The organism is Helicobacter monodelphidis (assembly GCF_003288845.1).
Lineage (GTDB): Bacteria > Campylobacterota > Campylobacteria > Campylobacterales > Helicobacteraceae > NHYN01.
In genome coordinates this window covers 1-57,622 of record NZ_NHYN01000013.1, presented here as the reverse complement: position 1 = coordinate 57,622, position 57,622 = coordinate 1, and the positions used below count along the sequence as shown (strand labels likewise).

The following is a 57,622-nucleotide window of genomic DNA, read 5'->3' as shown; positions in this document are numbered from 1 at the left end:
TTTCTTTATTCTCTTTAGAATCTTTAGTGGATTCTAAGAGTGCTTTTTCTTTCTTCTCTATCTCTTGAGATTCAGAGCTATTACATTCTAGTTTGATATGAAGGCTAGAGTCTAATATAGAGTAGTTTAGTATGGTAAGAGTAGAGGAGTGGAGGAATATTTGGAGGGTGGAAGTGGATATGTGGGTAGAATTGTTGTTTGTGGATTGCTTCGTCATTTCATTCCTCGCAATGACAGAATCTATATCCTCTCCACCTTGTAGGTAATATATAGGCTTAGATTCTATCAACTCTCCCTCTTTGTCTAATTCCCCAAAGTATAAAGGATGAGATTCTATTTCTTTTGAGCCATGAAGGAGAGTAGAATAAAGGAATATTTGAGTGTTAGGAGAATTAAGAATATCTAGGGTGAGATTAGAATCTCTAAATGTATCATTAGAATCTAAAGTGGGATTAGAGGCTATCTTAGAATCTGTGTATGTATCCTTATAATCTCTAAGTAGAGATTCTATCTCTGCTATATCTATCTCACTACCATTCTTAGTAAATATATCTATCTTGTTATTATAGAGGTGGATTAGATTGGATAGAGAGAGATTGTTAGATTGATTTATTGTATGATTGCTTGTATTGTTTGAGGTATTATGTGTGGATTGCCACGAAGTCGTGCCGACTTCTCGCAATGACGAAGTATTATTTGATGAAGTATTATAAGCATTGTTTGAAGTCTTAGAATCTAGCTTATCTAAGAATATTATCTTTATACTTTTATCATTTGATTCTAATATAAGATGATTTGAATCTTTAGATGTATCTTTTCTATTAAATCTTACTTGTCGTTGTTTTTCTCTTTGCTCTTGTGTGTATTCCTCATAGCTTAATTGAGAGACTCCCTCTTGTTTCTCTTTATGCTCTTGCTCTCTTTCCTTTCTTAGATTCATCATTGTTTTATACAAGGCTTTTCTAGCTTCAAGATATTCATTACTTAGAGAATCTTTGCCATATACAAAAATGTTTGCAAAGTCAGATTTATAGCCTAGTATCTTACTGGCATTTTCTTGTGTGATAAAGCTTTCATTGTTTTCTTTACAAATAGCAAAACTCTTGCAAGTGTATAAAGCTCTAAACAAATGGATAGGGGAATCTTTTGTGAGGGAATCTATGTCAGAACTTTGAAGCCTTGTGATGTTTATGTTGTTATGCTTTTGTTTTAAACAAATAATACTATCAGCGACATAATCTAAATCTTCATTGTGAATATATGCTAATTCATATAGAAAATTTTTCATACTCTCTCCTTCATTTTGCGATATTAATCAAAATACAACTATTTAATGATAAAAAACACTGCCACAGCGACCAATAATAAAACAGGTATCACAAGGATTTGCATTAAAGATTCCACATAAAAACTCCTTATATTAAAATTATAGAATCTATCTACAACCAAAAATTAAAAAATAGCACCTATTAGTTTTATGATGAGTAAAAAACCTGCAACAAATATAACACCAGCACATTTATTTAGAACTTTTATATAAGTCTTGTAAGATATTTTGCTATGACAAACAAAATCAATGCAAATATACATAAAATTACCAATAACACGCCAAGAGTAATATTATTTGCAATAACATAAGATGGAATAGCGATAATTATGACGAATATTTTTTGCCAAGAGCTTAAATTTTCATCCTGAAGCACTGATGAAAAGCCATAGACTTTATCAAGTATCCATAAAACAAGTAAAATTACAAAAATAAGTGTAATAAAACCAAGTATAACACCAAAAGATTCCATAATTGCACTCACAATCTTGGTAAAATAAAGTTTATAAAAATACCCAAAATAATGAGAAAAATCATCATTTTAAGGCTTATTTTTTTATCTTTTTTTTCTTTCCATAAATCCAACCATTGTCCAATTGTCAAGTCATAATACAACCATTTAATGATAAAAAATACTGCCGTAGCTATCAATAACAAAGCAGGGATAAGGAGTATTGATATTAAAGATTCCATGATTTTACCTCTATAATGCTTGGTTGGTATAATGTGCTTAAAAATTGCATAAGTTCTGTATCGCTCATCGCCGTATCATCAATATGGGCTAGAATAGCTAGGGCATTATATATGTCTTCTATGGTTATAATGACTAGGATATAGGCAATTATATTTCTTTTTATACTATTTTTTATTGTTTTAGATAGAGTTTGTGAAATTTTAATTCTTGGTTTAAACTCCTTATCTATTGGTAGAGGTGGATATGTCGTAGAAAGAATATGCTTACCAAAAAACACATAGCCTTTTTCCATATTGATTCTATATATGGCTTTTATATCTGTTTGTATTTGGTGGATTTGAGATTGTGTAAGTGGGCTAGGCAATGTTGTATCAGCTATTTTGATGCGATGACTAAGAGTTTTTATCTCTTTAAAGTGTTTTGTAGAAATTGGGGTGATACCATTTTCATCAAACATAGTCATAAACGACGCTCCTACATTTGTTTGTAAGTTGCAAGCCAAAAATATGCCATTATCCCTAGTCTGTATTTTATAGAAAAGCTTACTTGCAAAATTTTTCATACTTGCCTTTGCTGGTAGTGGAGTATTGCTTTGCACATATGAATCTATGTGATTAGATGCATAAGGACTTTCTGTCTTAAGATAATATGGTAAAAAGTTATCTAACTCTTTGTTTGGTTTAGCCAGATAAATAAGACTATTTTGTAATCGGATAGAATCTTTGTGTTCTTGTGTGATTTGTAATGTTGAATACATTTCAAGATTAGATGAAAAACTCTCTAGCACGAAACTCATAATACTATTAGACCAATCAGGCACCACACCAATGGAACTAAAGGTATATGTCTCTTTTATGATTTCTGGATACATCAAAGTAAAAAGTTGAGCTAAGTAGCCACCAAAGGAATGGCCAACAACAATATATTTGTCCTGTAATGGTTGTATTTTAGCTGTGTAAAAATCTATTATATCCACACAAATTTGCAAAGATATCAGCCTTTAGGCTATTCCCCAATCCTTTAATATTTGGATTCTCTGCAATATTTAATCTAAATATGTCGAGCCCACGAAATGCAAGAATCTTTTCATTGTTGTATGTATCTTTAAATAAAGTAGCACTAAATCCAGAATCTGTCTTATCGATAAAGGCTAATATTTCGTAACGATGTATAAAAGCCTCTGCTTGTTTATCCCCAAAATCTACTCTTGTATCATTGTAAAAAGTAAATATATTAGATGTCAAGGCTCTTTTATAAGAGACTTGATGTATTTTTTGTGCTTCTTGTTTGGTTAAATATTTTCTCTGCTCTTTATAACCCCATTTCTTTTCTTTATCCCCAAACATTCCTTCATTAAGTTTTGTGCTATAACTAGCCCATGCAAGTTCAGCATATCGTAATAACTTCAATCTCTGTTCTTTTGTGTATTGACTCATCTATGCCACCTCTTTAGATTCTATAAACAAGATTCTAGCATAAGTCCATTAAAATTCATTTAATCTTTCCTTCAAATAGGGAATCCTTTATAACTCAATACCCCACTAACACATAAATCTTGCATTATAGGATAATCATCATTATATTTTTTTAATGCTCTAGCACTAGGGAGGATTACAGATACTAGAGAACAAGGAGTAGGAACACCTGCGATATTATTCGTGCAACCTACAATACTAGAGTTAATTAAATCAGATTCTAAAATCATAGGAATATCTTTAGATGTAAAGCTTTTACCTTTCTTACTCTTTAGCTTTACTACTCCATTATGAGGACATTTAAGCTCATTATCTTCTAGGACAGGACAAAGGAATGCGCTAGATATTATTTCTTTATTCTCTTTAGAATCTTTAGTGGATTCTAAGAGTGCTTTTTCTTTCTTCTCTATCTCTTGAGATTCAGAGCTATTACATTCTAGTTTGATATGAAGGCTAGAGTGAATAAGAGAATAATGAAGTATTGTAAGTGTAGAAGAAATTAGAAACTTTGTTTATGGATACTTCAGTCGTGCTTTGCCCTCCTTCAGTATGACGATATGCTTTGTTATGAGGAGTATTAGAATTGTTGTTTATGGATTGCTTCGTCATTTCATTTCTCACAACGACAGAATCCATATCCTCTCCACCTTGTAAGTAATAGATAGGCTTATTTATATTTAATCCCATATTGCTATCATTATTATCTAACTCCCCAAAGTATAAGGAGTGGGATTCTATCTCTTTTGAGCCATTAAGGAGATTTGATGATAGATTCTAACTCTACTATATCTATCTCACTACCATTCTTAGTAAATATATCTATCTTGTCCTTATGGAGATGGGGGAGGTTAGATAGAGAGAAATTACTATAAGATTGAGTGTTGTTTATGGATTGATTTATTGTATGATTGTTTGTATTGTTTGAAGTATTATTTGTGGAAGGACTTAAAACCATCAGTAAAAAAATTAAGGGCAGGACGAGGAAGTTACGGTATAGTCGTATAATGCACAAAAAGCCAAGCAACACCTTTCAAGTTAACACTAAGTTATTATCAAAATTAAGCCCCATCGCCAGACATTTAACCAGTCATCCAGGAGCAAACAACGTCTACTCCCAGATACGGCTTATGCTAATTGTGCTTTAAACATCCAAATTGACTTTTCTAATGCAGCAAGCTTATCATCTGCCAAGGCAGCAGTAACACTATCATCATTATCAGCTGCTGCTTTTGAAAGTTCCTTAAATTTCTTATATAACAACTCATAGTCTTTCAAGATTGACTCTACAATCTGCTTAGAAGTAAAGCTCACTCCAGACTCTTCTTTAACTGACGCCTTTTCCAATGCTTCCTTTAAAGTCGTGATTGGCTTATCAGAAAGTTGTAAAATACGTTCTGCTAAATCATCAAAAAGGGTTGCAAAATTTTCATACATCTCCTCAGTTGCTGCATGCACGGGGTGAAAATCCATTCCTTTAACATTCCAATGATAATTATGAAGCTTCATATGTAAAACAATCGCATCCGCTTCAAGACCTTTCAATAACGAAATAATAGAACTCATCTTTATCTCTCCTATACGAAATTAATTTTTAAGGCAATGGAATTATAACAAAATTTTGTATTTTTTTCAACAAATAATATTTCTCTTTTCAAGAATCAAAATTCTTGCTAAAACTAAAAGTCAAAAAGTTCACTCAAGAAGCTTTCTCTCTTTTTATAAGGCTTATGATAATTTTGCTTACCACCATGATATTGTTGTTCTTGGTATTGCTGTCTTGGTTGCTCATATTGCCCCCTTTCTGGTTGTCTTTGCTGTATATTTGATGACCGCTCAATAATCTTATCAAGCTCTCCTCTATCTAGCCAAACTCCCCTACACTGTGGACAATAATCAATTTCCACGCCATTCCTCTCACTCATCACTAGCTGCACATTACTACAAACTGGGCATAGCATTCAGAACTCCTTTTACTTTAATATGCAACATTATATCCTAAAAAAATTAAATTCCCTCATCGTAAGGCACGCATAGCATTCAGAAGAGCTAAAAAAGCAACCCCCACATCTCCAAAAAGAGCAATCCACATATTTGCAACACCCAAAACACCAAAAACCATAATAGCCGCTTTTGTCCCAAGTGCAAAAATAATATTTTGCCTTAAAATACTACGTGTTTTACGTGCAATTTGGATAGCAAGTGGAATCTTTGAGAGATGATCATTCATAATCACCATATCTGCACCTTCTAAGGCAACATCGCTCCCTTTCTTCCCCATTGCAACACCAATATCACTCAACGCTAAAGAAGGAGCATCATTAATCCCATCACCAACAAAAATTACTTTTCTTTTATCTTTATCATCAAGAATCTTTTGTAACATAAATACTTTATCAGCCGGTAATAACTCCCCATAAAAATTTGGAATCTGCAAAGTTTTTGCGACCGATTCCACCACATTTTTTTTATCTCCACTCAAAACATAAATATCCTGTATTCCTAATGCTTTCAAAGCTTGAATATTCTGTGCCGCTTCTTGCTTAATCTCATCTTCAAGAATAAAAGAGGCAATCACTTCCTGACCATAAGCCAATAAAATTTGACATTGCTCGCTTTGTGTAAACTCTCCCATATTCCCTATCTCATTACTCACAAAAAGAGGATTTCCAATACATAATGCCTCGCCTTTATAAATTGCTTTCAAACCTCCTCCAGCTTGCTCACTTATTTCTTGCAGATTTTCCTCAAGCTGAAAAGATACTTCTACCGACTCATTTAAAATAGCTCGGGCAATGGGATGATTAGAATGCTCTTCTAGCTTTTGTGCAAGACTTAATGCTTCCTCCCTGCTAATGCCCTCTTTTGTGGTGATTTCAACCACCCTTAACTCACCTTTTGTGAGTGTACCTGTCTTATCAAAAACAATACTTTTTGCATAAAATAATGACTCAAGATAGCTAGAACCTTTAAGCAAAATCCCTTCTCTACTTGCCTTTCCTAAAGAAACAAAAAAGCTTAAAGGAATGGATATAACCAAAGCACAAGGGCAGGACACCACAAGAAAAATTAAACCCTTCGCAAACCATTCCTTAAATGCAATACTAAAAGAATCCAAAAAACTTTCACTCATAATTCCTAAAAATAAGGGGGGAACAAAAGCGATTAAGATTGCCAAAAAAGTTACACTCGGTGTATAGTAACGGGAAAAACGCGTGATAAATTCTTCGCTTCGACTTTTTTTTGCACTACCCTCTTCAATTAATTCAATCACTCTACTAAATGTAGAATTACCATAATTTTTAACCGCTTGAATCTGTAAAATTCCATCAATATTAATTGCACCAGAAAGAACTTCATCGCCCACTTTAACATTAATAGGCAGAGATTCACCATTGAGAACTGAAAGGTCAAGACTAGAATGCCCATCAACCACAATCCCATCAACAGCAATTCTCTCCCCCGCATAAACAAAGAGTATATCTCCAACCTGCACTTCTGAAGGATCGACATTTACTTTTTGTTCTCCCCTTAATATATGCACTTGATCAATCTTCATTGACTGCAAGGAACGAATGGATTTACGCGACTTCTCTATTACGCGCGACTCCAATGCTTCACCTAAACGAAAAAACAACAAAATAGCAACACCCTCTGCACCTTCGCCAATTCCCCAAGCTCCTAAACTTGCAATAGCCATCAAACTATTTTCATTAAAAAAATCACGTCTCCATAAACCTAAAGCCGCTTCTTTTAAAATCCCATAGCCAAGCACAATATAAGCAAGAACATAAGATGCTATAATCCAGTGTTGTAGTTGCTCTTTCAAAGGGATAAATTCATAATCTACTAGCAAAACAAAAACATAAAAAACACTCATGCTTATCGTAAGATAAAGCTGTATCTGGTTTGATTGTGCCAACTCTGAATTGCTTGAATGAGAGGAGCAACATTCACAACCAATACTGTTAGAAGCAATTTCACTCATTTTACATCTCCTTAATATGTTCTAAACCTTGTTCAAAAATTTTTTCAATATGTTCATCATCAAGACTATAAAAAACCTCTTTTCCAACCTTACAATAACGCACTAATCTCGCCTGACGCAGGATTCTTAATTGATGCGAAATAGCTGATGGAGAGAGTTTTAATAAAGTTGAAATTTCATTAACACATAATTCTTCTCGTTGCAAGAGTGAAAGAATCTGAATACGTGTAGAATCCCCAAAAATCTTAAAAAACTCCGCAAGCTCATAAAGCAATTCTTCCTTAGGTAGCGATTCCATGAGTTGCTGTAAAATATACTCGCGATTGTGCATATCATTGGTTTTGAAATGGTTCATACATCTCCTTATGTTAATAATTATCTACAAAATGAGACAAACAATGAATATATGAATATATGTTCATATAATAAACTATAAAAGCTAAAATTATACTGAAAATGATCGCAAGACTTTAGATTCAGTTTTAAGCTGCTTTCAGATAGAATAAGCCTTGATAAATTTATTCAAAGGACAATAGAAGGAGATAGGGCACTGTGTCGTTGGGTGAATCGTCACGAAAACAATACCATAAAGAACAGCTTAGAGCAAAAAGAGAAAGCGAAAAGCTAAGAAGAATACAGATACAAAAGCAACAGGGGATAACAGAGGAAGAAGAATCTCCATTCTTGAATATCACCGAAGATGTCGTCAAGCTTATGCATACTGATTTAGATAAAGAATGTGTCAGACTATTGAACCCTATTTTAGATAAAAAATATAAAGAAGAAGAAGTTTCTATCACAATTCAGCATGAAGAATTATTGTCTATGCAGGATATTATCCGCTTTATACATGGCATCTTAATACAATATCTCAAAAAAAGTGAATTCAAAAATCATGCACTCACTATTATTCTTAACCGCACAAACGAAGAAGGAAAAAGAGTTTTTCAGCGCATTTTTGAAGTAATTAGTCCTCCACAAGAATGGGGAGGATTTCGTGAGGGTTTCTCTATTGTTAAAACAGAGGGTTTGACAAAAAAAGGTATTATAGACATTTTAATCCAACCCACAAATGTAATGACAAAGGGCTTAAATAATGAAAACTTCTCCTACCAACTCGCCATCTTAAGTGACGGAAAGCCTCATCAAATCACCATCGCTAACGACTTAATAGGGGAGGAAATTTTTTTAAGCGTTAAAGATTCAGAACACTCTACTATCACTTTTGATGTGATTAGTTTAAAAAGATTTTTTGTCGGTTTTGGCTTTTTTGCTTTCGTTCTTTTTATATTTATATTTATATCGCGATAAAGGAGATTAATGTCAACGCTTAAAGAAGAAATCCAAAAAAAGATTCAAGAAAATGAGTTTACACCCATTATTATCGATATTTTTGGACAAGAGGAGCAAGAAAAGAGTATTGCAAGAAATACAACAATGCAAGGGATTATTTCTGCCTTCAAGGGAGAAGATGAACCCATTTATCAGCATTTAAAACAATTACAACTAGCTATTGAAAAAATGAATCCAAACCATATTTCTGCAGGTTTTTTCGGAAAATTATTCAAACTTAATCCTTTTAAACGTTATTTAGCAGACTTACAACAAAATCAAGCATTCATTGATGAAGTTTTAAAAACCCTAGAAGATGGACAACAAAGACTCAAGCGAGATAATATTGCCTTTGAACTAGAAATTAAAAATAATCTTGAATTGCTACAAGATTTGAAGGTGAAGTTAACAGAAGCATTAGAGGCTGATGAATTCTTAGCCCAACTCATTGATCAAAAAATAGAAAATATAGAACGTATTTCTCAATCCTTTATCTTTCCACTCAAGCAAAGAATTATCGATATTCAACAACAGATTATGGTCCATGAACAAGGAGAACTCGCAATTGCAAGTTTAATGGAAAATAATCGTCAACTCATCAACAGCATTGAACGTACAAAAGCTGTAACACTTAACGCACTTAACGTTGCAATTATCGTTGCACAAGGCTTAGCAACACAAAAAAAAGTGCTTGATTCTGTAGAGCAAATTAACACGCAAACAAGCGATTTGATTTTACATACCTCACAAAAATTAAAGGAGCAAGGCACGCATATTCAACAACGAGCAAGTTCTGCACTGCTTGATATGGATAAACTCAAGGTAGCCTATGAAAATGTGCTGGAAGCTATGAAAGAAGTAGAAGAATTCAGACTCAAATCCATTCCTATAATGAGCGAACAAATCAAATCTTACCAACACGATTTAGCAGAATTAGAAAGTAAAAAAATAATACTTAAAGGAGATAATTGAAAAAAAAATATTTTATTGACACTTCTATCATCTTAGATAATATTGAGAACTTAAATGTGCTTTACGATGAGGAAAATCTACTATTCATTAGTGATATTGTCTTGCTGGAGTTGGGCAAGAAAAAAGAAAATTTAGGGGAAAGTGGGTATTTTAGCCGTGAGTTTTTTCGCCTCATCAACCACAATTTAGGCGAAGAAATTACTATTGAAAGTATAGGCCTAAAAACATTAAAAAAGGGTGATTTCTTATGGAAAACCTACCTTAAAGATTTGGATTTTATGATTCCATTATATATTATTTCTCGTTCTCATTACGCAACTCCTATGCCAGAATGGGGACAAAACGACCTTAAAATTGCAGAAATTGCACTCGATTATGGATTCACATTAATCACAAATGATACTGCCTTAAAAATCCATTCACTTTCTCGTGGCATTCAAGCTGAATCCTTAGAACGTAATAGTGTTCACAATGTAGATTCTATCAATTTTTTTCACTCTTTCACATGCCACATTCAAGAAATTCCGACAATCCATCAGCTCCAATGCTTTCAAGAATTAAGTGATTGGAGTTTGATAGAAATTACTGAAGAGGAAAATACTGGAAACTCTCGCTACCTCAACGGAAAAAAACAATTTGGATTTAAGATTAAGGGTGAATTTTGTCCTCAAAATTTTGATGAAATTCTCAAAATACACAACCCCTATGTTTTACCTCTAAACCTAGAACAAAAAATGTATTACTCCTTACTTATTCACCCATCAAATCGCATTAGTGTCGTGAGTGGGGCAACAGGGAGTGGCAAGACGCTTATCGCCCTACAGGCAGGCTTAACACTTCTCAAAATGGGAATGGTTGATGGTATTGTCTATTTACGCAATACAATCACTGCAAATGATAAAGAGGCAGAATTAGGCTTCAGAAAGGGTGGAGAATCAGAAAAGCTTGATTATTTTATGTATCCTTTATATAGTGCCATCAATTTTATGATAGCAAAGATGCAAAAAGAATCTCTAGCAAAACGTATTGAATACCGCGGAGAAAATAAAGGAGAGCAAAAGGCAGAAGCTACTGAATATTTTATGAAAAAACACCATATTTCTTTAATTGATATTGCCCATGCAAGAGGAATCACGATTGCTAAAAAATTTGTTATTTTTGATGAAGTGCAAAATGCTTCAAATGCAACAGTAAAACTGATAGGAACGCGTATGGGCGAGGAAAGTCGGATTGTCTTTTTGGGAGATACAAAGCAAATTGATCATCCTTATTTAAGCCGAAACCGCAATGGTTTAGCAACACTCTTAAAAATGGCAAAAGACGATGATTATATTGCTGCAATTAAATTAAAGCAAACAATTAGAAGTGAGATTGCGGGTTGGTTTGAAGATCATTTTATCTAATGCAATACCCTTTTAGGAATAGTTTACCTTTTAAAAGTAGAATACCACTTGATTTTATTTGAGGATTAATCCATGAAAACAGAGAAATTCTATATCGATGGAATGACTTGTAGTGCTTGTTCGTCTGGAATTGAACGTTCTTTAAAACGCAAGGATTTTATTCATTCAATTGAAGTGAACTTAGTCAATCAAAGTGCGATTGTCAGCTTTGATGAAAACAAGAGTAACCTTGAATCTATCTTTGCATTGGTTGAAAAATTAGGTTATGCACCTCACCAATTCAGCACACAAAATTCTAATGAAATGCCACTTAAAGAATTAATAAAACAAAAAAATTGGGTAGCTATTGAAAAAAAGCTCTTGCCCTCTAATCTTCGCTTGACAATAGCTGTTATAATGATGTTTATTGTTCTGTATCTTTCTATGGTGGGTATGTTTTTCCCTTCTATAGTGCCACCTATACTCCAATCATCTTTAGGAGTTTTTTTACAAATTATCGCAACGGGCGTTACTATGCTTCTTGGTTGGCGTTTTTATACTAAAGGTTTTAAAAGTATTGTATCAAAAAATCCTAATATGGATTCCCTGATAGCTATCAGTACAACAGCAGCTTTATTTTATAGCTTTTATTTAATCTCTACAAATTCCTTAACACATGGTCTTTACTTTGAAAGTATTACCGTAATTCTCACCTTAGTAATGGTCGGTAAACATATCGAAGAGGGTGCAAAAAATAATGCCAACAGTGCTATCAGTGCGTTGTTAGCTAAACAATCAAAGGAAGTCATTTTAATCGATGGAACAACAGAACGAACAGTCTTAATTGACCACATAAAAATCAATGATCATTTAAAGATTCTTCCTGGCCATTCCATACCCGTTGATGGTATTCTTTTTGAGGGCGAGGGCTATCTTGATGAATCTATGCTAACAGGCGAAATTATGCCCATTTTTAAACAAAAAGGAGATAAGCTATTCGCAGGGAGCCTTAACACGCAAACAAGTTTCATTCTTAAAGCAACAAGTGATAGTCAACATAACACACTTCAAGCAATGATTGCTCTAATTGAAGAAGCAGCAAACTCAAAAACAAAAATGACAAAAATAGCAGATAAAGTTGCAATGTTTTTTGTTCCTAGTGTAATTTTCATTGCCCTTCTTGCCGGAATTTTTTGGAGTTTTTACCAGAATTTTACATTCGGTTTTGAGATTTTTATTGCTGTTTTAGTCATTTCTTGCCCATGTGCCTTAGGACTTGCAACACCGATGGCAGTGATGATTGCAAGTGCAATTGCAAACAAAAAGGGATTATTCTTTAAGAATGTGCAAAGTATGGAATATGCAGGACAAGTTTCAGCGGTTGTATTCGATAAAACAGGTACACTCACTTACACTCACCTAAAAATTGCCCATATTATTCCACTAAAGGGTAATGAAGAGACCCTTTTACAAATTGCCGCAAGCATAGAGCAAGGTAGCGAACATCTTATTGCAAAAGCAATTCTTAAAGAATGCAAAGTGCGTCAGTTAGAGCTATTGAAGGCTGAAAAATTCTGCACAAAAAGTGGCTATGGCATTTGTGCTTCCATTCATAATCAAGAATACACACTAGGGAATGCTGAATTATTTTCGAGTGAATCTTTAAAACCTCTACAAGAAAAAATGCGAGACATAGAGAATTTTATCCATGTTATCATTGGGCAAGGAGAAGAAGTTTTAGGAGCAATTTTATTAGAAGATTTTATTAAAGAAGGTGCAAAAGAATTAATTGAAACTCTAAAAACAAGAAAAATTAAAAGTTACATTCTTAGCGGAGATAGAGAAAACAATGTCAAACGAGTGGCTGAAAATATAGGCATTGTAGAATTTATCGCAAAAGCTAAACCACAAGATAAACTAGAATTCGTCAAACACCTTAAAGCACAAGGAGAAGTAGTGATGATGGTGGGTGATGGTATTAATGATGTTGCAGCATTAGAGGCAAGCGATGTTTCTGTGAGCTTTTCAAGTGCAAGTGACATTAGCACACAGAGTGCAGAAATCTTAATTTGCAACGAGGATATTCGCCTTTGTGGTTTTATAATCGCTTTAAGTAAAGCCACAAGTACAAACATTAAGCAAAATTTATTTTGGGCTTTTTGCTATAATGTGATTTCCATTCCCTTAGCTTGTGGGTTTTTATATGGATATGGGATTTTACTTAATCCTATGATTGCCGCTGCTGCTATGAGTTTTAGCAGTTTAAGTGTCGTACTTAATGCCCAAAGATTAAGGGGATTTAAATTTATTAAGGAGTAGAAAATGGTAGAAACATTACAGGTTGAAGGTATGAATTGCCAACATTGTGTTAATAAAATTGAGAAGTTTGTTGGTGAATTACAAGGAGTTAGTCAAATTAATGTTAATTTAGCTGAAAAAAATGTGCAGGTTGAATTTAATGCTCCAACAACTCCAGAGAAAATTAAGGAAGCAATTCTTGATGCTGGTTTTGATGTAGTTTAAGGATTGTTATTACTTAAAGTACCACAAATAAAGGGCAATAATGTTTGGCGTAGAATCACAATTACATATTCTCTTATTGGCTGTTGTCGCTATTTTAGCCGTCTTGAATCCTTTTGGAAATTTGCCACAATTCATTTCGATGACAGAAGGCTTAAGTGCGTTAGTGAGAAAAAAACTATTCAGAAACATCCTTTATACCTCCTTTGTGATTGTGATTGTTTTTTTATTTCTTGGTCCTTTCATAATGACATATTTATTCCGTGTCAGTATCAATGATTTGCGTATTGCAGGAGGATTGCTTTTAATTCTTGTGAGCGTAAAAAAACTTTTACTACCTGCAGCAACAAAGGATTTTTCACATTATCAGGGACTATCGGAAGAAGAACTTTTAAGTCGTAGCCTTGTGCCAATGGCTTTTCCTATGCTTGTTGGTCCAGGAACACTCTCAACGGTGGTTGTTATCGCTGAAGAAAACGGGCTATATATTACTAGCGGTGCAGTTTGTGTTGCATTCGTATTTATGCTTATTTTATTTCATTTTGCTGCAACAATCGAAAAAGTTTTAGGCAAACTCGTCTTGCATGTCTTTTCGCGCATCGCACTTGTCTTTATTATGGCGATGGGTGTAAAATTGATTATCACGGGAGTTAAGGCTATTTTTTCTCTTAACCCATAAAAAGTTATCTCACGCAAATGCGGGAGGCTAACCCTCCCGCGGATCATTAAAATTACCTATCTTTAATTCCTAGAGTAGCGATTAAGGAAGCGTAAGATGTGTAATTCTTCCTTTTAAGATACTTAAGTAAATGGCGTCTATGAGCCACCAACTTTAAAAGCCCTAAACGACTTGAATGATCTTTCTTATTCACTTTCAAGTGTTCTGTGAGATAACGAATTCTCTCACTCAAAAGTGCAACCTGAACTTCTGGAGAACCCGTATCTTGCTCTCCACGTGCAAACTTAGCGATAATTTCTTTCTTTTTCGCCAAATCCAAAGCCATAAGCGACCTCCTAAGATTGGTATTTTTTCTTTTTGCAAAATTACAAAAGAGAACATAGAATTTTAATCCAAAAAAGCAAAAATTTACTTGAATTTTTGTATGATTACACTTTTAAAACAAAAATAGGGGTTATAATTTTGGCAAAAAAGAGAGTTGCAGAAAAAAACAAGAGTCTTTTACAACGTACACTCCCCTTTTTAAAGGGCTTAAGTGAATCAAAAGACTTAACTGTTGTTATTTTTATTATCTGTATTATTGCAATCATTATTGTTCCACTACCCAGTGCGTTACTTGATTTTTTTCTTGTTATTTCAATTGCCATCTCTGTTTTAATTATCCTTATCTCCTTATACACGGAAAAGCCGACAGATTTTGCCGCTTTTCCAACCCTGCTTTTGATTGTTACATTGTTTCGTCTAGCCTTGAATGTTGCAACAACACGTATGATTCTTAGCGAGGGACATAATGGACCTGAAGCAGTGAGTGAGATTGTTGCTTCATTCGGGCAATTTGTTGTAGGTGGCAATTATGTCATTGGTGTGATTGTGTTCTTAATTCTTGTCATTATCAATTTTATGGTTATCACAAATGGTTCTACAAGAGTTGCTGAAGTTGCAGCACGTTTTACACTTGATGCAATGCCCGGAAAACAGATGGCTATTGATGCGGATATGAATACGGGGGCAATCGATGAGGATGAAGCGAAACGACGTCGTGAAGCATTAGCACAAGAGGCGGATTTTTATGGCTCAATGGATGGTGCAAGTAAATTTGTAAAGGGGGATGCTGTTGCTGGGATTATCATCACCTTCATTAATATTATCGGTGGATTCTTAATTGGAATGTTCCAACGAGATATGAGTGCAGGAGATGCTGCAGCGACTTTCACGATTCTAACAATTGGTGATGGTTTGGTTTCTCAACTTCCTGCGTTAATTGTTTCCACTGCAACAGGTATCATTGTTACTCGCTCAAGCAAGACTGATGAAACTAGCAATTTTGCAGAGAGTATCATCAATCAATTGATGGGTGAATCTAGAATACTCATTATCGTTGGATCAATTTTGATGCTTTTTGCAATGGTACCTGGCTTACCCACGTTGTCATTAGGATTTGTGGGAGCCATCTTTTTATTAATGGCTTACTTAATTAACCGACAAGATGAAGGTGGTTTATTTGCAATGTTTGAAAGATGGATTAATAAAAAAGCTGGAGACCCAAATGCAACCCCCACACAAAGCAGGAGAAGACGACAACCCACAACTTCTGCCTCAGCAGGTGTTGCAGGAGGGGTTGCTGCATCGGGTGGATTAGCAACAGATGGTGCTACAAAACAAAATATCCCCCAAAAAACAGAGGAAGAAATTCTCTCTGAAGCACTTAAAGTGGAACTTTTGGAAGTATATTTGGGCTTCAATCTTATTCGCCTTGCGAACCCTAAGTATGGCGGAAGTTTGCTTGAAAGAATTAAAATGCAAAGAAAAAATCTCGCTTCTGAATATGGCTTCTTAATGCCTGTTGTACGCGTCAGAGATAGCGTGGATCTTGACGCTGATCAATATCAAATCAGACTAAAAGGTGTTGTTGTCTCCACTGCACAAGTATTTCCGGATAAATTCTTAGCCTTTGAAAGTGGAATTGCACACAATAAAATTGAAGGAATCCCCACAAAAGAACCAGCATTTGGGCTTGACGCCTTATGGATTGAACCTTCCTTAAAAGATGAAGCATTATTAAACTCATACACGGTTATTGACGCCGTCACTGTCATTTCAACGCATATCGTTGAAGTGGTCAAGCAAAATGCGGAGGATTTAATCACGCGTCAAGATGTCTTGAAGTTAATGGATAATCTTGCACAAAGCTTCCCTGTTGTCGTGGAAGATGCCAAAAAAGTAGCAACACTTGGGACAATTCAGCAAATTCTTAAAGCTTTGTTGCATGAGCAAATCCCAATTCGCGATATGCTAACAATACTAGAAACGATCACGGATGCAGCAGCAGTGGCAAATGGAGACATAAATTATATCATTGATCGTGTACGTCAAGCCCTAAGTCGTGTTATTAGTGACACATTCAAAGATGATAATGGTAAACTACAACTAATTACTTTATCACCTGAAAGTGAACAATATTTACTTAACAAACAAAATGACGGTAGTGGCAGAATGCGTCCCATCGTTTTGAATGTGAGTGAAACAAATGCTTTAATCGAAAGCGTGAGGGCAGAAGTTGAACGCGTCCGCCAGTTTGCGGTGGCTTCTCCTGTTATTCTTGTCTCACAACAATTACGTCGCTATCTTTCAGAAAAATTAGAGCAATTCAGTGTTAAGGTTGTTGTACTTTCCCATGCCGAAATTGATAGTCGCTCACCATTTGAAATTTGTGGACAAATCACTATCCCATTTGGCAACTAGAGACAAGAATATAGTGCATTCTGGTAAAAAGCAAAAAGGGTAGAATCCGATGATTTTTCGTTTGATTCTACTGTAGGATTAATGTAAAAAGAAGTTCGAAAAATTTCGTGGTGTGAATGCGTTTGTAGCTGAATTCTTTGAAGCTGAATCGAGATTTCTTGAAAATGTGTCTGCATAATCCACACAAAAACCTCTAAATGTCGCAAGAAAAATGTCCTCACTCCCTCCCTTATGTCTTCGTCATTCAAAGATTGAATAAATCGTAAAATCTCTTCTTGGTTTGGTTGTTTTTCTCCATAAAAACTTTGAACCAATAAGAATTCATCACTATCCAGTTTTTTATAAATTTGAATCTCGGTATCGCTCTTTGCGATAAGCTTAACAGAGTAGTTAGCCTGAATATATTGAGAACAAATATGTTGAGCAACACGAGAGGCAAGAACTTGCAATTCATCATCACTTACATTAGGTTTTTGAGTCAACAAATAACGTTTAAATGTATCAAGCCGAATTTGTTGCTTAAGACGCGATTTATTTTCTTCAAAAGAATCCATACGAATCGCTGTTCCATAAACAAAAATCTGTAATTTGCCCTCAATAATGCTCTCTTGAAAACGGATTGCAATAACTCCATTAGCACCCAACAGGGTCGCGTTCTTAAGCATTTCTTCTTTTGCTTTTTCCTTTAAAGAATGGAATATTTTTGTTGCCTCACTACCACCCAAAAAACTCTTTACTTCAGAAAGAATCTCAACAAAAGTACCCCTATCCTGAATAACATACCCCTCAACAAGCCCCAAAATACGATATTTTTGTGGTATATATTCTGTTGTACTTAAGAGCATAATTCTTCACTTGCAAGAATAATTCTGAATCCTTTTTGTTGTCCATCAATAATTTCAACATTCCCATTGTGTGCCTCAATAATCCTTAAAGAGAGGGCAAGCCCTAAGCCATTACCCTTAACTTTTGTACTTTTAAAAGGTTCAAAAATAATATTTTTATTTTCAAAAGCTTTACCATTATCATATATTTCGAAAACACGATTCCCATTCTCCTGCTCATAACAAAAAAGCTCTACAAAACCATTACTTAATTCTTCTTCCTCTTCAATCGCATCAATGGCATTAAAAATAAAATTTTGAAAAACAATACCCAACAAATCAATATCACCGTAAATGATAGAATCAGGCTTAAAGTTAAAAACAAAATCAATCATCTTTGTGTAGGTATAATAACCGATAGCTAACCCCAACTCATCTTGAAGTTGTTTTAGATGAAAACGATTCTTGTTGGGTTGTATTCCTTTCGAAAACAGTAATGTTGCCTTAATAATTCTCTCAACACGCCAAATTGCTTTTTTAATCTCTAAAACCAGTGGCTTTACACTTACATCAACGCGCTTAAGAAGTGTGGAACTGAGTAGAGTAACAGAACCGATAGGATTGCGAATCTCATGAGCAAGATTTGCTGAAATTTGCCCCATAGAAATGAGTCGCTCCTTTCGTTTTTCATCGGTGATATCTGTGGCAGAGATAATACTCTTACCCATTTTTTTATTCACCTTAATCAGATAGAAACTCCCTTCTAACTCCACTTCACTATCTTCTTGTATATTACAAATAATGGGTAAGAGATTCTTTATTTTGAGAGATTCATCATTCTGATAAATCAAACCTCCATTCTCATCAAGAACCCACAAAGCATTAGGTAAAAGCTCTAACACCCCTTCAAATAAACCTTTAAGCTCAATAAATTCATTCTCAATTTGATAAGATTGATTGATAAGTTCTTCTAAAGAACGCATCAAAGTTAGCTTATCATTGCCACTTAATGAATTCAGTAATTCTTGATTAATCACTCAAAGCCTTTTTCCACATCCAAAGAACCTGCATCTTGCATCTTTTCAGATTTTTGATTATTTTGTTCCGGCTTATAAATTCCTCCATTTTTAAGAATATTCTCCTGCTCTTTAAGCCAATTAAATAAGGTATCGCTATAACCAAACCCGCCTGCTAACTCCTCACTCAATTGCTCTTTATACATACTCTGATAAATATCATGACCAGGTGCTTTAGGAAACAACCCATCATCGAGGTTCAACGCCTGGTCTAAAAGCGTTTTAACCAAAATTGCTTCAAACGCATCTGTTTGCTCCCTTAATTTTTCATCTTCTGTCTGTGTCTCTAGCTTCCTAAGACTTTCTGCTTGTTTTTGTTTCTGTGCTTCAAGCATTGCCATTGACTGATCAAAGCTCCCTAAACCATTCATACCACTAAACATCACTCACTCCTTCTATAAGAATAACATCATTTAAATAACTTCTAAATCCGCACTAATAGCACCTGAACGTTTAATTGTTTGCAGGATAGAAATAACATCTTTAGGTGCAGCCCCCATTCTTTGTAGGGCACGCGTAAGATTTGCTACGGTCGGATTCTGATTATTCGTACTTAACACATTATTCGCCATATTAAGCTTTAAGCCTCCACCCAAATCCACCGCTCCATCATCAGCAAGAGGTGCTTTTGAAATTTGAACTGTTATATCGCCATGTGTAACAACAACATCACCCACTTCTACACCAACACCGGCTACAATCGTGCCTGTCCGCTCATCAATCACAATCTTTTCTTCTCGAGTGAATTCAAGCTCCACATCCTCAACACGTGCCAAGAATTCCACCATTCCAACATCAGCCGGACGATTTAATTTAATCGTTCTTGGGTCAATCGCTGTTGCCACAGGCGTTGCTGCCGTTGGAAATGCTGCATTAATGCTCTGTTGCACCTTCAAAGCATTCTGAAAATTTGAAGTTTTTAAACTAAGTGTTGCATCTTTTTTGGAAAAAAGATCAAAACTCACTTCCCTTTCAATAATCGCCCCATTATAAATCGTTGCAGCTAAGGGATGGTTAATTCCGCCACCTCGCTCATTCTTTCCACCAATTGAAACTGCCCCTTGCGTTGTTGCATAAATTCTGCCATCAACCCCACTTAACGGAGTAAGAATCAAAGTTCCACCTTCTAAAGATTTTGCATCACCAATACTTGAAACAAGGGCATCAACGCGATCCCCCTGTCTTGCAAAAGAAGGAAGCCTAGCTGTTACCATCACCGCCGCGACATTCTTTGATTTAATATCATTAGGATCAATTTTCACATTCACGCTCTCAAGCATATTAGCTAAAGACTGCATCGTGAATTGAGAAGTTGTCTTATCCCCTGTCCCATTTAGCCCCACAACCAAACCATAACCAATCAGCTGATTCTCACGCACACCCACGACATTCGCAATATCCTTCACTTTCTCTGCATTGCTATTTGTAAAAAATAATCCTACCAGAGTAGCCGCACAAAGTACCCTTTTTGCTAAGCCTCGCATATTAAATCCTTTTAATGAAATTTACCTAATCACAAAGCAATTACCGTGCCAACTTTTCTCTACATTATTTAGCAAACCCTACAACTGGTGAGAATTTAACCTTTTTTCTCTTTAAAAGAGGTTAAATTCAACAAGCACGAACAATTAAACTTTCAGGTAAATGAAAATATGTAATAATTTCTTGTTCTTTTTGTCGTTGCTCTCCTGAATCAACCTCATGATCATAACCTTTTAAGTGCAATAAACCATGAATAAAAAGAAGTGCAATTTCATCATCCAAGCTATGATTAAAATGCTGGGCTGCCTTTTGAACAAAATTCTCCGCAATCACAATTGCACCCAATGGCATATTTTGAATCCCACAATTTTCAAGCGGAAAAGATAAGACATCAGTAGAAGAATCCATATTGCGATATTCTAAATTGAGTTGTCGCATTTTTGAATCTGAAACAAACAATAATTCAACATCTCCGCCACCCAAAAATTCTAAAATTTCTTGCAAAAAATCTTGTGGAATATCCAAATCTGTTTCATTCACAATATCAATCATTCTTTTTGTCCTTACATAAACTTATATTGAGAGATAAATGCTATAATTTCACAACTTTATTTTACTTTAAAAAGGAAAAGATGATGATGAACTATGGAATACAATTTTGGTCTAATGATGATTTTATCATTGAAGATGGAAAGGTGAAAGTTAACCATAGACATCAACCCGCCTTGATTGATATTGTTAAAAAAGTTCGTGAAGATGGTTATCGCGGACCTCTATTATTGCGTTTTCCACATCTAATCCAAAAACAAATCAATCAAATTTTTAAAAATTTTAATCATGCTATCAAAACATATCACTACGATGCCTCATTTCGGGCAGTCTTTCCACTCAAAGTCAATCAATTTCCTAACTTTGTGCTTCCGCTGGTACGATATGCACAAGAATTGGATTATGGGCTTGAAGCAGGTTCTAAGGCAGAACTGATTCTAGCAATGGCTTACACGCGTTTAGGAGCACCCATTACAGTGAATGGTTTTAAGGATCGCGAAATGATTTCTCTTGGCTTTATTGCTGCAAGTATGGGGCATGACATCACCCTTACCATTGAGGGCTTAGGGGAACTTGAAACAATCATTGAAGTATCTAAGGTGATGGGCAAACCATGCCCTAATATTGGCTTAAGAATTCGTTTGCATAGCACTGGAGTCGGTATCTGGGCAAAAAGTGGAGGAATTAATGCAAAATTCGGCTTAACAAGCACGGAATTACTAGAAGCTGTAAAAATGCTGGAAAAAAGCAATTTACTCAAAAAGTTCACTATGATTCATTTTCATATCGGCTCACAAATCAGCGATATTTCACCACTCAAAAAAGCCATTAGAGAAGCTGGAAATATTTATGTAGAACTACGCAAAATGGGTGCAAAACATTTAAAGGGTGTCAATATCGGAGGGGGCTTAGCGATTGAGTATACACAACATGAAGGTAAACAAGACCGCAACTACACATTAGAAGAATTTGCAGGAGATGTAATTTTTGCACTCAAAGAAATTGCAAAAGACAAAAAAGAACCCGCTCCTGATATTTACATTGAATCAGGACGTTTTATCGCCGCAAGTCACGCTGTATTAGTTGCTCCTGTTTTAGAGCTTTTCTCCCAAGAATATACAGAAGATGCGTTAAACTTAAAAGAAAAAAATCCGCCACTTATTGAAGAACTCGTTGATTTATACAAAAGCATTAATGAACGTTATGCGATTGAGTATCTACATGATAGCCTTGACCACTTAGAATCCTTATTAACTCTTTTTGATTTAGGTTATATTGATTTACAAGATCGTAGTAATACAGAAATTCTTGTGCATTTAATTATTAAAAAAGTAATTCGGATTCTTAAACATAAAAATCATAGCGATATCATTCGGATTCAAAAAGAGGTACAGGAACGCTATTTGCTTAATTGTTCTTTCTTCCAAAGTATTCCTGATTTTTGGGGATTGGGGCAGAATTTTCCTGTTATGCCACTAGATCGTCTCAATACACGTCCAACGCGTTCAGCAAGCCTATGGGACATTACTTGCGATAGTGATGGAGAAATTACATTCAACATAAAAAGACCATTATTTTTACATGATATTGATGTAAAAAAAGAAGAATATTTTTTAGGATTTTTCTTAGTAGGTGCCTACCAGGAAGTTTTGGGAATGCGACATAATCTTTTTACGCACCCAACAGAATTTACAATTGAGTTCAATGATGATGGACATCAAATTGAAAATCTGCAGGAGGCACAAACTATTTTAGATGTTTTGGACGATATTGATTATAATACAAAAGAAATCGAGCGAAACCTAAGACAACGTATCGAAGAATCTATTCTTGATGAGGAAACACGCAAAGAAGTGTTAGGACAACTCTATGTAATGTTAAGTGAAAATGGTTACTTAAGGACTGTTTTTAATGGAGAAAGGTAATCAAAATGAGTTTATGGGCTATTTTGAAAGAAGATTTTGCAGTAGTTTTACAAAAGGATCCCGCCATTGCTTCCAAAATTGAGCTTTTTTTTAATTATCCGGGCTTGCTTGCCATTATCCACTACCGCTTTGCTCACGCCTTACACCGACGTGGATGGAAAGTCCTTGCACGTATAATTATGGGTTTTACACAATTTATTACAAACATAGACATTCACCCAGCAGCTATCATCAAACGACGTGTTTTTATCGATCATGGAATTGGCGTTGTGATTGGTGAAACTGCTGAAGTACATGATGATGTAACAATTTATCAAGGAGTTAGTTTAGGGGGTGTTAGTCTTGAGAAAACAAAACGTCATCCCACAATTTATGAAGGTGCAGTTATTGGAGCAGGAGCAAAAATATTGGGAAATATCACGATTGGCAAAAATGCAAAAATCGGTGCAAATTCGGTTGTGATTCGCTCTGTTCCTGATGACTCAACCGCTGTTGGCATTCCAGCAAAAGTTATCACAAAAGGGCGCGATAAGAATCCTTATGATTTAGGTAAAATTCCAGACATTAACCGCCAACTTTTTAATTTTTTAATAAAAAGAATTGAAAATATAGAATCTCAATTAGAAAAAGAGGGGCATCATCACCTTTTAGAAGAATGTGAAGAATTAAAGCATTTATACGCAGCCTATCTTTCTAGTCTAAAGAGTTGATATATGCTATATGCAATTGGTGATGTACATGGCTGCTACAAAAGCCTTGTTGCACTCCTAAAAAAAATTAACCCTAAAGTGAGTGATGAAGTATATTTTGTGGGTGATGCCGTCAATAAAGGGGTAGATTCAGCAAAAGTAATGAAATTAATTCGCGAACAAGGCTATCAACTCGTTTTAGGTAACCATGAAAAAATGGTTTTGGAGGGCTTTAAAGACGGAAAGTTAACTAAAGAATTTGTGCATTCTTATCGCGGAAAAGAGGTACAACTGCTTGATGATATTGCCTTTATGCGTGCCGCCCCTACTTACGTTCTTGGTAAAAAAGATGAGCAGGGGCGCAAATTAATTATTACGCATGGCTATGGGCATAGTCTATTTGGAAAATATCGTTTGGGAAGCAAAGAGTTTAATGAAAAAATTATTAAAGAGAGGATTCCGCCTGATTTGACCCCGCAAAAAGTAGCTAAGTTAGATTCTTTCTACTTTAATATTTTTGGACATATTCCACTATCAAAACCCCTTATCTCTCCCTGTATGGTAGGGATTGATACGGGCTGCTATGCTGGCAATTATTTATGTGCTTTTAGCTTTCCTGAAAAAAAGATATTTTTGCAACGTTCTTTAGGTTAACGATATTGTCGCCTCACATAAACAAACAAACTAAAAGTACCGATAATACCTAAAATCATCACACTTCCGCTCGCTAGAGGTAACCACTCAAGAGGCATAGCAACTTTGTCACTGATTAAGATAGCCCCCAAAGCCGCTCCTATTGAATTGCCTAAGTTGAATGCAGATTGGTTAAAGGTTGAAGCAAGATTTGGTGCAGCCTTTGCCTGCAATACAATCAGCATTTGCAACATTGGACAGAGTGCAAACGCGAAACTTCCCCAAAGCAAAATAAACACACCAAAACCATAGAGATGATGAAGAACAAAAAACATTCCAAACTGAATCAAAACACTTAATGCCATCACAATCATTATATTAAGAATCACCCTTTGATTAGCTAATCTTCCTCCAAGAATTGAACCAATACTCAACCCGATTCCAAAAATCATCATAATCGGCACAATTGATTCAGCTCCAGCCTGTGTAACCTGCAACAAAATTGGCTTAACATAAGTAACAAGCAAAAATAAACTCGTACTTGTGATGATAGACAACAACAAAGGCATTTGGACATTGAATCGTTTAAGAATCATAAATTCACGCATCACTTTTCCGCGTGGCATTCTAAGGTTATTAGGTAAAAATAAAAAAATTGCTAACAAAGAAATAAGACCACAGAAAAAGATAATATAAAAAGGCATTCTCCAGCCATAATAATGCCCAATCAATGCTCCTAAAGGAACACCCAAAACATTCGCCAAGGTTAAGCCCATAAAAACAAGGGAAATAGCAAAACCTTGCTTCTCTTTTGATGCTAAAGAAGTTGCCACAACAGAAGCTATACCAAAAAAAACACCATGTGCCAAACCTGTGATAATTCTTGCACCAATCAATGTCCAGTATGTAGGGGCAATGGCACATAAAAAATTACCCACAACAAACAAAAAACAAAAAAATAGTAAGGTAGCCTTACGCGACATTTTAAATGTAAGTACAGCTAGAATTGGTCCTCCCACAACAACGCTCATCGCGTAAGCAAAAACAATCATACCCGCACTCGAATCACTCACACCTAGACTGATTGCAATATCCGACAATAAACCCACAACAATAAATTCACTTGCACCAATTACAAAACTTGAAGTTGCAAGAGCAAAAATGGCTAAATAATTCACTCATTTCCTCTCTTATTAAAAATTATTTAAAAGGATCGCATTATACAACAAAGAATCAGAAAAAATATTAAGATATTCTTAAGATTTTTGAAAAATTAAGCTTTTAAATGGCATAATTACAATTTTAAGCTAAAGGAGCTTGTATGTATTCTAAACTTATTCCTGTGAATCCAGAATTTTTCAAAGGCAAAGGTTTTGTAGTCAACAGAAACTACCTTTTTGCACAATCCCAAATGGTCTGTGAGGTCGTCTATACAGAGCTTAGCGACATTATTGGTTCTCTACCAATGGGTATGATTTATAATCAAGGACAGCCGAAATTAGTTGTTTTACTCTCTGTTATCGCGGGAAAAAATTGCTTTGTATCGCCTGATGGGCGTTGGTTGGGTACCTACTCCCCCAAATTTATTCAAGGTTATCCTTTCACAACCTACCCTGCTCCAGATAATCCTGATAGTGAATGGATATTATGTATTGAAGAATCAGCGATTAAATCGCTCCAATCTGAAGGTGTGGAACGACTTTTTACTGACAATAATGAACCTACCGAACGTCTGAAATCCATTATTACTTTTTGGAATAATCTCAAAGAAGCCCAATCCCTAACTGATAAAGCTGTCAGAGACTTAGAAAAAGCTGGAGTTTTTACGGAATGGGAAATCGTTTTAAAAAGTGAAAAAGAAGATGAACCTCAAAAAATAGAAGGGCTATTTCGCATCGATGAAGCAAAACTCAAAGCACTGCCTTCTGACATTGCAGGAGACTTAAATCAAAGTGGTGCCTTAAGTATTGCATACGCACAACTCCTTTCACGAACGCGTATATCGCATTTGCAAAATAGTGTCAGTCAACATATGCAATATACTTCTGAAAAAGAGAAATTGACAAAGAAAATTGAGGAAATAACAAGCGATAGCGGAATGGATTGGGGCTTTTAAACAACCTACAATCTTTTCACAAACCAACAACACTTAAATATCGCAGAATTTTTTACTTAAGTGTTGTTTTAGCCTTGTTTAATTTTTTCTAACCATTCTAAAAGGTTTTTTTCATAACCAATACCTTTAAGGTGAACAAACTTTAAGTCTTCAGTCATATATTCTTGTTTCACCCACCCCCCAAAATGATGAGGATAAAGATAGTTATGGTAGGGCGGAATAAGGTGAGAGGGAATGGAATTTGACTGATGAGTCTCAAGATATTTTAAAGCGGCATTAATCGCCTCGTAAGCACTATTTGATTTAGGGCAACATGCAAGATAAATCGCACATTGTGCAAGAATGATTCTCGCTTCTGGCATACCAATTTTGGAAACGGCCTGCATAGTCGAAACTGCAAGATTCAAGGCATGAGGGTTTGCGTTACCAATATCCTCACTTGCAAAAATCACCATTCTTCTTGCAATAAATGCAACATCTTCCCCTTCTTTAAGCCACAAGGCAAGATAATAAATTGTAGCATTTTCATCGCTTCCACGAAGGCTTTTAATGAATGCACTTGCTATAGAATAGTGTCGGTCGTTTTCATCGCTTCCACCCACCAAAGCATTTTGACGAAAACTCTTCAATAATTCTAAACTAATAGATTCCTCCTTTTGGACAGCACTTATCGCACAATCAAGAAGATTCAACATTCCCCTTGCATCGCCCCCACTTGAATACAACAAATATTCCAACGCATCATCATCAATCTTAAATACAATGTCTTGCTGAATACGTTTTAGAAGAATCTTTAAATCCTCTTGTTTAAGGGGTTCAAAATGAAAAAGCATTGAACGAGAACGAAAGGCTTGAGTGAGGCTATGATAAGGATTCTGAGTTGAGGCACCAATCAAAATCACCTCATTTCTCTCCATAAAAGGGAGCAAAACCTCTTCTTGATTAACTGATAAACGATGGATTTCATCGATAAAGAGGAGAGGTTTTTGTAAGCGATGCGTAAATTCTTTTAAGAATAATCGCACTTCTTCGACTTTAAGTGTCGTCGCATTCAATGTTTTATAAGGTAATTCAAGTTTTTTAGCAATTAATAGTGCAGCTGTTGTTTTACCACTACCTGGCGGTCCAAAAAATAAAGAATGCGGAATACTCCCTGATTCAATCAATCTCCTCAAGGGTGCATTTTGTGCAAATAAATGACACTGCCCAACGAACTCATCGAAATTTTGTGGACGTAAAAAAGTAGAAAGATAACGCATTGATTTCCTTTTATGCTATAATTTTACCTAAAAAAGGAGTTAATAATGTTCTCTTTCTCTAATCTTGCTCCATTGCTAATTGGCTTAGGTACGCTCGCAATGCTTTTGTATATGTTCTTTGGTTTAGATAATCCCATTTTTAATCTCTAGTTTTCTTTAAATATAATCAATTCATAGGAACTCTTCCTACTTATGGTAGGTGCTTTGGTAGGTTCTCTTGCTTGTTGTTGGGTAGCTAGTTTTTGATTTTCGATCCGTAATTCTTCAATCTCATTCTCTAATTCGTCCAACTTATTTTTAAGGCGCAAAATAATATCCACACCAGCTAAATTTACACCCAAATCACGCGTTAAACGTAAAATAGTTTTAATTTGGTCAATATCTTTTTGGGAATACAATCGCATCTTTCCCATCGTCCTACCCGGCTCAATCAACCCTTCCCTTTCATATTGCCTGAGCGTTTGTGGGTGAATATTCAAAATTCTTGCAACAACACTAATTAAATAGACAGGCTCATCATAGCTATACATCAACTCCTCCTTTATCGTTCTGGTAACTCTTTCTCTAAAAGAGATTGCAATTCTGCACTCAATAAATTTAAGTCAGGCATAATAATGTTTGCTTTTAAAAATAAATCACCTTTCTGTAAATTCTTACGACTTGTTGCACCTAATTCCTTAACACGAAATTTCTGCTGATTCTTTGTGTTCTTGGGTACTTTCATTGTGATTTCCTTATGTAATGTTGGCACAACAACCTTTCCACCAAAAAGTGCTGTCTTCAAAGGAACATCAAAAGTTTTAATCAAATTATTGCCATCACGGCTATACTCATCACTCTTTTCAACTTCAACCTGCAATAACATATCACCCTTTTGTGCACCAAAAGTCTTTCCAAAACCTTTTAAACGAATTGTTTCACCACTCTCAATACCAGCTGGAATATTAATTGTTCGTTGCTCTCTTCCCACCTCAATATTTTGCTTTCCACCTAAAATGGATGTCTCAAAAGAAACTTTTAATTTTCCTTTAACATCTAAGCTCCCGCCACTAAATCCACCAAAACCAGAACTACCAAAGTTAGCACCACCAAAACCGCCACTAAATAAAGAATTCAAAATCTCATCAAGATTCACATTTTGGTGTTGTTGATGACGTGCAAAATCATGAAAATTTTGTCCACCAAACATACTATCGCCAAATTGATCATACTGCTTTCGCTTCTTTGCATCACTTAAAATCTCGTATGCAGCATTAATTTCTTTAAATTTCTCTTCAGCTTTTTTATCTTTATTAACATCTGGGTGATAGATTCTCGCAAGCTTACGATAAGCCTTTTTGATTTCTTCTTCTGACGCATCTTGGGAGACTTCAAGAGTCTCATAAAGACTTTTTGACATAAACACTCCTTTTGCTTAATATAATTTGTGTATAATTTTAAAATATGGAATACTAACATAAAACTTGAGTTAATGTCAATCAATTTTTCTTATAGAAACAGATTAACCATTTAAAGGAATCTCTATGGCACAATTTGAACCCTTTTTGGCCCTCAAGGCAAGTGCGGGTAGTGGTAAAACCTTTGCATTAAGCGTGCGTTACATTTTACTTCTCTTAAGAGGAGCAAACGCTAGCGAAATCCTCACCTTGACATTCACAAATAAAGCAACCTCAGAAATGAAACGTAAAATCACCCATGCACTCCACTTACTTGCTTTCACGCCTACAACACAAGAAGACCTAACTCTCAAGCAAAGCTATATTGATGAATTATTACATATGGACCCTCGCTTGACACTAAATTTTTTACAAGAACATTCTTTAAAGGTTTATGAAAAATTCTTAGTTAGTGATGTCATGATTATGACAATTGATGCTTTTTTACAATCCATACTACATAAATTTTGCTGGTATGTGAATATTCCTTATCATTTTCAAGCACAGGAAAATTCAGAATTAGACACTCTATCAGAATTATTTTTAGCAAAGATTACTCCACATTCTCGCGATTTATTACTTATGCTTGCACAAGAAGAAGATAAAAAAACAATAAAAAGTATTTTCCCTTTTTTCGATGATTTATTATTGCATATAGCAGAAAATCAAGAATTGATGCAAATTCAACCTCAAGAGATACCTGACCAAGAAATTCTCAATATTGCCTACAAAATTAAAGATGCAGTAAATACTTATTCCTCCAAAAATACAGACAATGCTGTCGACTTCTATTCTGTCCCTACCCTGCTAAAAAGGGGTGCAACTTGGCTTACAAAAAAGAATTTACAGGATTACCGCTCATTTAAAAAAATCCCTGCTTTACAAAATTTACAAGCAGACTTTATAGAACTTAAGCAATATATTGCTCAATATTTTATCGCTAAAGAATCGCGTTTACTTTCACATATTTTTACACTTTTACAAGAATATCAACAAACCTTGAACTTATGGCAACAAAGGACAAATTCTTTGCGTTTTAATGATGCAATTCTCAAAACGCACGAATTGCTTTGCAACAATAAGATATCGACAGATTTTTTATATTTTCGCCTAGATTCTCGCATTACACATATTCTTATCGATGAATTTCAAGACACAAACTTACTTCAATACTATATTTTAGAACCCTTAATTCATGAAATTGTTTCAGGCATATCAACAAAAAATATCCAAAGAAGCTTTTTTTATGTGGGAGACACAAAACAATCCATTTATCGCTTTCGTGGTTCTATGCCAGAATTATTTGATGAGGTACGTTTAAGTATCCAACAAATGCGAGAGAGCATCCTACCTTATAATTGGCGTTCTCAGCAACAAATTGTAGAATTTATCAATGATACCTTTACAAAAGCGTATCAAGAAATTGGTAAAGATTATATTCCACAACAATTCAAAAAAGAAGGTGGTTTTGTCCATATTCTCCCCTACTCTACGGACAATAAAGAAGTTTTTTCCTTGATTATTACTGAGATTAAAATGCTACTCAAGCAGGGCATAACTCCAGATGAAATTGCGATTCTTGTCTTAAAAAACAATGATATTGAAGAAATTGCAACAGAGATAAAACAACACATTCCAACTATCAAAGTAATCAAAGAAGGCATAAGCTATCTAGGCGAATACCGCGAGGTAAAGGCTCTAAAAGAAATGATGCTATACGCACAAGATTCTTTACCTATCCATGCCAAAACTTTTTTTGCCTTAGTAAATGCACAAGAAAAAGATGAAGCATTTTTCAATTTTATTCAACAATTCTTGAATGCTAAAATCTCCGTTGCAATACTTATCAAAAAAATAATGGAACATTTTCAATTATTCAGCATTCAAGCAAAAAAAGTTTTGGAGTATGCGATTTTTGCACAAAAACCTCAAGAAGTGCTTGACTTCATTCAACGGCAAAATAAAATTCAAATTCAAGAGGAACTTTGCGGAATAAGAATTCTCACAATTCACGCCTCAAAGGGGCTGGAATTCCCAAGAGTTTTTGTTATTGACCGGTTATCCAAAAAGAATACGCAAAATAAAGGATTATTGTTTGATTATCAAGGCATTACACTTAAACATATTTTTTCTGGCAACAAAATGCGTGAAAATTTTGACGAAAATTACAAGCAAGCAAAACAACGCGAGGCAAAACGCATTCTAGAGGAAGATTTGAATCTACTATATGTCGCTTTTACACGTGCAAAAAAATCTTTACATATTTTTCCAAAAGCAACACAAGATTTTTTAGAGATTCTACATTTATCTCCCTTAAAAATGGGAGAATTAGAGGCACAAGATTCAACACAAAAACCTGAAATAGAAAATATACAGAATAAAGATGATACACCTATAATCCAAAAAAATTTTGGACGCCAACATGATTTTTTGCGTCATAATCACTTGGCTTATTCCAGCGATACTCAACATGTAGATGATTCACAATACACAAGGCTAGAGATTTTAAAAATGCGTAAAAAACGGCAAGATATAGGTAAAGCCTTTCATCTTGCGTTAGAATATCACCTAAAATTTCAAGCACAAAAAGAAGATATCATTATGTTCCTATACAATCAGTTTGGACATACACTAAGTGCGGATGAAATTAATGAAAGTTATCAAAAATGTGAAATCGTTATGCAATCTGCTGAATTTTTAGAAATTCTCAGCAAAGGTAAGATAAAATGCGAGGTTTCTTTTTTGCAGGATAATTGTTTAAGGCGAATAGATTTGCTCATTTTAGGGAAAAATAAAGCCTTTGTCATTGACTATAAAAGTGGCAAATTAGAGCAAGATGCTTACTATAAACAGATAAAGGACTACATTGAGGTTGTTTCATCTGCTTATAAAAAGCCAACAGAGGGCTTTCTTTTAGACGCTAAAGGAAAGTTAATTCCTGTAAAGGAATAAAATCTTTAATGCAAGGAATAAAAATGAGTGATCATGTGCATTCGGTTGGGGACAAAGGGTTCGTGGGAATGCTAACGCGATTCATTAAAAGCGAATCTTTTGGTGGTATTTTTCTATTTATTTGTGCGGTGTTGGCAATGATTGTTGCAAATTCACCATTGGCGGAATATTATTTTCACGCTAAAGAAGTCTATATCGGCTTTAGTGTTGGGGAAAAAGTCGCTGATGCAGTTAATGCGATGAGCCATTACACCGTGAATTGGACAGGACATGTGGGGTTAAGCGTAGAACACTGGATTAATGATGTTTTGATGGCATTTTTCTTTCTTGTTGTAGGGCTTGAGATTAAGCGAGAAATGATGTATGGTGCTTTAGCAAGCTTCAAAAAAGCTGCTTTTCCCGTCATCGCGGCATTAGGCGGAATGATTGTTCCGGGTTTAATTTATTATGGTTTTAATATCGGAACTCCATCACAAAATGGTTTTGGTATTCCGATGGCAACAGATATTGCGTTTGCATTGGGTGTGATGTTAATGCTTGGCAGCCGTGTTCCTGCCGCATTAAAAGTATTTTTGGTAACTTTAGCGGTTGCTGATGACTTGGGTGCAATTATCGTGATTGCAATTTTTTACACAACAACTTTTCAAGCCTTCTATCTTGCTATCGCAGCCGGAATTGTTGTGGTTCTATTAATTATGAATAGAATGGGTGTTCGTTCTATTGCTCCTTATTTAATTTTAGGCGTTCCTTTATGGCTTGCCGTTCATGCTTGCGGTATCCACGCAACAATTTCAGCCGTCGTGCTTGCATTCACAATCCCATCTGTGGCAAAGGTGAAGGCATCAGAATATCTTGAGAATGCGGGAAGTTATTTGGAGATTTTCAAAAAACGTGATGAAGGTAGCCATGTTATCAGTGATGACCAAATTCATCAAGTGGCACACATCATCAAAGATTCAAAATTTGTGCAATCTCCGCTTGTACGCATTGAACATGCCCTTTCTCCTTGGAGTTCTTATTTTATTATGCCTTTGTTTGCGTTTGCAAATGCTGGGGTAACTATTACAAGTGATATTGATTTCGGTGTTGATGGTATTTTGCTTGGTATTGCTTTAGGCTTAATTGTTGGAAAGCCTGTTGGAATTCTCCTTGCTACATTCTTGTCTGAAAAACTGGGCATTGCGGCACGTCCTGAAGGAATTGGTTGGATTGATATTTTGGGTGCTGGAATGCTTGCTGGAATCGGATTCACAATGTCGTTGTTCGTCACTGCACTGGCATTCACCAACCCTCAAGCAACAGATTTGGCAAAAATTACAATTCTTTGCTCATCACTCCTTGCAGGAATTCTTGGTGCAGCATTCTTGCTGATTGAAAGTAGCTTAAAACATAAACATTAAACTATAGAATCAGACAGCAAAGAATCAAAATTCTTCTAAAAAGCTCATTTTATTTAGCCTCGCCCTTCATAGAAGGGTGGAGAGCTAAACACCTTTAAGAAATCTGTACACTCAATGAAAATCTTTAATTTTTTTTGAAAAAAACTTTAAAATTTGCTAAGAATATGTTACAATCGCATTTGATATTTTAATTTCAACATAAGGAAACCATATGCGAATTCTCATCATAGAAGATGACAATACTCTTAAAAAAACATTATTGGATGGGCTTACAGAGTTTAACTACCAGACTGACCTTGCAGAGAATCTTAAAGATGGCGAATACTTTATCAGCATTCGTAATTATGATTTAGTATTGGCGGATTGGAATCTTCCTGATGGTAGCGGGATTGATGTTATCGCTCCCGTGAAAACAAAATCTCCTCGCACAGCAGTCGTCATTTTATCAGCAAAAGATGATAAGCAAAGTGAAATTGAAACATTACGTGCAGGTGCTGATGACTACATTAAAAAACCATTTGACTTTGATGTTTTAGTTGCAAGAATTGAAGCAAGGTTGCGCTTTGGAGGAACAAATCTCATTGAAATTGAAAACCTCATCATCAATCCTGATGAAGAGAAAATTACCTATAAAGGCACGGAAATTGAATTAAAAGGTAAACCTTTTGAAGTTCTCACCCATCTTGCTAGACATCGTGACCAAATTGTTTCAAAGGAACAATTGCTTGATGCAATTTGGGAAGAGCCAGAACTGGTAACGCCTAATGTTATTGAAGTCGCAATTAATCAGATTCGTCAAAAAATGGATAAACCATTGAATATTGCCACAATAGAAACCGTTCGTCGTAGAGGTTACCGTTTTTGTTATCCAAAACCTGCAAATATGCAATAAAACATCAAAATACATGGGGGTACACCCCCATCTCTAATCTTAAATATTCTATTTTTTAAGCAATATTTTATATTTTGTCTGTTACTATCGCCCATTACTTTAAAAATAAAGGAGTATCTATTGAAAAAAGTTGCATTACTCATGAGTGGAGGAGTAGATTCTTCTTATTGTGCCTATTTGCTTAAAGAACAAGGATATGAAGTATTAGGGGTTTATCTTAAGTTGCATCGACGTGAAGAGTTACACACTCAAAATATACGCAATATCCAGAAAGCAAGCGAAAAACTCAATATTAATTACACTATTTTAGAATTTCAGGAACTTTTCTCAAAATTTGTCTACGAAGAATTTATTACAAGCTACAAGGAGGGAAGAACTCCTAATCCATGTGCTATTTGCAATCCACAGATGAAGTTTGGTTTTGCCTTACAAAAAGCCTTAGAATTAGGCTATCCAAACATTGCAACTGGGCATTATGCACGTATTGAGAATGGACGCATTAAAGAAGCTTACGATAAAAATAAAGATCAAAGTTACTTTTTATTTGGAATTTCTCAAGACGCCATCAATCGTGTGATTTTTCCACTTGGTCATTCCATTAAGGCAGAAATCAAACCCACCGCTCTTGAAAAGCTCCCATGGCTTGGTAGCCTTGAAACCTATAAAGATTCTCAAGAAATTTGCTTTGTAGAGACAAACTATATCGATATTTTAAAAAAACATTACCCCGTTGACACAATCGGCGATATTGTCGACAAAAAAGGTAATAAAATTGGACAGCATCAAGGTTATATGCAATACACTATCGGAAAACGTAAGGGTTTTCGTGTAGATGGTGCACATACTCCACATTATGTCATCGGCATTCACCCCCAAAACAATCAGATTACGGTTGGCTCAAAAGAGGATTTAGCAAAAAATCTTGTCCATGCAAAACCCGTATCCCTACCAAAAGACTTTAAACAAATTGAATGCAGTGTGAAAATTCGCTACAGAAGTCCGAAAATACCTGCTACTGTATTTTTAAATGCGAATGGGCAACTAGAGGCAAGACTAAAAGAAAAGGCATATGGAGTAGCAAACGGACAAGCTTTAGTGCTTTACGATAATGATTGTATTATCGGAGGTGGCTTTATTTCGCATTCTGAAATTGCATAATTCTAAGAAAGTTTGCACAAAATAAGAGAAAACTATATAATACGATTTTGATACTCAAAAAGGAGAGGGAGTATGCGTCATTATAAGCTTTTTACTGGAAGTGCGCATGTGAGTTTTGCTGAAGAGGTTGCACAATGCTTAGAGCTTTCACTCTCACCTGCGGTGGTGAGCCATTTTAGCGATGGTGAGATTAGCGTTCAGATTGCTGAAAGCGTGAGAGGTTGCGATGTATTCGTGATTCAACCTACCTGTGCCCCCACAAATAACAATTTAATGGAATTACTCATTATGATTGATGCATTAAAGAGAAGTTCTGTAACATCCATTAATGCTGTCATTCCTTATTTTGGATATGCAAGGCAAGACCGCAAAGCCGCACCAAGAGTGCCTATCAGTGCTAAACTTGTTGCAGATTTATTACAAACTGCTGGGGTAACGCGTGTTGTAACAATGGATTTACACGCTGGACAAATTCAAGGTTTTTTTGATATTCCTGTTGATAACCTTTATGGTTCAATCGTTTTTAAAGAACATATTGAATCTTTGAATCTAGTACGTCCTATCGTTGCAAGCCCAGATATTGGTGGCGTTGCACGTGCAAGATACTTTGCAAAACTACTTAATTTAGATTTAGTCATCATCGACAAACGTCGTGAAAGAGCGAATGTAAGCGAAGTGATGAATATTATCGGAGATGTCAAAGATAAGAGTGTTATTCTAGTTGATGATATGATTGATACTGCAGGAACAATGTTTAAGGCAGCAGAAGCCTTAAAGAAGAATGGAGCCATACAAGTTCTAGCTTTAGGCACTCACCCTGTTTTTAGTGGGCATGCAATGGAGAGAATCAAAGAGGATGCCCTCGATGGTGTCATTGTAACCAACACAATCCCCATCAAAAACCCCCACTCTAAAATCAAAATTCTTAGTGTTGCACCCTTGTTTGCTGAAGTAATTAGGAGGATTTATCGCAATGAAAGTGTTAATTCATTATTTGGTTAAAGCTGTTTCAGTTAGCTTACTTTTATTTTGTTTTTTTAATCAGGCAAGTGCAAATGAGGGCAATCCAGCTCAAACAAAGCACCAAACAACAGATACGATGAGTGGTAGTAGTCAAAAAGTTAAAAAAATTCTTGCATCAGGAAAAAATCCGATTGTTATCCTAGAAACAACGGCAGGAAACCTGGAGCTAGAATTGTATCCAAAAGTTGCACCAAAAGCAGTCGAAAATTTCTTAGAATTGGTTAATCGTGGCTACTATGATGGCATTACTTTTCATCGTATCATTAAAGGCTTTATGATTCAAGGTGGTGACCCGACTGGTACAGGTAGAGGTGGGGAATCTATTTTTGGGGGTGCATTTGAAGATGAAATTGCTTTGGGTTATGCTTTTGATCATGGCGGTATTCTAGCAATGGCAAATGCAGGACCAAACACAAATCGATCTCAATTTTTCATTACAACCGGACGAGCTTCTTGGCTAAATGGATTGCACACTATTTTTGGTGAACTAAAAAATGGTTTTGATGTGTTAACAAAACTAGAATCCGTCCGCACTGACGAAAATAATAGACCTTTACAGACAGAAAGAATCATTAAAGCAAAAATTCTTGAATGACTTGAGACGGGAGTTTCTTATGAGAATACTAATATTATTTGCATTCATCGTTGGCTTGGGCAACGAAATAGCTTTTGCACGTTATCGTCTTCAACCAGAAGACCGCTTATGTCAAATGCGTGAAGCACAAGAAAAAGCAGAGAGGTATGGTAATCTCAAAGAGGCAGAACGACTTGAAATAGAAATTGAATACTTCAAGGAGCAATTCCACCTGCAATGGTATAATGAAGCCTACTGCAATAGCAGAGGTAGCTACTGGAGACATAAAGATGACTATAGAGATGGCTTTCAAGATGGCTACCATTATGGGACACAACAATATTATCAAAATCCTTACTTTCACCATTCTCCAGGATACAAACCCAACCACAGACCAAATCGTCCAGGACACTCAAAGCCACCTCACCAACCTAATGACAACTATCCACCCTATCGTCCACAACCACGATAGGTGAATTCCATAGCTAATTAGATACTAGAAAGAATGGATTCAACACTCTTTTTAGCATCGCCTAGTAGCATTGATGTGTTTTCGTTAAAAAATAAAGGATTCTGCACACCCGCATAACCTGATCCTAAAGAACGTTTAAAGACAATGACATTCTTCGCATTCCATACCTCTAATACAGGCATTCCAGCAATAGGGCTATTTGGGTCACTCAAAGCAACGGGGTTTACCGTGTCATTTGCCCCAATTACGAGCACAACATCCGTTTTTGAAAAATCATCATTGATCTCCTCCATTTCTAGCACAATATCGTAAGATACTTTTGCTTCTGCCAACAAAACATTCATGTGACCAGGTAATCGCCCAGCAACCGGATGAATCCCAAAACGTACAAGAATTCCCATTTCTTGCAGTTTTGTGGTAAGTGCATAAAGTGAATGTTGAGCGTTTGCAACCGCCATTCCATAACCCGGCACAATAACAACGCTTTGTGCATTCTTAAGTAACTCGGCAACTTCACTCGCTGAACTCTCTCTACAAACTCCACCAGATTCTTCTCCTTCTCTACTTTCATCAAAACCAAAACCTCCAGAAATTACACTCATAAAAGAACGATTCATTGCCTTACACATAATGTAAGATAAAATTGCACCTGAAGACCCAACAAGAGCACCTACAATAATCAATAGAGTATTGCTTAATATAAAACCTGAAGCAGCAGCAGCCCAACCCGAATAAGAATTCAACATAGACACAACCACAGGCATATCTGCCCCACCAATTGACGAAACAAGATGCCAACCAAAAGCAAAAGCGATGAATGTCATCACGAAAAGGGCGAAAAATTGCATTCCAGATGATTCACTTGAACAAAATATGATCATTAAGAGAAAAGATAAACCCAGTGCCAATGCGTTCAAGCGATGCTTGCAAGAAAGCACCAAAGGTTTTGCAGATAGATGACCACGCAATTTCCCAAATGCAACAAGAGAACCACTAAAGGTTACCGCCCCGATAAATACCCCCAAAAAAATTTCTCCTAAGTGGATACGATACATTGTTGTGTTAATAGAATCTCCAATTTCCCAAAAACTATTATAACCCACAAATACAGCAGCTAGACCAACAAAACTATGCAAAATAGCGATTAACTCTGGCATTTGCGTCATCTCTACTTTCTGTGCAAAATGCAGCCCAATACTACCACCAAAAACCATTGCAAGCACAATCAAGATAATGCTCCCACTCTCCCCACTAAAAATAGTTGCGATTAATGCAACCACCATTCCAATCATTCCAAATAAATTACCACGTTTCGCACTTTCGTGCTTTGATAATCCTGCTAAAGAGAGTATAAATAAAACAGCCGCAATAATATAAGCGATATTAACAAAACTACCCATCATTCACCCCTAGAACCTTTCTGAAACATTTTCAGCATACGTTGCGTAACAACAAAACCACCAAAAATATTAATGCTAGCGATAAAAACACCAATAAATGCAAAAAAACTCACTATTCCACCACTATCAAGTTGCAATAATGCACCAATAATAATAATCCCAGAAATTGCATTTGTAACACTCATTAAAGGCGTATGCAATGCCGATGAAACATTCCAAATCACATAATATCCTACAACGCAAGACAGGGCGAAAAGGCTTAGGTGTGCCAAAAATGTCTCCTCAACACCATCAAACAACCATACACACAATAATAATGCCAACGCCACTAAAGCATATTTAATAAAAGGGCAGGATTGCTTTTTTACTTGTTGAGTGGGTGCAGACTTAAGCAATTCAGGCTTTTGCTTTGGTTTTGCTGAAACTTTAATGGGTGGGGGTGGAAATGTAATTTCAGATTCTTTAATGGCAGTTGCTGAACGGATAATCTCATCACTAAAATCAATATTTAAAACCCCATTTTTCTCTTTACATAAAAGCTTAAAAAAATTCAGCAAATTTGTTGCAAAAAGTTGTGAAGATTGTGTGCTTAAGCGGGAAGGATAATCTGTGTAACCAAGAATCTTTACACCATTCTTATTAACTATCTTATTTGCTTCTGTCAATTCACAATTTCCCCCATTTATAGCAGCTAAATCAACAATCACACTTCCACTCTTCATCGATTCTACCATTTCTTTAGTGATAAGTTTTGGGGCAGGTTTGTTGGGGATTAAAGCCGTTGTGATAATAACATCAACTTCTTTAGCTAAAGTAGCAAAAAGCTCCATTTCAGCTTTAATATATTCCGCACTCATTATCTTTGCATAACCATCAGCACCACCACCATTCTCTTTAATTTTTATTTCCAAGAATTCACCACCAAGACTCTGGATCTCTTCTTTAACTTCCTCGCGTGTATCAAAAGCTTTCACCACTGCCCCAAGATTCTTCGCTGCAGAAATGGCAGCAAGTCCCGCAACACCCGCTCCAATAACCAGCACCTTTGCAGGGGGTATTTTACCTGCAGCAGTGATTTGTCCCGCAAAGAATCGCCCAAATTCAAAAGCTGCTTCAATAACCGCACGATAACCCGCAATATTCGCCATTGAGCTTAAAACATCCATTGATTGGGCACGCGAAATTCGAGGAATCAAATCTAAACCCAATGTTGTAATTTTTTTTGCTTGCAATTTTTCAAGAAGTTTTGGATTCTGTATTGCCTCAATTAAACACACAAGTGTCGACCCTTCTCGCATCAGGTTAATTTCGCTATCAGTAGGAGGATTAATTTTTACAATAATATCAGACTTCCAAATTTCATCTTTACTCGTAATTATCGCACCGAATTTTTTATATTCTTGATTATCGAAATCTGCCTTTTTACCGGCATCACGTTCTACATTTACTTGAAAACCAAGTTGCCTTAATCCTTCAGTTGCCGATGGTGTAATTGCCACACGACATTCAAATTTTAAACTTTCCTTTGGAATACCTACCCGCATTCTTCCTCCTTATTCACAAATAAACAATACTAAAAGTATAATTATATTCTAAAAGATGTAAAAAACTCATTAACACTAAGAGAATCTTTAATTTAATTTAATTTTTTTGCGTTATAATTCGCACTCCAGACCATCAAAGGAAGGGGTGTTAGCTCAGCTGGGAGAGCGCAACGCTGGCAGCGTTGAGGTCAGGGGTTCGATCCCCCTACACTCCACCAACTTTCCTAATATATCATAATTCAGCTTCAACGATAAAGTTCTTAACAATTACCTTTAAGCCTCTTTTATCTTAATTCCATCTTTGTGTCATATCCGAACACTTTTTGTGTGTTTTTTCAGCAGTTTTATCGCCCAGACATAATGCGATGGAGCAGCTGAAATATAATAGCTTCCAAGATGAGTGCTACCACACCAACTCCAGAGTTTTTTGGTAAAAAGCTCTTCATTATTGAATTGCTCTATCGTTTTTAAGACCTCATTATGACTTTGTTTGAGTAATTGTTTGCTTTTTTCTAAGCTTGTGTTTTGGTGCTTTTTCCAGATTTCTTTATTCATTTTTGGGTAGGTTTTCCAATTATAAGGTGGCGGGAGGAATGGTATAGACTTACTTATAGGAGGTTTTGTGCTAGATTTTGTATGAGCGTGATTCGTATTTGTATGCGCGGCACAAAGCTTGAAATTATCTGTATTAATATTCACAAAATGGAGCAAAAGTAAATGCCATTCATAGAGATGAATAAGCACATCACGGACATTCCTATCCCGCCCTTCAAAGCAAAATTCCGCACTTTGCATTTCTTTTGGCATTGTATCAATGAGTTTTGTAAGCTTTACAAATTCACTTTGAGCAGATTCTAATAAGTCGGCTTTATTTTTTGCTCGTGGCATACGCATTACCTTATTTGATATATCAAGACTACAAATATTATGATAACAAAAAAATCTAACTTTAAAGTATATTCATAGTATCATAAAAATTTTTTTGCTAGAATCTTTTAGGATTTTTGGGATTTTAAGCCCGAGCCACAACTACGATATAAGGCAGATTTTAGAGAGAATGATAGGGGATAATTTATGAATCAAGTGCAAATTTTAGTCTTAGACTTTGGGAGTCAATACACACAATTAATCGCTAGGCGACTGCGTGAATATGGCGTCTATACCGAAATCGTGCCATATTTTGAGAAGCTAGAGTGTGGGTCATCAGTTTGTCATTAAAGCAGGAATGATATGACACAGCAAATCCACCTTAATCGCCAACAAATGATTAATCAAGGGAGTTTTTATACCCCAAATCATGTTGTGGAGTTAGTGTATCAATTATTAGAATCTTATTTGCGTAACTTTCGCCTTGATAAGAGAAAGACACAAAATCTTCATCATCTTACCCTGCTTGATAGCTCTTGTGGCTATGGGAGTTTTCTTATAAATCCCCCAAACTTGCAACTCAAATTTCATCAAAAAATCGGTTGTGATATTGATAAAAATGCCTTGCAAAAAGCACAAGAATTATTAGAATCTGATGATTTCCACAATCTCACTTTACTTCATCAAAATACACTTTGTGGGCTGATAAGAAAAGATTTAAACATCAAGGATAATGACACACTCATCATCATCGGCAATCCGCCATACAATGACAAAACCTCTATCGTGCGACAAAAAATTAAAAACGATAGGGAATCTTGCATTACAGATTCTATCCCACTTACACAAAATTTAAACACCTCTTTTGCGATAGATTCTAGTCTTAAACATCGTGATATTGGGGTAAGCTTTTTACGCTCTTTTGATAGGCTTGAGGCGAATATTATTTGTGTGCTTCACCCGCTTTCTTATCTTATCAAAGAGAGTAATTTTAAGGCATTAAAAAGCTTTGCAAAAAACTATATATTGCGAGATTCTATTATTATAAGTTCGCAAGTTTTTTGTCCAAAATCAAGCGGATTTTTCCCTATTATCATCGCTCTTTATGAGCGCAATACACAGGGAATGGACTATGAGCTTATCAAAAATTACACATTTCGCACACTTGAAGGAAGGGGATTTTGCCTCAATGATTTTGACTTTATCGCCCACTATATCGATAAATATCCTAACAAAAAGCGTGTGCCTATTTCGCAGAAAAAAGCGATGTTTTACACTCTGCGTGATATAAATGCCTTGCGTCGCTCTAAGACTTTCATTACAAAAGAAAATGCGAATGCGGTGTATGTTACACCAGAGAAATATAGCCTGTATTGTTATGTTGATGTGTTGAAGCAAATCATTTCACATATCCCATATTATCTCGGGAATTGCGATGTGATGATTGATTATGAGCGATTTAAAAAGCTAGAATCTCACTTTATCAAGGCAAGTGAAAGTAAGATTCTAGTCCCGCAGATTGTGGGATATTTTAAAGATTTATTGGGAGAGCATTATGAGGATTGAGAGGGTGGAGAATGATAAGATTTTTGTAGAGATTCCGCTTACTACACAGAGTGGCAAGACAAGAGTCAAAGTGCGTAATAGCTTTTATGAATACGGATTGCCCACTGCTACGAGGCAGATTCCATTCACACAAAAGCATTATATTGAATGGCAAATCGGCTATGATATTGACAAAAATGATAGGGAAAAATTAGCACTTTCTACTTTGCAAGATAGCGGTTTTATCGGGGCAAATGGCAAGAATAAAGCATTGTATGAATTAAGCGAATTTATTTATTATTTTATGCAATTTGGGATTATTAAGAAAGACGAGATAGCTTATTTGATAGATTTTTTAAGTAAAGTGAAAAGTAATGAATTAATCGATTCTCAATTTTCTATCCTCCGCACTCACCCAATAGAGCGAGAGATTCTAGGGATTAATTTTTATCATTCACAAGTGCAATATCCACTTTTGGTGCATAAATTTGGTGTGTTTGATATTTTGGTAGAAATTATCATTAAAGAAAAACAACGGGCTATCGGTGTGCAACCAATGCTCTATGTGTGCTTCCCTATCACAGAGTTGCGACCACAAAACAATATCCCGCTTTTAGGGCGAGTGGCGGAGCAAAAGGAATGTGCTTCATTGATCTTAGATGCTAATCATAAAAATTTTTTGCTAGAATCTTTTAGGATTTTTGGGATTCTAAGCCCGAGCCACAATCACGATATAAGGCAGATTTTAGAGAGAATGATAGGGGATAATTTATGAATCAAGTGCAAATTTTAGTCTTAGACTTTACAAGAAACTTCGCTCAAGCTTGTTTTGGGAGTCAATACACACAATTAATCGCTAGGCGACTGCGTGAATATGGCGTCTATACCGAAATCGTGCCATATTTTGAGAAGCTAGATTCTATCCGCACGAAAAGTCCCGAAACAAACAGGAATTTTAAACTATGACACAAGCAAAACAAGATTCTGATTTATTTCTTACCCCCAAACAAGCAGCACTTTGGGCGAGTGAATATTTGGGCAAAAATGTAACGAGCAATAATATTATCTATCTTTTAAATTATGGCAAAATAGCTAATCATGCACAAATTATAAAGCAAGATTTTAGTCAAGATTCTGCAAACGATACCCCTACAAGTGAAAATCTCATTCATAAAGATGAGTTAAAAGCCTATTATGACACGCTATTTACCACAAAACCTCATTTGAATAATCCACTTTCTTTCGCACAATGCAAAGAGGCTGAAACGACGAAACATATCCATAGATTGCACCCATATAAAGGTAAGTTTATCCCGCAACTTGCAGAGTATTTCTTGGATTCACATGTTGATTCTATAAAGAGAGAGGCTGTGTTTAAGCGAAGCGATATTGTGCTTGACCCATTTTGTGGGAGTGGGACGACATTGAGTGTGGCAAATGAACTAGGAATGCACGCTATTGGCGTGGATATATCGATTTTTAATACAATACTTGCAAATGTAAAAGTGCGAGATTATGATATGGGAAATTTAGAGTATGAAATTTTGAGATTGACAAAGATTCTAGAATCTCATATACAACAAAATCAAATTGTAGAGTTTGAGCAAATCTTGAATGAAAGATTAAGTGAATTTAATCAAGCATTCTTCCCAAATAAAGAGTTTAAAAGAAAGGTTGTTTTAGGTGAGATTGATGAAAAATCTTATGGGAGAGAAAAAGAGCAGGAATTTTTAGAAATCTATAATGATTTGGTAAAAAAATATAATATTAATATTCAAATAGTAAATAATGAAGTAAGTTTTTTTGAAAAATGGTATTTAGATTCTATCAAATGCGAGATTGTGTATTTAAGAGATGAGATAGCAATGTCCCCAAAAGAACTGCGAGATATTTTGATGATTATTTTAAGTCGCACTGCTCGTTCGTGTCGAGCAACAACGCATTCAGATTTGGCGACCTTGCTTACACCTATTACACAGACTTATTATTGTCGTAAGCACGGCAGAATCTGCAAACCTCTTTTTAGTATTTTAAAATGGTGGAAAAGTTATAGTCAAGATACGCTTAAACGCTTGAAGGAATTTGCAAGATTAAAGACAAATACAAGGCAGGTTTGTTTGAATGGAGATTCTATAAATATCAATATTTTAGCAGAAGTTATGAAATTCGATACACAATTTGGGGATTTACTAGAAACTCAAAAAATTGCAGGAATCTTTAGCTCACCACCTTATGTAGGGCTGATTGATTATCACGAACAGCATGCGTATGCGTATGATATTTTTACACTTCCTCGTAACGATAAGCAAGAGATTGGTAAGATGAGTGAAGGGCAAGGGAAGGTAGCACAAGAGAAATATGCTCAAAATATTGCAAAAGTGCTTCGCAATGCAAAAAGATTCTTAAAAGAAAATTACAATATTTTTTTGGTTGCAAATGATAAATTTAATCTCTATCCAAAGATAGCAGAACTTGCAGGAATGGAGATTGTCAATCGATATGATAGACCTGTGCTTAATCGAAGTGAAAAGGATAAAAACAAATATAATGAAAGTATATTTCATTTGAAAGATAAACAAGGCTCAAGTTAAAAAATAAGGGAAAATCTATGCAAATAAAGCAAAACATCAAAAATCGCCTTAAAAATGCGTTGAGACAAAAATTTAGTAATTACACGCCAGAAACTTCATATATGCCTTTTCACACGAGACTTTTAGGTAGGGATAGAATGGCACTATATAGTTTTATTCAAAGCCTGAATACAAATTTTGGGACAAGTATTTTTGAGCCTGTGGCAGAAGAATTGGGATTAGCGAAGTTTGATAATATCACGCGTCAAGCCTTTGCAGGAGAAACTATCACCAGAGAAGCACAGCGAGTAATTCAAGATATTATGGATAACCTAGAAAGTGGAAGGGTAAAGCCGAACAAATGCAATGAAATAGAGAGAATTTTGCGTGTAGCACATAGTGGTGAGATTTCTACAATCAAACCTACAAAGATAGATTTATTGCTTCAAAAAGACAAGAGTGTATATTTAATTGATATAAAGACAGCTAAACCAAACAAAGGTGGTTTTAAGGAATTTAAACGCACATTGCTTACTTGGGTGGCAAGCTATGCCTATGCAAATCCAAATGCAGAGATTCATACGCTTATCGCTATTCCCTACAATCCTTATGAGCCAAAGCCTTATGAACGATGGACTATGGCAGGAATGTTGGATTTAGATTTTGAACTCAAAGTTGCAAAGGAGTTTTGGGATTTTATCGGTGGAAATGGGAGCTATGAAATGCTTTTAGAGGCTTTTGAAGAGGTAGGAATTGAGATGAGAGCTGAAATTGATGAATATTTTGCTAGATTCAACACGAAGTGAGATATTCAATGAGTTATTATAAAATCTTTAGAGGAATAAGGATAGCAATACACACAATCAGAGTGAATCTCCAATTTTAAAAGGATAATTTATGAATCAAGTGCAAATTTTAGTCTTAGACTTTGGGAGTCAATACACACAATTAATTGCTAGGCGACTGCGGGAATATGGCGTCTATACCGAAATCGTGCCATATTTTGAGAAGCTAGATTCTATCCGCGCACGCAATCCAAAAGGGATAATCCTAAGCGGTGGTCCCGCAAGTGTGTATGAAAAGGACGCCTACAAGCCAGATTCGAGGGTGTTTGAGCTAGGTATCCCCGTGCTTGGAATCTGCTATGGTATGCAGTATATAGCGGATTTTTTCGGCGGTCGTGTCGTGCGGGCGGAGGCACAGGAGTTCGGCAAGGCAGTGCTAGAGATTGTCGAGCGTGTGAATGGGGATTCTCAAAACGCACACACATATATCGGGCGAGGGGATTCTATCCACGCAGATTCTATCCATAGAGATTTTCACAGCACAAATGCTTGTAGAAATGCCACACATTCTTTCACGCGAAATCCCCATTATGTAGCCTCAAATCTCACTTTGTGCAATACAGATTCTCAAAGCACCAAGCGAGATTGTTTGTCTCATCAGCGGGGGAGTTACGAGCAAGGGATTCATCATCAATGCGAGATTCTTAGGGCAAGTGGCGATTTTGTTATCACAAAGGCGAGTGAAGCGGATTTAGAGGAGATTCTCAATTTGCAACACACAGCCTTTATCCCGGAGGCAGAACGCGTAGGGAGGCTTGATATTGAGCCACTCACGCAGGATTTGGCGAGTATCAAGGAGGAGTTTCAAACCCACATATTTATCAAATGCGTTCATAATGATGCGATTGTGGGCAGTGTGCGAGGATGCGTGCGTGATGAGACGGCACATATTGGCAAACTTTTTGTCGCCCCTCAATATGCGGGCAATGGCTTGGCAAAGGCGATGATTGCGGAGCTTGAGCGATGTCTTCCAGCGAAGCGATATGAGATTTTTACGAGTGCAAAGAGCGTTGAGAATATCAAACGATATGAGAAACTCGGCTACAAGCAGTATGCAAAGAAATTGGTAGAAAATGATATAGAAATGGTGTTTTTGGAGAAATTCGTATCACAAAATCACACTATCCACGCAGATTCTAAACCTTTTCAATGTGCTGCATTACGCGCACTTCCAAACGCTAAGAGTATCAAAAAATCTCTCATTACTTTGTGGGAAGATTCTATGCGTGCGACGCATAGCTTTATCAAAGAAAGCGATATTGCAAACCTTAGAGATGAGCTGAAAGAGGGCTTAGAGAGCGTATTTGTGATTGTGGCGAGGCGAGAGAATGGGCGTGAAATGTGGCAAAAAGATGAGATTGTGGGATTTATCGGTATAGATTCTAAGAATATAGAAATGCTTTTTGTCTCACCGCGTGCGTTGCATCAAGGCGTTGGCAAGGCTCTTATCGCAGAGGCGTATAAGCAGGGCTTAAGTGTCTTTCAAACTATCAAGGTTTCTTGTAATGAACAAAACACAGACGCCTTAAGATTCTATCAGGATTTGGGTTTTGAGATTGTGGGGAGAAGTGCGCTTGATAGTGGCTCACGCCCTTATCCTATGCTATTTTTAGAGATTTCAAAGCCCAAACTACAATCCATTATAGAATCTTGGACTTCACACAATGCTTCAAAAGGTGCATATATGCAGGGGCAGGATTCTAAGGGCAGTGCATGGGGACAAAAAGTGATTTTGCAAACCAAACGCACGATATTGCGTGAGTTTAGGCAAAGCGATTTCGCGGAGCTAAAGCAGATTCTAAGCGATGAATCTGTGATGTATGCGTGGGGACATAGCTTTAGCGATGATGAGGTGCAAAAGTGGCTAGAGCAGCAGTTTGTGCGATATGAGCGTGATGGCATTGGCACTTGGGCGATGATAGAGACGCAAAGTGGCAAGCTCATCGGCACTTGTGGGCTGAACTATACGGAGATTAGCTTGGAGGGTGTGCAAAAAAGGCGAGTTGTTGAGATTGGCTATATTTTGAGGCGGAGTCATTGGGGCAAGGGCTATGCGTTAGAATGTGCGGAAATGTGTAGGGATTATGCGTTTGCAAATCTTGGGCTAAGTGAGGTGTATTGCCTCATCAAAGATGATAATTTCGCCTCAATGAAAGTCGCTAGGAAGCTAGGAATGCGTCTTGTTGGCGAGAATATTAAGAACTACAAGGGCGAGGATTTGCGACATTATCTTTTTTATGTGAAGAATGCCGAACTGATTTTTGCAGCACAAAAGTCCGAAGTGGCTCATAAGGGAACTCATAGTATAGAATCTCGTGGGGCAGAATCTCACATTGCAGACTTAGAAGAGGCAACAATCCATAAGATAGAATCTAGCGATATTTTTCTTGCAACCAAACGCACGATTTTGCGATGTTTCAATGATAATGACTTCGCAGAACTCAAAAAGATTCTAAGTGATAAAGAGACGATGTGGGCGTGGATAGAGGATTTTGATGATAGGGAAGTCAAGCGTTGGATTCAGCATGAGAAAGAAAACTACGCACGATATGGCGTGGGCTATTTTGCCATTATCGAGCCTCATAGTGGCGAGATGATAGGACAGGCTGGATTGCATTACAAAGAGCATTTGGAGCTTAGCTATATCGTGAAAAAAACTCATTGGAGTAAAGGCTATGCACTTGAGGTGTGCGAGGCATTACGCGAATATGCCTTTGCACATCTTGGCGCGAAAGAACTCTATGCGATTTGCAGGAGTGATAACCTCGCTTCACAGAATCTCGCGCGCAAGTTAGGAATGCAAAAAGTCGGCGAAGTGGGCGATAGTGTGGGGAGTGGCGAAGTGTATTTTGAGTTTGCCCTGAAGAAAGATAAATGGCGTAAATCATATCTTAAGACTTGTGGCAATGAAGTGAGCAATAGAAATATGAGCGTAAGACACACGATAGATTCTAAAGATTCTTGCCATACGCGCAATCATTACTTGAATCATTTTTCTTTTCACACCATACATAAGAATGAAAAAGAGAGTGTATTCACGCAATGGCAAAGCTATTTTCTTAGCAATCATAGCTTTATGGGTGAGAAAATCCTGCAAGAAATCACGCAGGATATTGCTCATGTGATACGCAATGGCAAAAATGTGAAGTGCATTGTAGATTCTCATAATCAAGAAATGATGGGCTTTGGCGTGTTGCGAGACAATCATTTTGAATGCTATGCGATGAATACTCAAGTCGCATACAAGGATTTGCTTGAGGCATTCCTTGTGCATATTATGGCAAATGAATTTTTGCACATTGCGACAATCACGACGCGTTGGGATATGCAGGACAAAAATGGATTGCAGTGCTATCTTAATCTCGGCTTTGAGAGAGTAAAAAAAGAGGGGAATATCGCCCATTTGAGCGTAGATTCTATGGCACTCAAGGCAAAATTGAGCGATACTCTCTATGGGGGGCGAAGTGGAGATTCTAAAGATTTGAGCAAAAATCCCCATCACTTCAATCAGCCTTGTAGCCTTAGCAATGAAGTGGATTTAGAGCAAGGCAGGGATTCTAAAAATCCTTGCCATACACGCAATCTTTTTTATGGTGTGAAGCAAGATTCTATCGTGTGGATGAGCCATGCGGACAAAGTCGAGGAGATACCGAGTGGATTTATCGAGCTAGCGAAGTCTGGCAATACGCATTATTGTGCGATTGCGGATTTGGAGCGAAATATTTATGCCTTGCAATTCCACCCCGAAGTCGTGCATAGCGAATGTGGCGGACAGATTCTCAAAAATTTTGCGGTGGATATTTGCGGGAGCAACACGGATTGGAATATGCAAAATTTCGTGCAAAATGAGATTATCAAATTGCGTAAAATCGTGGGGATAGAATCAAGTATGAAGTTTCAAGAAATTGATGATTCTAACTTCAAAGATGTGTGTGCATTGCGTGTGAAAGAGGAATTTAGCCATTTTATAGAATCTAATGCGGATTCTATCAATGAGGCGAAACAGGTTGGATATTGGAAAGCAAGGGCTATTTATGCTGATGATACGCTCGTTGGCTTTTGTATGTATGATTATGTGGCGATTGAGGATAGAGTGTGGATTGACCGCTTTATGATTGATGAGAAGTTTAGCAACAAGGGCATAGGAGGGGTAGCGTTTCGCACATTGCTTCGGAGGATTTTTGCTGAATTTGGCAAAGATGAAATTTATCTTAGCACCTATGATGAAAATATCGTCGCTATGGGCTTTTATGCAAAGATTGGATTCCAAAAAAATGGCGAGAGAGATAGAAATAACGAAGCGGTTATGGTGCTAAAAAGAGTAGATTTTGAAAGGAGTGAATCCGCTAGTAGGGCATCTAAGGGCGAAATACAAAAAAGAATCCCTTATAAAAAGAACCCACAAAATACGCCGAGACTAGATACAAAAAGACTCATTTTAAGGCGATTTGAAGCAAGTGATTTGAGGGCGATTTTTGAAATTTATAGCGATGAGGCGACAAATGTTTATCTGCCTTGCTTTGTGTGTGAGAATCTTGCTCAAGCTCAAAATATTTTTGCTCAAAAATATCAAGCAATTTATGCAAAAAAGCAGGGCTATAAATATGCAATATGCCTCAAAAATGAGAATATCCCCATAGGCTATGTGCATATAGAGTGTGAGCCGCCCTATGATTTGGGCTATGCGTTGCGCAGTGAGTTTTGGGGCAATGGATATGCTTTTGAGGCGCTTAGTGCGGTGCTTGATGAGGCGCGAGAGAATCTGCCCTATATCAGTGCGACACACGATATACAAAACACAAAAAGCGGGGCTTTGATGTGTCGTCTGGGAATGCCTCGCTATTATGCCTACAAGGAGCATTGGCAACCAAAAAATAAAGAAGTGGTGTTTTGCTATCATCAATTCAATTTTGCACAAAATGTGGAGATATATCGCGGATATTTGACGAAATATGAGCTGATAGAGGAATATGAGGAGTGCTATTGCGATACTTGCGTGAGAGATTTAGAATCTCACAATATAGAATCTCAAACCACACAAGATTCTCATATAGAATCTCAAACTTCCGCTATGGCTCATTCGTGCAAGAAAGATTCTGTGCGAAGTGAGAAAATCCACAATGATTTTGTGCGTTGTGAGTGGGCAAGGGCGAAAAATCCCGATGATGAGAGGCTTTATCAGCACTACCACGATAATGAATGGGGCGTGCCACTTTATGATGACAACAAACTCTTTGAATTGCTCGTGCTAGAGGGTATGCAAGCGGGGCTTTCGTGGCTCACAATCCTCAAAAAACGCGAGGCTTTTAGAAAAGCATTTGATGATTTTAATCCTGCTATCGTGGCGAAATATGATGAGGCGAAAATCACGGAGCTAATGGTGAATGAGGGCATTATCCGCAATCGCAAAAAGATAGAATCTGCGATACATAATGCAAAGGTATTTTTGGAGATTCAAAGTGAATTTGGGAGTTTTTCGCATTATATTTGGGGCTTTGTAGGAGGGAAACCCCTTGATAATTGCCCTCGCACGATAGCGGATTTGCCTCCTCGCACGCCATTATCAGATACAATCAGCAAAGATTTGCAAAAGCGGGGCTTTACATTCGTCGGCTCAACGATAATGTATGCCTTTATGCAGTCTATGGGTATGGTGAATGACCATATAGAATCGTGCGTGTGTCGTCGTAAAATGCGAGATTCTATCGATGAATTCATAAAGCCACAAGATTCTGTAAATGACACGAGGCAAAATATTTTTGATGAGAAATTGGGGTTGCGTAGTTGTGAGCAAGGAGATAAGACTAGGGCGTCTATCGACGAAGCGAGCGACAAGCTCCACAATTTATCGCAAAAAGACGAACCTAGTAAGCCTTGCAAGGTGCTATGTGCGGTGAGTGGCGGTGTGGATTCTAGTGTCGTGGCGACTTTGTTGTATCGTGCGATTGGTGAGCGACTGATACCGGTATTTGTGGATACGGGGCTTTTGCGACTTGGGGAGCGTGAGGCGGTGGAGAAGATGTTTCGCGAAAACTTGCGTGTGCCGCTCATCACGATTGACGCCAAAGAGGTATTTTTAGGCAAACTTAGAGGCGTGAGAGAGCCAGAAACGAAGCGTAAAATCATCGGCGAGACTTTCATCGAAGTGTTTGAGAAAGAGGCGAGGAAGCATAATACAAATGGTGAGATAAAGTTCCTCGCACAAGGCACGCTCTATCCTGATGTGATAGAATCTGTGAGTGTCAAAGGTCCGAGTAAGACGATAAAATCTCATCATAATGTCGGTGGATTGCCTGAATGGATGAAGTTTGAGCTTATCGAGCCATTGCGGGAGCTTTTTAAGGACGAGGTGCGCGCACTTGGGCGGGAGCTAGGTATGCCTGAATCTATGCTTATGCGGCATCCATTCCCGGGTCCCGGACTTGCGATACGCATAATGGGCGAGGTGAATGAGGCGGACTTGGAGCTTTTGAAGAGGGCAGATTCTATATTTATCGAGGAATTGCGCAATAAGGGCTATTATGATAGCGTGTGGCAGGCATTTTGCGTGTTGCTCAATGTCAAAAGTGTCGGCGTAATGGGGGATAATCGCACTTATGATAATACGATTTGCGTGCGTGCGGTGGAGGCATTGGACGGAATGACGGCGACTTTTGCACATTTGCCCCATGATTTTTTAGAGGGTGTGGCAAATCGAATCATCAATGAAGTAGAGGGCATAAATCGTGTGGTGTATGACATCACGAGTAAGCCACCCGGCACGATAGAGTGGGAGTAAAGGGGAAGATATAATGTAAATATTAAGTAAAAATATAATATAATTGTATTTATCTAAATTAGGGAGTTATTGGGAGAGTATCAATGAAGGCAAATGAAAGTAATTTTGGTTTTATAGAACAAGAAAGTTTGATTGAAATACCATTTTTTCAAAGACAATATGTATGGGAAGAGGAACAATGGGAGCAACTTTTTGATGATTTGCTAGATAGCTTTAAGAATAAAAGAGAACATTTTTTACAAATGCAGGTGAGGGGTCTCATAGAAGTTTGATTGATGGACAACAAAGATTAACAACATTTTCAATACTTGTAAAATCACTTTATGACTGCTTAGATGAGAAGTATAAAGGAGATTATGGAAAGTATCTATTTAAAGAACCTACAAGCGATAAAAATCCAAAAATTCAACATTCTAGGATTGATAAAGAATATTTTAATAAAATTTTACAAGCAGAAAATTATACTTCTTTGCAAATTGATGGATATAATCGGTTAGTAAAATGTTATGAATATTTTACTAAAAGAATTGAAAATAACATAGAAAACAAACTTGATTTTTTAAAATTTATAAAAAATTCTAAATTATGGGTTATTATTAATTTAGATGCAAATGAAGATGAACAAAAAATATTTGATTCCATAAATACTGCTGGATTAAAACTTACAGCAACAGACATTATAAAAAATGCAATTTTTGCAAAAGTAGTTTTTTTAAAAATGGAATATGAAAAAATATATCAAGAATATTGGGAAAATATATTTGAAACAGAACAAAAAAAGATTTTTGGGAACAAGAAGTTGTAACAGGGCGAATTAAAAGAGTTCAAAGTGAGATTTTCTTACACGCTTTTGCTGTTATACAAGGATTCTTTGATACAGATAAGGATACTTTGGAAAACCTGAGTAGTATTTATAAAGAAAAAATAAAATAGTTTGATGCAGAGGAGATAGAAAATTTTTTATCTCTTATTAAAGAATATGCAAATATTTATCAAAATTTTCCATGCATTACAAAAGGTATGGCATTAAGCTTTGATAATACTGAAAATAGATTATTTCATATTTTAAAGATTACAGATACAAATACAGCAATGCCATTATTATTGGCTTTAAAATATACATTGAAAGATAAAAAGAAGTTAAATTCTTGTTTTAAAGTTTTAGAAATATTTATAATAACTCGTTATGTTTGCAATATGAACAATAAGGATTACAATAAAAATTTTGCTACTATCTCAGTAGAGTTTTGTAAGAGTAAAGATACAAAAGTATTAAAGAGTTTAAGTTTTCCTAAACAAGAACAAATAGAAGAATCGTTAAAATATATTCCAAGTAATAAAAATAAAAAAGCTAATCTTATTTTATTTTGGATAGAACTTTACAGAAGATATAGCAATAAAAATAATCAAGATATTATTGAGTTATCATATAATTATACCTTAGAACATTTGTGCCCACAATCATGGAAACAATGGAGTATGTTATTGAAAATGATGATGAAGCAAATGAGTTTATTTATCAAATAGGTAATATGACTTTACTTAAAGGTTCGCTTAATAGTCAAATAAAAAATTCTTTATGGAATATTAAATTAAATGGTGATGGAAGTAAGAAAAATTGTATTAAAAAATGTGCAGATTTAAGTATTACACGAGATGATTTATTGGATAAAAAAGAATGGACAAAAGATGATATAAAAGAACGCACTGCAAGACTAACTAAAGAATTTCTTAAAATATGGGATATTAATTATATTATAAATGATTAACATCATAGATAAAATCTGCCAACGAGTAATAAGAGCTATCCAAAATGCTACTAGCCAAAATTCAAAACTTCTCATATCAAAAACAATGGCGAGAGAATCTTGAGATTTTTGATATATCTCAAACTAATATTAATGATTTGCCGAGCAAATGTCTCATTACTATAAACAACAAAACCTTTGCAATAAGCAAATGGGTAAGCCCCAAAAGGACGCGTTCTTACCCGTATGCACGAGTTTATGATACTTTTGATTGTTCTGCGACTAAGATTGTAACGATTATCCCGCTTATCAAAGATGAAGGGAAAGATGGCGATATGGATTATTTGCAATGGGATAGTGTTTCGCTAATGAGTCTTTTGAATATCTATGTGATTATTAGCTATTATGAGAGTGCAGAGACAAATACGAGAAACCCAAACAAACTAAATAAAATCACTCATCAGCGATTTGGCAATGACTACATTACCAAGCAACTTAGCGAACTTACAAACTATCATCAATCCGCACTCCATTGGAATCTTAATCAACTTAGTAAGGAAAATTTACTTAGCAAAATCACGCTTGTGAAAAATGCCTATCAACATATCTCAAAAATCCTCAAAGTGCAACTTCATAATCCAAATAATATTGATAAATTTGCAACAAATCTTTCAAAAAATAGAGAATCTTTTATGCGATATTCGAGACAAAAAGCACAAAATGCTCAAAATAGAGAGTTTCTTACGCTTCAGCCAAAAGAATCTATCGGTATAGGTGAAAAGACAAAAATTACCATTGAAAATTATTTGGGTGGATATTATTTTTTTACCATCGATGATGTGATAGAAAAAGATAATATTTTGTATTTGATTGAGAGTAAGCATAGTAGAGATTCTATATTGCCCTCAAGTGATGATATAAAAGATGGTTTGCTTAAACTTATGCTTTATCATAATCTTTCAATCCTTCAAGATTCTATAGGCAAGAGGGAATTTAGAGTGATTTTACGCTTGACTTCTACTACACTCAAATCAAGTATTACACTGCCAAATACAGCACAAAATAGAGAAACTTTTATGAAAAATAATAATTTTAACGAGAAACAAAAAAGTATTCTTCATTCGCTCAATCTCGAATCTCAAAAGAATAATTTTACTATTTGGTTAGAGAATATACAATGACACAAGCGATTCACACTCTCTCATCGATAAAATCCCCCTTGCGTTATCCCGGTGGCAAAAGCAGGGCGATAAAATTCTTAGGGCAATTTATTCCACATGATTTCAAGGAATATCGTGAGCCTTTTTTTGGTGGAGGTTCGATAGGATTTTATATTGCCCAGCAACGAAGTGGTATGAAGCTCATCGCAAATGACTTAAATTACGAACTTTATTGCTTTTGGGATTGTCTTCAAAATAATCATATTAATCTCATTAGGGGAGTTGAAGAACTAAGGCAAAAATTTGAGAGCGGAAGGGATTTGTATGATTTCCTCATTGCGAGGCGAAATAGCGATTTAAGCCCATTGCAGAGAGGGATTGACTTTTTTATCCTCAATCGTATCACTTTTTCAGGTGTGGTTGATAGTGGTGGATATTCGCAAAAGGCATTTGAGGGGAGATTCACACAAAGTTGTATTGATAGGCTCATAGAATCTCATTCCATTATCACAAATTTTGAATTTCACGCAGAGGATTTTGAGGGCATTATCAAGCGTAAAGGGGATAGTGTCTTTATGTTTTTGGACCCGCCTTATTATCGTGCGAGTAAGTCCAAACTCTATGGCAAAAAGGGAATCTTGCATACAAGCTTCAATCACGAGGCTTTGCATAGGGTGCTTTGCAAGACAAATCATCGATTTTTGCTCACTTATGATGATAGCGAGTATATTCGTCATCTCTACAAGGATTTTTGTGTGATAGAGTGGGATTTGCAATATGGTATGAATAACTACAAGCAGGGGCGAGCGAGCAAAGGCAAAGAGTTGCTCATTAGCAATTATTTATAATTAAAGAAGTGCATAGAGCAGGATTTTAATCACAAAATTATATTAAAATAAATCTCAAATTAAGATTCTATGTTTGGCTCAATCTTGTGGAATACTCCGCTTAAAATAATCTCATAAATGCGAAATGTTAAGGAGATTTTTTGTAGGCACTTTAGATTTGTAGCCTCATTAAACATTTATGAAAGACAGCTATAATCCCGCTTATTTTATCTGTGGGATATATTATTTAAGCGAAAATTAACCCTACTTAGTATTGTTTTAGCCATATTTTTTGCTTTTACTTATTTCATTATGCGTCTTTTTATGCAGTTTGCTTTTATTGATACTGCGCCTGCATTGAGTGATATAGCCTCAATGTATAGAATCGGGTTTCTTTCTGATATGCGTGTAGTTTGTGTAATGGTTGCAGTGATTTTGCTCTGTGCGTATTTCACACCGCCTTTAAGGTTTGTATTGAATCGTTATCTCTGTAATTTTTCCTTAGGGCTAAAGTGGGCAAAATTATTATTCTTTGCCTATATTGTGCTTGTAAGCTTTATTGTTATATTCAGTGCGATTGGCAATTTTTATTATTTTCAGACTTATCATACCAAAATTGATATTTTTATTTTTGGGCTTAAAGATGATGATACAATGTATCTGGTAATGTCTAAAATCAAAGTGGTATTTTGGTTTTAAAATTTTGAATGAGATTTTTAAAAATTTGAATTTTTAAGGGTGTTTTTTTGTTTAAATTGCGTGTTTATAGG

Annotated in this window: 53 protein-coding genes, 1 tRNA gene and 3 pseudogenes; 34 read left to right on the top strand and 23 right to left on the bottom strand. The window is 36.0% G+C overall.

The window, feature by feature from the left end; translation table 11 throughout:
• The 10 genes and pseudogenes from CCZ01_RS06640 to CCZ01_RS06595 all read right to left on the bottom strand — a co-directional run.
• Nucleotides 1–1,288, bottom strand: a pseudogene (locus tag CCZ01_RS06640) (hypothetical protein); the annotation flags it as partial.
• A 244-nt stretch (nucleotides 1,289–1,532) separates the two neighbouring features.
• The gene (locus CCZ01_RS06635) at nucleotides 1,533–1,811 is read right to left on the bottom strand and encodes a hypothetical protein (protein WP_146745225.1); all 279 of its coding nucleotides are present in this window, start codon (nucleotides 1,809–1,811) and stop codon (nucleotides 1,533–1,535) included.
• Nucleotides 1,808–2,020: a hypothetical protein gene (locus CCZ01_RS06630; protein ID WP_112052436.1), complete on the bottom strand. Its 213-nt coding sequence runs from the start codon at nucleotides 2,018–2,020 to the stop codon at nucleotides 1,808–1,810. The genes CCZ01_RS06635 and CCZ01_RS06630 overlap by 4 nt, the downstream gene beginning before the upstream one ends.
• Complete coding sequence (locus CCZ01_RS06625) at nucleotides 2,008–3,009, bottom strand: alpha/beta hydrolase (RefSeq protein WP_112052435.1); 1,002 nt, start codon at nucleotides 3,007–3,009, stop codon at nucleotides 2,008–2,010. The genes CCZ01_RS06630 and CCZ01_RS06625 overlap by 13 nt, the downstream gene beginning before the upstream one ends.
• A complete protein-coding gene (locus tag CCZ01_RS06620) occupies nucleotides 2,969–3,457 on the bottom strand; it encodes a hypothetical protein (protein ID WP_112052434.1) in 489 nt (162 codons plus the stop codon). The genes CCZ01_RS06625 and CCZ01_RS06620 overlap by 41 nt, the downstream gene beginning before the upstream one ends.
• A gap of 71 nt (nucleotides 3,458–3,528) precedes the next feature.
• On the bottom strand, nucleotides 3,529–3,726 hold the full coding sequence (locus CCZ01_RS10840; RefSeq protein WP_258436924.1) for a hypothetical protein: 198 nt from the start codon (nucleotides 3,724–3,726) through the stop codon (nucleotides 3,529–3,531).
• 895 nt (nucleotides 3,727–4,621) lie between these two features.
• The gene (locus CCZ01_RS06610) at nucleotides 4,622–5,059 is read right to left on the bottom strand and encodes a Dps family protein (RefSeq protein ID WP_112052432.1); all 438 of its coding nucleotides are present in this window, start codon (nucleotides 5,057–5,059) and stop codon (nucleotides 4,622–4,624) included.
• Between the two features lie 113 nt (nucleotides 5,060–5,172).
• Nucleotides 5,173–5,454, bottom strand: coding sequence for a TFIIB-type zinc ribbon-containing protein (locus CCZ01_RS06605; protein WP_112052431.1), 282 nt, complete (start codon nucleotides 5,452–5,454; stop codon nucleotides 5,173–5,175).
• A 56-nt stretch (nucleotides 5,455–5,510) separates the two neighbouring features.
• Nucleotides 5,511–7,481, bottom strand: coding sequence for a heavy metal translocating P-type ATPase (locus CCZ01_RS06600; protein WP_112052430.1), 1,971 nt, complete (start codon nucleotides 7,479–7,481; stop codon nucleotides 5,511–5,513).
• A gap of 1 nt (nucleotide 7,482) precedes the next feature.
• Nucleotides 7,483–7,812 carry an ArsR/SmtB family transcription factor gene (locus tag CCZ01_RS06595; protein ID WP_112052442.1) on the bottom strand — a complete coding sequence of 110 codons (330 nt, stop codon included), beginning with the start codon at nucleotides 7,810–7,812 and terminating at the stop codon, nucleotides 7,483–7,485.
• 221 nt (nucleotides 7,813–8,033) lie between these two features.
• Here CCZ01_RS06595 and CCZ01_RS06590 point away from each other — a divergent pair, with 221 nt between their 5' ends.
• The 6 genes from CCZ01_RS06590 (at nucleotide 8,034) to CCZ01_RS06565 (ending at nucleotide 14,366) form a co-directional block, all read left to right on the top strand.
• Entirely contained in the window at nucleotides 8,034–8,792 is a 759-nt protein-coding gene (locus CCZ01_RS06590) for a hypothetical protein (protein ID WP_112052429.1), read from the top strand.
• A gap of 9 nt (nucleotides 8,793–8,801) precedes the next feature.
• On the top strand, nucleotides 8,802–9,785 hold the full coding sequence (locus CCZ01_RS06585) for a toxic anion resistance protein (protein ID WP_112052428.1): 984 nt from the start codon (nucleotides 8,802–8,804) through the stop codon (nucleotides 9,783–9,785).
• Nucleotides 9,782–11,188 (top strand): PhoH family protein, encoded by a 1,407-nt coding sequence (locus CCZ01_RS06580; protein WP_112052427.1) that lies wholly within the window; start codon nucleotides 9,782–9,784, stop codon nucleotides 11,186–11,188. Before CCZ01_RS06585 ends, CCZ01_RS06580 begins: the two co-directional genes overlap by 4 nt.
• Nucleotides 11,189–11,260: 72 nt before the next feature.
• Nucleotides 11,261–13,486 carry a heavy metal translocating P-type ATPase gene (locus CCZ01_RS06575; protein WP_112052426.1) on the top strand — a complete coding sequence of 742 codons (2,226 nt, stop codon included), beginning with the start codon at nucleotides 11,261–11,263 and terminating at the stop codon, nucleotides 13,484–13,486.
• A 3-nt stretch (nucleotides 13,487–13,489) separates the two neighbouring features.
• Entirely contained in the window at nucleotides 13,490–13,690 is a 201-nt protein-coding gene (gene copP / locus CCZ01_RS06570; protein WP_112052425.1) for a copper-binding metallochaperone CopP, read from the top strand.
• Nucleotides 13,691–13,730: 40 nt separating this feature from the next.
• On the top strand, nucleotides 13,731–14,366 hold the full coding sequence (locus CCZ01_RS06565; protein ID WP_112052424.1) for a MarC family protein: 636 nt from the start codon (nucleotides 13,731–13,733) through the stop codon (nucleotides 14,364–14,366).
• 52 nt (nucleotides 14,367–14,418) lie between these two features.
• Here CCZ01_RS06565 and rpsO read toward each other — a convergent pair whose 3' ends face one another.
• The gene (rpsO, locus tag CCZ01_RS06560; protein ID WP_112052423.1) at nucleotides 14,419–14,691 is read right to left on the bottom strand and encodes a 30S ribosomal protein S15; all 273 of its coding nucleotides are present in this window, start codon (nucleotides 14,689–14,691) and stop codon (nucleotides 14,419–14,421) included.
• Between the two features lie 137 nt (nucleotides 14,692–14,828).
• Here rpsO and flhA point away from each other — a divergent pair, with 137 nt between their 5' ends.
• The gene (flhA, locus tag CCZ01_RS06555) at nucleotides 14,829–17,108 is read left to right on the top strand and encodes a flagellar biosynthesis protein FlhA (protein WP_112052441.1); all 2,280 of its coding nucleotides are present in this window, start codon (nucleotides 14,829–14,831) and stop codon (nucleotides 17,106–17,108) included.
• Here the strand turns inward: flhA and CCZ01_RS06550 are convergent.
• The 5 genes from CCZ01_RS06550 to ybeY all read right to left on the bottom strand — a co-directional run bounded on the left by CCZ01_RS06550 (nucleotide 17,105) and on the right by ybeY (nucleotide 21,042).
• The gene (locus tag CCZ01_RS06550; protein ID WP_112052422.1) at nucleotides 17,105–17,953 is read right to left on the bottom strand and encodes a heavy metal-binding domain-containing protein; all 849 of its coding nucleotides are present in this window, start codon (nucleotides 17,951–17,953) and stop codon (nucleotides 17,105–17,107) included. The genes flhA and CCZ01_RS06550 overlap by 4 nt on opposite strands.
• Complete coding sequence (locus tag CCZ01_RS06545) at nucleotides 17,944–18,969, bottom strand: sensor histidine kinase (protein ID WP_181566349.1); 1,026 nt, start codon at nucleotides 18,967–18,969, stop codon at nucleotides 17,944–17,946. Before CCZ01_RS06545 ends, CCZ01_RS06550 begins: the two co-directional genes overlap by 10 nt.
• Nucleotides 18,966–19,391 (bottom strand): rod-binding protein, encoded by a 426-nt coding sequence (locus CCZ01_RS06540; RefSeq protein WP_458692860.1) that lies wholly within the window; start codon nucleotides 19,389–19,391, stop codon nucleotides 18,966–18,968. The genes CCZ01_RS06545 and CCZ01_RS06540 overlap by 4 nt, the downstream gene beginning before the upstream one ends.
• A 30-nt stretch (nucleotides 19,392–19,421) precedes the next feature.
• Nucleotides 19,422–20,492 carry a flagellar basal body P-ring protein FlgI gene (locus tag CCZ01_RS06535; protein WP_112052421.1) on the bottom strand — a complete coding sequence of 357 codons (1,071 nt, stop codon included), beginning with the start codon at nucleotides 20,490–20,492 and terminating at the stop codon, nucleotides 19,422–19,424.
• A 127-nt stretch (nucleotides 20,493–20,619) separates the two neighbouring features.
• On the bottom strand, nucleotides 20,620–21,042 hold the full coding sequence (gene ybeY, locus CCZ01_RS06530) for an rRNA maturation RNase YbeY (protein ID WP_112052420.1): 423 nt from the start codon (nucleotides 21,040–21,042) through the stop codon (nucleotides 20,620–20,622).
• Between the two features lie 80 nt (nucleotides 21,043–21,122).
• Between ybeY and speA the strand changes: the two genes are divergently transcribed.
• Genes speA through CCZ01_RS06515 form a run of 3 tightly spaced genes read left to right on the top strand, consistent with a single transcriptional unit; the run spans nucleotide 21,123 to nucleotide 24,307 of the window.
• Complete coding sequence (gene speA, locus CCZ01_RS06525; RefSeq protein WP_258436917.1) at nucleotides 21,123–22,964, top strand: arginine decarboxylase; 1,842 nt, start codon at nucleotides 21,123–21,125, stop codon at nucleotides 22,962–22,964.
• Nucleotides 22,965–22,969: 5 nt separating this feature from the next.
• Nucleotides 22,970–23,674: a serine O-acetyltransferase gene (gene cysE, locus CCZ01_RS06520; RefSeq protein WP_112052418.1), complete on the top strand. Its 705-nt coding sequence runs from the start codon at nucleotides 22,970–22,972 to the stop codon at nucleotides 23,672–23,674.
• A 3-nt stretch (nucleotides 23,675–23,677) separates the two neighbouring features.
• Nucleotides 23,678–24,307 carry a metallophosphoesterase gene (locus tag CCZ01_RS06515; RefSeq protein WP_112052417.1) on the top strand — a complete coding sequence of 210 codons (630 nt, stop codon included), beginning with the start codon at nucleotides 23,678–23,680 and terminating at the stop codon, nucleotides 24,305–24,307.
• On the opposite strand, the gene CCZ01_RS06510 is transcribed toward CCZ01_RS06515, so the two are convergent.
• On the bottom strand, nucleotides 24,304–25,464 hold the full coding sequence (locus CCZ01_RS06510) for an MFS transporter (protein ID WP_112052416.1): 1,161 nt from the start codon (nucleotides 25,462–25,464) through the stop codon (nucleotides 24,304–24,306). The two genes, CCZ01_RS06515 and CCZ01_RS06510, sit on opposite strands and share 4 nt — an antisense overlap.
• Before the next feature lie 143 nt (nucleotides 25,465–25,607).
• Here CCZ01_RS06510 and CCZ01_RS06505 point away from each other — a divergent pair, with 143 nt between their 5' ends.
• Nucleotides 25,608–26,402: a SapC family protein gene (locus tag CCZ01_RS06505; protein ID WP_112052415.1), complete on the top strand. Its 795-nt coding sequence runs from the start codon at nucleotides 25,608–25,610 to the stop codon at nucleotides 26,400–26,402.
• A 68-nt stretch (nucleotides 26,403–26,470) separates the two neighbouring features.
• Here CCZ01_RS06505 and CCZ01_RS06500 read toward each other — a convergent pair whose 3' ends face one another.
• From CCZ01_RS06500 to CCZ01_RS06490, 3 genes are all read right to left on the bottom strand, one after another.
• A complete protein-coding gene (locus tag CCZ01_RS06500; RefSeq protein ID WP_112052414.1) occupies nucleotides 26,471–27,661 on the bottom strand; it encodes a replication-associated recombination protein A in 1,191 nt (396 codons plus the stop codon).
• Nucleotides 27,662–27,807: 146 nt separating this feature from the next.
• Complete coding sequence (locus CCZ01_RS06495) at nucleotides 27,808–28,191, bottom strand: heat shock protein transcriptional repressor HspR (protein ID WP_112052413.1); 384 nt, start codon at nucleotides 28,189–28,191, stop codon at nucleotides 27,808–27,810.
• 11 nt (nucleotides 28,192–28,202) lie between these two features.
• A complete protein-coding gene (locus CCZ01_RS06490) occupies nucleotides 28,203–29,060 on the bottom strand; it encodes a DnaJ C-terminal domain-containing protein (RefSeq protein WP_112052412.1) in 858 nt (285 codons plus the stop codon).
• 124 nt (nucleotides 29,061–29,184) lie between these two features.
• Between CCZ01_RS06490 and CCZ01_RS06485 the strand changes: the two genes are divergently transcribed.
• The 7 genes from CCZ01_RS06485 (at nucleotide 29,185) to CCZ01_RS06455 (ending at nucleotide 37,568) form a co-directional block, all read left to right on the top strand.
• Nucleotides 29,185–32,049: a RecB-like helicase gene (locus CCZ01_RS06485; protein ID WP_112052411.1), complete on the top strand. Its 2,865-nt coding sequence runs from the start codon at nucleotides 29,185–29,187 to the stop codon at nucleotides 32,047–32,049.
• A 23-nt stretch (nucleotides 32,050–32,072) separates the two neighbouring features.
• Entirely contained in the window at nucleotides 32,073–33,449 is a 1,377-nt protein-coding gene (gene nhaA, locus CCZ01_RS06480; protein WP_112052410.1) for a Na+/H+ antiporter NhaA, read from the top strand.
• Nucleotides 33,450–33,660: 211 nt separating this feature from the next.
• A complete protein-coding gene (gene hsrA, locus CCZ01_RS06475) occupies nucleotides 33,661–34,341 on the top strand; it encodes a homeostatic response regulator transcription factor HsrA (RefSeq protein WP_112052409.1) in 681 nt (226 codons plus the stop codon).
• A gap of 105 nt (nucleotides 34,342–34,446) precedes the next feature.
• Nucleotides 34,447–35,499, top strand: coding sequence for a tRNA 2-thiouridine(34) synthase MnmA (mnmA, locus tag CCZ01_RS06470; RefSeq protein ID WP_112052408.1), 1,053 nt, complete (start codon nucleotides 34,447–34,449; stop codon nucleotides 35,497–35,499).
• 72 nt (nucleotides 35,500–35,571) lie between these two features.
• Nucleotides 35,572–36,501, top strand: coding sequence for a ribose-phosphate pyrophosphokinase (locus tag CCZ01_RS06465; RefSeq protein ID WP_112052407.1), 930 nt, complete (start codon nucleotides 35,572–35,574; stop codon nucleotides 36,499–36,501).
• 97 nt (nucleotides 36,502–36,598) lie between these two features.
• Nucleotides 36,599–37,117, top strand: a complete 519-nt coding sequence (locus CCZ01_RS06460) for a peptidylprolyl isomerase (RefSeq protein WP_112052438.1) — start codon at nucleotides 36,599–36,601, stop codon at nucleotides 37,115–37,117.
• A 19-nt stretch (nucleotides 37,118–37,136) separates the two neighbouring features.
• On the top strand, nucleotides 37,137–37,568 hold the full coding sequence (locus tag CCZ01_RS06455) for a hypothetical protein (protein ID WP_112052406.1): 432 nt from the start codon (nucleotides 37,137–37,139) through the stop codon (nucleotides 37,566–37,568).
• 17 nt (nucleotides 37,569–37,585) lie between these two features.
• Here the strand turns inward: CCZ01_RS06455 and pntB are convergent, their stop codons facing one another.
• Nucleotides 37,586–38,971, bottom strand: a complete 1,386-nt coding sequence (pntB, locus tag CCZ01_RS06450) for a Re/Si-specific NAD(P)(+) transhydrogenase subunit beta (RefSeq protein WP_112052405.1) — start codon at nucleotides 38,969–38,971, stop codon at nucleotides 37,586–37,588.
• Nucleotides 38,968–40,512: a Re/Si-specific NAD(P)(+) transhydrogenase subunit alpha gene (locus CCZ01_RS06445; protein WP_112052404.1), complete on the bottom strand. Its 1,545-nt coding sequence runs from the start codon at nucleotides 40,510–40,512 to the stop codon at nucleotides 38,968–38,970. The genes pntB and CCZ01_RS06445 overlap by 4 nt, the downstream gene beginning before the upstream one ends.
• Before the next feature lie 142 nt (nucleotides 40,513–40,654).
• On the opposite strand from CCZ01_RS06445, the gene CCZ01_RS06440 reads away from it, so the two are divergent.
• Nucleotides 40,655–40,730: transfer RNA gene (locus tag CCZ01_RS06440), tRNA-Ala, on the top strand.
• An 88-nt stretch (nucleotides 40,731–40,818) separates the two neighbouring features.
• On the opposite strand, the gene CCZ01_RS06435 is transcribed toward CCZ01_RS06440, so the two are convergent.
• Nucleotides 40,819–41,400: a ClbS/DfsB family four-helix bundle protein gene (locus CCZ01_RS06435; RefSeq protein WP_112052403.1), complete on the bottom strand. Its 582-nt coding sequence runs from the start codon at nucleotides 41,398–41,400 to the stop codon at nucleotides 40,819–40,821.
• Nucleotides 41,401–41,461: 61 nt separating this feature from the next.
• Between CCZ01_RS06435 and CCZ01_RS06430 the strand changes: the two are divergent.
• From CCZ01_RS06430 to CCZ01_RS06340, 15 genes and pseudogenes are all read left to right on the top strand, one after another.
• A pseudogene (locus tag CCZ01_RS06430) lies at nucleotides 41,462–41,590 on the top strand (R.Pab1 family restriction endonuclease); the annotation flags it as partial.
• Nucleotides 41,587–41,706: pseudogene (locus CCZ01_RS10400) on the top strand (glutamine amidotransferase-related protein); the annotation flags it as partial. The pseudogenes CCZ01_RS06430 and CCZ01_RS10400, both read left to right, overlap by 4 nt.
• A gap of 36 nt (nucleotides 41,707–41,742) precedes the next feature.
• Nucleotides 41,743–42,945, top strand: coding sequence for an N-6 DNA methylase (locus tag CCZ01_RS06425; protein ID WP_112052401.1), 1,203 nt, complete (start codon nucleotides 41,743–41,745; stop codon nucleotides 42,943–42,945).
• Complete coding sequence (locus tag CCZ01_RS06420; RefSeq protein ID WP_112052400.1) at nucleotides 42,935–43,699, top strand: R.Pab1 family restriction endonuclease; 765 nt, start codon at nucleotides 42,935–42,937, stop codon at nucleotides 43,697–43,699. The genes CCZ01_RS06425 and CCZ01_RS06420 overlap by 11 nt, the downstream gene beginning before the upstream one ends.
• Complete coding sequence (locus CCZ01_RS06415) at nucleotides 43,696–43,890, top strand: hypothetical protein (RefSeq protein WP_112052399.1); 195 nt, start codon at nucleotides 43,696–43,698, stop codon at nucleotides 43,888–43,890. The genes CCZ01_RS06420 and CCZ01_RS06415 overlap by 4 nt, the downstream gene beginning before the upstream one ends.
• Nucleotides 43,887–45,515 (top strand): DNA methyltransferase, encoded by a 1,629-nt coding sequence (locus CCZ01_RS06410; protein WP_112052398.1) that lies wholly within the window; start codon nucleotides 43,887–43,889, stop codon nucleotides 45,513–45,515. Before CCZ01_RS06415 ends, CCZ01_RS06410 begins: the two co-directional genes overlap by 4 nt.
• 17 nt (nucleotides 45,516–45,532) lie before the next feature.
• Nucleotides 45,533–46,300: a TdeIII family type II restriction endonuclease gene (locus CCZ01_RS06405; RefSeq protein WP_112052397.1), complete on the top strand. Its 768-nt coding sequence runs from the start codon at nucleotides 45,533–45,535 to the stop codon at nucleotides 46,298–46,300.
• A 91-nt stretch (nucleotides 46,301–46,391) separates the two neighbouring features.
• Nucleotides 46,392–53,117 (top strand): glutamine-hydrolyzing GMP synthase, encoded by a 6,726-nt coding sequence (gene guaA / locus CCZ01_RS10835; protein ID WP_258436898.1) that lies wholly within the window; start codon nucleotides 46,392–46,394, stop codon nucleotides 53,115–53,117.
• 83 nt (nucleotides 53,118–53,200) lie between these two features.
• Nucleotides 53,201–53,389 carry a GmrSD restriction endonuclease domain-containing protein gene (locus CCZ01_RS06370; protein WP_112052396.1) on the top strand — a complete coding sequence of 63 codons (189 nt, stop codon included), beginning with the start codon at nucleotides 53,201–53,203 and terminating at the stop codon, nucleotides 53,387–53,389.
• Nucleotides 53,386–53,922 carry a DUF262 domain-containing protein gene (locus tag CCZ01_RS06365; protein WP_112052395.1) on the top strand — a complete coding sequence of 179 codons (537 nt, stop codon included), beginning with the start codon at nucleotides 53,386–53,388 and terminating at the stop codon, nucleotides 53,920–53,922. Before CCZ01_RS06370 ends, CCZ01_RS06365 begins: the two co-directional genes overlap by 4 nt.
• A 215-nt stretch (nucleotides 53,923–54,137) precedes the next feature.
• Nucleotides 54,138–54,644 carry a hypothetical protein gene (locus CCZ01_RS06360; RefSeq protein ID WP_112052394.1) on the top strand — a complete coding sequence of 169 codons (507 nt, stop codon included), beginning with the start codon at nucleotides 54,138–54,140 and terminating at the stop codon, nucleotides 54,642–54,644.
• Nucleotides 54,590–54,886 (top strand): HNH endonuclease family protein, encoded by a 297-nt coding sequence (locus tag CCZ01_RS06355; protein WP_181566347.1) that lies wholly within the window; start codon nucleotides 54,590–54,592, stop codon nucleotides 54,884–54,886. Before CCZ01_RS06360 ends, CCZ01_RS06355 begins: the two co-directional genes overlap by 55 nt.
• 44 nt (nucleotides 54,887–54,930) lie before the next feature.
• Nucleotides 54,931–56,046 (top strand): hypothetical protein, encoded by a 1,116-nt coding sequence (locus CCZ01_RS06350; RefSeq protein WP_112052392.1) that lies wholly within the window; start codon nucleotides 54,931–54,933, stop codon nucleotides 56,044–56,046.
• Nucleotides 56,043–56,873 carry a DNA adenine methylase gene (locus CCZ01_RS06345; RefSeq protein ID WP_112052391.1) on the top strand — a complete coding sequence of 277 codons (831 nt, stop codon included), beginning with the start codon at nucleotides 56,043–56,045 and terminating at the stop codon, nucleotides 56,871–56,873. The genes CCZ01_RS06350 and CCZ01_RS06345 overlap by 4 nt, the downstream gene beginning before the upstream one ends.
• Nucleotides 56,874–57,176: 303 nt before the next feature.
• Entirely contained in the window at nucleotides 57,177–57,551 is a 375-nt protein-coding gene (locus tag CCZ01_RS06340) for a hypothetical protein (protein ID WP_112052390.1), read from the top strand.
• Nucleotides 57,552–57,622 lie beyond the last annotated feature (71 nt).

Coding starts and splice junctions, on each gene's coding strand:
- CCZ01_RS06600 (WP_112052430.1), bottom strand. CDS start 7,481: ATGAGTGAAATTGCTTCTAACAGTATTGGTTGTGAATGTTGCTCCTCT.
- ybeY (WP_112052420.1), bottom strand. CDS start 21,042: ATGATTGATATTGTGAATGAAACAGATTTGGATATTCCACAAGATTTT.
- guaA (WP_258436898.1), top strand. CDS start 46,392: ATGAATCAAGTGCAAATTTTAGTCTTAGACTTTGGGAGTCAATACACA.
- CCZ01_RS10840 (WP_258436924.1), bottom strand. CDS start 3,726: ATGATTTTAGAATCTGATTTAATTAACTCTAGTATTGTAGGTTGCACG.
- CCZ01_RS06355 (WP_181566347.1), top strand. CDS start 54,590: ATGGAGTATGTTATTGAAAATGATGATGAAGCAAATGAGTTTATTTAT.
- CCZ01_RS06595 (WP_112052442.1), bottom strand. CDS start 7,812: ATGCACAATCGCGAGTATATTTTACAGCAACTCATGGAATCGCTACCT.
- pntB (WP_112052405.1), bottom strand. CDS start 38,971: ATGATGGGTAGTTTTGTTAATATCGCTTATATTATTGCGGCTGTTTTA.
- CCZ01_RS06350 (WP_112052392.1), top strand. CDS start 54,931: ATGCTACTAGCCAAAATTCAAAACTTCTCATATCAAAAACAATGGCGA.
- hsrA (WP_112052409.1), top strand. CDS start 33,661: ATGCGAATTCTCATCATAGAAGATGACAATACTCTTAAAAAAACATTA.
- CCZ01_RS06435 (WP_112052403.1), bottom strand. CDS start 41,400: ATGCCACGAGCAAAAAATAAAGCCGACTTATTAGAATCTGCTCAAAGT.
- CCZ01_RS06420 (WP_112052400.1), top strand. CDS start 42,935: ATGAGGATTGAGAGGGTGGAGAATGATAAGATTTTTGTAGAGATTCCG.
- CCZ01_RS06345 (WP_112052391.1), top strand. CDS start 56,043: ATGACACAAGCGATTCACACTCTCTCATCGATAAAATCCCCCTTGCGT.
- CCZ01_RS06565 (WP_112052424.1), top strand. CDS start 13,731: ATGTTTGGCGTAGAATCACAATTACATATTCTCTTATTGGCTGTTGTC.
- CCZ01_RS06360 (WP_112052394.1), top strand. CDS start 54,138: ATGGCATTAAGCTTTGATAATACTGAAAATAGATTATTTCATATTTTA.
- CCZ01_RS06550 (WP_112052422.1), bottom strand. CDS start 17,953: ATGCTCTTAAGTACAACAGAATATATACCACAAAAATATCGTATTTTG.
- CCZ01_RS06585 (WP_112052428.1), top strand. CDS start 8,802: ATGTCAACGCTTAAAGAAGAAATCCAAAAAAAGATTCAAGAAAATGAG.
- rpsO (WP_112052423.1), bottom strand. CDS start 14,691: ATGGCTTTGGATTTGGCGAAAAAGAAAGAAATTATCGCTAAGTTTGCA.
- CCZ01_RS06495 (WP_112052413.1), bottom strand. CDS start 28,191: ATGTATAGCTATGATGAGCCTGTCTATTTAATTAGTGTTGTTGCAAGA.
- CCZ01_RS06370 (WP_112052396.1), top strand. CDS start 53,201: ATGAAGGCAAATGAAAGTAATTTTGGTTTTATAGAACAAGAAAGTTTG.
- CCZ01_RS06405 (WP_112052397.1), top strand. CDS start 45,533: ATGCAAATAAAGCAAAACATCAAAAATCGCCTTAAAAATGCGTTGAGA.
- CCZ01_RS06445 (WP_112052404.1), bottom strand. CDS start 40,512: ATGCGGGTAGGTATTCCAAAGGAAAGTTTAAAATTTGAATGTCGTGTG.
- CCZ01_RS06455 (WP_112052406.1), top strand. CDS start 37,137: ATGAGAATACTAATATTATTTGCATTCATCGTTGGCTTGGGCAACGAA.
- CCZ01_RS06620 (WP_112052434.1), bottom strand. CDS start 3,457: ATGAGTCAATACACAAAAGAACAGAGATTGAAGTTATTACGATATGCT.
- CCZ01_RS06425 (WP_112052401.1), top strand. CDS start 41,743: ATGACACAGCAAATCCACCTTAATCGCCAACAAATGATTAATCAAGGG.
- CCZ01_RS06490 (WP_112052412.1), bottom strand. CDS start 29,060: ATGTCAAAAAGTCTTTATGAGACTCTTGAAGTCTCCCAAGATGCGTCA.
- CCZ01_RS06340 (WP_112052390.1), top strand. CDS start 57,177: ATGCAGTTTGCTTTTATTGATACTGCGCCTGCATTGAGTGATATAGCC.
- cysE (WP_112052418.1), top strand. CDS start 22,970: ATGAGTTTATGGGCTATTTTGAAAGAAGATTTTGCAGTAGTTTTACAA.
- CCZ01_RS06465 (WP_112052407.1), top strand. CDS start 35,572: ATGCGTCATTATAAGCTTTTTACTGGAAGTGCGCATGTGAGTTTTGCT.
- CCZ01_RS06415 (WP_112052399.1), top strand. CDS start 43,696: ATGAATCAAGTGCAAATTTTAGTCTTAGACTTTACAAGAAACTTCGCT.
- CCZ01_RS06460 (WP_112052438.1), top strand. CDS start 36,599: ATGAGTGGTAGTAGTCAAAAAGTTAAAAAAATTCTTGCATCAGGAAAA.
- CCZ01_RS06505 (WP_112052415.1), top strand. CDS start 25,608: ATGTATTCTAAACTTATTCCTGTGAATCCAGAATTTTTCAAAGGCAAA.
- CCZ01_RS06535 (WP_112052421.1), bottom strand. CDS start 20,492: ATGCGAGGCTTAGCAAAAAGGGTACTTTGTGCGGCTACTCTGGTAGGA.
- speA (WP_258436917.1), top strand. CDS start 21,123: ATGATGATGAACTATGGAATACAATTTTGGTCTAATGATGATTTTATC.
- CCZ01_RS06610 (WP_112052432.1), bottom strand. CDS start 5,059: ATGAGTTCTATTATTTCGTTATTGAAAGGTCTTGAAGCGGATGCGATT.
- CCZ01_RS06515 (WP_112052417.1), top strand. CDS start 23,678: ATGCTATATGCAATTGGTGATGTACATGGCTGCTACAAAAGCCTTGTT.
- CCZ01_RS06605 (WP_112052431.1), bottom strand. CDS start 5,454: ATGCTATGCCCAGTTTGTAGTAATGTGCAGCTAGTGATGAGTGAGAGG.
- CCZ01_RS06540 (WP_458692860.1), bottom strand. CDS start 19,391: ATGTTTAGTGGTATGAATGGTTTAGGGAGCTTTGATCAGTCAATGGCA.
- CCZ01_RS06500 (WP_112052414.1), bottom strand. CDS start 27,661: ATGCGTTATCTTTCTACTTTTTTACGTCCACAAAATTTCGATGAGTTC.
- copP (WP_112052425.1), top strand. CDS start 13,490: ATGGTAGAAACATTACAGGTTGAAGGTATGAATTGCCAACATTGTGTT.
- CCZ01_RS06630 (WP_112052436.1), bottom strand. CDS start 2,020: ATGGAATCTTTAATATCAATACTCCTTATCCCTGCTTTGTTATTGATA.
- nhaA (WP_112052410.1), top strand. CDS start 32,073: ATGAGTGATCATGTGCATTCGGTTGGGGACAAAGGGTTCGTGGGAATG.
- CCZ01_RS06485 (WP_112052411.1), top strand. CDS start 29,185: ATGGCACAATTTGAACCCTTTTTGGCCCTCAAGGCAAGTGCGGGTAGT.
- CCZ01_RS06575 (WP_112052426.1), top strand. CDS start 11,261: ATGAAAACAGAGAAATTCTATATCGATGGAATGACTTGTAGTGCTTGT.
- CCZ01_RS06410 (WP_112052398.1), top strand. CDS start 43,887: ATGACACAAGCAAAACAAGATTCTGATTTATTTCTTACCCCCAAACAA.